The sequence below is a fragment of the Acinetobacter sp. YH12099 genome, assembly GCF_013419195.1.
Taxonomy (GTDB): Bacteria; Pseudomonadota; Gammaproteobacteria; order Pseudomonadales; family Moraxellaceae; genus Acinetobacter; species Acinetobacter towneri.
Window position 1 is genome coordinate 1 of record NZ_VPAP01000002.1, and the last position, 57,671, is coordinate 57,671.

Below are 57,671 nucleotides of genomic sequence, written 5' to 3' on the forward strand. Positions count from 1 at the left end.
ATATGGTGCTCGATGCACTGGAGCAAGCATTGCATGATCGAGGCATGCCAAAGAACGTGATTCATCATAGTGACAGAGGCGTGCAATATCTTTCCATTCGTTATACCAATCGTTTAGAAGCAGCAAACTTACGAGCATCAGTCGGTACGACCGGTGATTCATACGATAATGCTTTGGCTGAAACGGTGAATGGCTTATACAAAACAGAGGTGATTGAATATTTAAAAGCGGATTGGCAAGGTTTAGCGGATGTACAACTTGCGACACTAAACTGGGTAGATTGGTTCAATAAAAAGCGTGTACACAGTGCACTGGGTTATGTATCACCTTTTGAGTTTGAAGCAATGTACTATGATAAGATTAACCCGTTAGGTCAGGTGGCCTAACTTAAATAAAAAAGTCTCCGACAAACCCGGTACGGTTCAGTTCATTCGTGAACCTTTTTTTATATAATAAAAAATATCTTTTCAAAGCTATAAATGAGTTTAAAATTATTAACGTTTTATACTCATTTCCTATCTTATCCTGAATCGTCCTGTTTTTGCTTGTCACATCCAAAATTTTATGAGGGGTAGGTTGAGGGGTAAAACTACAGAAAAAAATAAGCCCTTGTAAAAACAAGGGCTTATTTAGATATTTGGCGGAAGCGGTGAGATTCGAACTCACGGAGGACTCGCGCCCTCGTCGGTTTTCAAGACCGGTGCATTAAACCGCTCTGCCACGCTTCCATGTGGGCCATGATACGAAGCTTTTGATTTGATGACAAGTAAAAAATACCACTCAAGCACTCAAGTGAATATTGTTTCACCAAATCAGCGCTAAAGTTCATCAAAACAACAGCATAGCCACCTCACTTTTTAAAGTTTAGCAGCCAATTCAGCCCCTTCACGAATCGCACGTTTTGCATCTAACTCTGCAGCAAGCTTTGCACCACCAATAATATGATAGTTAGCCAAAGTATTTTCATCTGCCGCAGGCATTAAATCTTTAACCGACTCCTGCCCTGCACAGACTACAATGCTATCTACACGTAACAATTGGTCTTGACCTGCCATTTCAATCCACAAGCCTTCATTGCTGATGGCTTTATATTGCACACCACGTAGCATACGCACCGCATGTTTTTTCAACTGTGCACGATGTACCCATCCTGAAGTTTTACCCAAACCTGCACCTAAAGCTGTCGTCTTACGTTGCAATAAATAAATTTCACGGACTGGGGGATGAACTTCTGGAGCAAGCATACCACCTTCAGTCACATAGTTAGGATTCGGATCGACTCCCCACTCACGCTGCCAATCTGCCAAAGGCTGCGGTTGTGGCTGATGTTCAGGTTTCAGTAAAAACTCCGACACATCAAAACCGATACCGCCTGCACCAATCACAGCGACTTTTTGTCCAACAGGTGCACCACGTAATACTTCTGCATAAGACAATACTTGCGGTGCATCGCTGCCTTCAATTTTTAAAGCACGTGGTACTACACCTGTTGCAATGACCACTTCATCAAAACCTTCACGTTCGAGTTGCTCGCGGTTGACTTTGGTATTTAAACGCAAATCGACCCCAGTTTTTTCAATTTGCACTTTAAAGTAGCGAATGGTTTCGTGAAATTCTTCTTTGCCCGGCACGACTTTTGCCAAGTTGAATTGACCGCCCACTTCGTTGCTGGCTTCAAATAAAGTCACATGGTGCCCACGACTAGCAGCAACTGTAGCAGCAGACATTCCCGCAACACCACCACCGACAACTGCAATACGCTTCGGTTGCTTGGTTTTTTCATAGACCAATTCAGTTTCATAGGCTGCACGCGGATTGACCAAACAAGTCGCACGCTGATTTTTAAAGGTATGATCTAAACACGCTTGGTTACAGGCAATACAGGTGTTAATTTCATTGACACGATTGGTCGCAGTTTTATTGACCCAAAACGCATCTGCCAACAATGGTCGTGCCATTTGAATCATATCAGCTTTACCCGCTGCCAATATTTCTTCTGCAGTATCAGGCATATTAATACGGTTGGATGCAATTACAGGAATCTCAACGTGTTTTTTCACTTCTGCGGTGTAATCAACAAAAGCTGCGCGTGGCACAGAAGTCACGATGGTTGGAATGCGCGCTTCATGCCAGCCAATCCCTGTATTGAGCAAGTTCACACCCGCATGCTCTAAGGCTTTGGCAACGGTAATCACTTCGTGCATGGTATTGCCATCGTGGACTAAATCCAGCATCGACAAGCGGAAGCAGATAATAAATTTTTCACCCACTTCGGCGCGAATGGCTTTGACTACTTCTAAAGCAAAACGCATACGGTTTTCAATCGTACCGCCCCATTGGTCTTCACGCTGATTCACATGACGGCTTAAAAACTGATTCAGTAAATAGCCTTCCGAACCCATAATTTCGACACCATCGTAGCCTGCCATTTTGGCTAAACTAGCTGTTTTCGCATAATCTTCAATGGTATTTAAAATTTGTCTTTCACTCATTTTACGTGGTTTAAATGGTGAAATTGGAGATTTAATCGGACTTGCAGACACCACAAATGGTTGATAACCATAGCGTCCTGAATGCAGAATTTGCATTAAAATTTTCGCACCATGCTTATGTACGGCATGTGTCACTAATCGATGTGGTGCAACATCGCCCAATGTATTCATAGTACCGCCCGCAGGCAATAACCAGCCTTGACGGTTAGGTGAAATACCACCTGTAATAATTAAACCCACGCCACCTTTGGCACGTTCGCCAAAATAAGCAGCCAGTTTTGGATAATTATAAAAACGATCTTCCAAACCCGTGTGCATTGAACCCATCACGACACGGTTTTTAATGGTGGTAAATCCTAAATGTAATGGTTTTAGAATATTTGCATAGCGAGTTGTCATGATGAGTCCTTATATAATGAGCTTTGCAACTTGTTGCATGAATACTTTAACCGATTTTTATAAACTGTTTATGACTCTAAAGTTCGACTGTGTGGCGCAAACGTCAATTTATAGGGTCTGTTGACACTTCTTCTATGTTTGCGACGTGAGAGATATATCTCGCAAGGTTTTTTAGCTGATATAAGGCATGAGGCAGGAAATTTAATCATTCTAAATGACTGACTCATAACGCAATAGCAGCAAAAAATATGCTTGTCCCCTTGCGCAGCAAACAAAGCAGTGCTTTGTTCTTGCTCATGTGGCTAAAACTTTCTCAGATTGCGTTATGAAACTTGGCAATAGACCCTAACTATTCTTGATATAAACTTGATATAAAACCGCCCAAAAGTAAAAGTGATTTTATTCTGCACCATCCCAATTGCAGGTTTTGATCTTCAACATCTATACCAAGTTTGCCATTTCTAAATGAAAATTTAAGCCTGAACCTGATTTTTTTATCAAATGCGCTTTTTTAACGAAAACAAGCATTTTAAAGAGTGCTATAATTTGCAGTTTAGAATTCTCCTTGGCCACCAAATGTGGTGCCTATTTTAAAAAAGTTAGGACTAGCAATGACTGATAATGCAACTATCTTGCAGAATGTACCAGTAGGCAAAAAAGTCGGTATCGCCTTTTCTGGTGGTCTAGATACTTCAGCTGCTTTATTGTGGATGAAGCAAAAAGGCGCTGAACCATATGCGTATACCGCAAACTTGGGTCAGCCAGATGAAGATGACTATGATGCCATTCCAAAGAAAGCCGAAGAATACGGTGCGGTAAAAGCAGTCTTGGTTGACTGCCGTATGCAGTTGGCTTTGGAAGGTATTGCTGCCATCCAATGTGGTGCATTCCATATCAGCACAGGCGGTATACCTTACTTTAACACCACCCCGCTTGGTCGTGCAGTAACAGGTACAATGCTAGTGACTGCCATGAAAGAAGATGACGTAAACATCTGGGGTGATGGTTCAACCTATAAAGGTAACGATATTGAGCGTTTCTATCGTTATGGTTTATTGACTAATCCTGCGCTTAAAATTTATAAGCCGTGGTTAGACCAAACCTTTATTGATGAATTAGGCGGTCGTGCGGAAATGTCACAATTCCTTATCGACAATGGTTTTGACTATAAAATGTCAAAAGAAAAAGCTTATTCAACTGACTCAAACATGCTAGGTGCAACACACGAAGCGAAAGACCTTGAGTACCTAGATGCTGGCATCAAAATCGTTGATCCAATCATGGGCGTGGCGTTCTGGAAAGATGACGTTGAAGTTAAAGCCGAAGAAGTGTCGGTTACCTTTGAAGAAGGTATGCCAGTTGCATTAAACGGTCAGCGTTTTGAAAACCCTGTTGAGTTGATTCTTGAAGCGAACCGTATTGGTGGTCGTCATGGTTTGGGGATGTCTGACCAAATCGAAAACCGTATTATTGAAGCAAAATCTCGCGGTATTTATGAAGCACCAGGCATGGCGTTATTGCACATTGCTTATGAGCGTTTGGTTACGGGTATTCACAACGAAGATACTATTGAACAATACCGCATTAACGGTTTACGTTTAGGTCGTTTATTGTATCAAGGTCGTTGGTTCGATTCTCAAGCGTTAATGTTACGTGAAACTGCGCAGCGTTGGGTGGCTAAAGCAATTACTGGTACAGTGACTTTAGAATTACGTCGTGGTAATGACTATACCATTATGAACACTGAATCTCCGAACCTCACTTATGAAGCTGAGCGTTTAACTATGGAGAAAGGTGATTCAATGTTTACGCCAATGGATCGTATTGGTCAGTTAACTATGCGTAACCTAGACATTACCGATACACGCGCTAAATTGGGTCTTTATACCAATTCTGGCTTATTGTCGATTGGTTCAGGTTCTGCAGTGCCACAATTGAAAGACAAAAACAAATAATCACTTGGTGATGATTTTGTGAAATCGAAAGCCGCTCAAATTGAGCGGCTTTTTTATGTTTGTTTAAACATGAGGACTAAACAATTCATACTAAATGAAAGCTGCAATAGAAAAATTTACAGCACTTCTTCCACCTGCAAAGTGTGGTAATAAATTTGATTACGTCCCAACTGTTTCGCACGGTACAAGGCTTGGTCTGCACGTTGTAAGAAATCGCTTTTAAAAATGTCCGCCTCACCTTTATAGACGGTAAAGCCCAAACTGATGGTGACATTACTGTCAACCAAAGATTGACTATGTGGAATCGCTAAACGCTCAACCGCTTTAAAAATATTGGAAGCCACAGCATACGCACCATGCGCATCGGTTTCTGGCAATAACACCACAAATTCTTCACCACCATAACGCGCAACAAAATCCATGTGACGAATTGAGTCTTTAATGGATTTGGCAATCGCTGAAATGACTTCATCTCCCTTTTGATGCCCATAATGATCGTTATATTTTTTAAAAAAATCGACATCGATAAAGAGTAAAGACAATGGCACTTCATCATGCCGTGCCTGTTCGAAATAGCTGTCCAGCATTTCATCAAAAGTACGTCTGTTGGATACTTTAGTCAGCGCGTCATGCTGACTTAAATGCAACAATTCTTCAGCATGAATACGGTTAATTTTTTCACTAAGTCGGGCTTGGTGCATGACCAAAAAAATCATCCGCTCACGGGTACACAGCATTTTACTGATTAAAAAACCCACTACCGTACTGCCAACCAACACCCGCCCCATCACCATCACATCAATTGGAATATACAAGGTTAATAGCATAATCATGGCAACCACAGCCGCCATTAACCCAGTCAGCAGCATGTGAAACGGCTTCACCCCCGTCAGTACAAAACCCATAATATAAATCATGCTGATGATCATCATGGCTTGGTGTCTAAACACTTCGGTATGCACCGTCATGGTCAGCCAGGTCATCGACACAATGGCCCAAAAAATCATAGCCATGGCGGCATAGGCATAATACGGGCGCAAAATTTTATAATGGGCAAAAAAGAACAGGGTCAGTAAGCAAAACGCGCCATTGACCAAGCCTAGTAAAGAGTGGATAAAATCGTGTTTAAAAAAATTACGATCAATAATCCAATAATCCCCAGTAATCATCAGCACGGTGATAATAAAGTAGATGAGTACGCCCGACCAAAAATATTGGTTAATGTTGTGCCGAGCTTGTTCAAGATGCTGTTGCCAAAACTCAACTTCCAGTTGTTTCGGAAAAACCTGCCCCGCACGTTTACGTTGACGTTTAATCAACTCTTCATTTTTTTCTTTGTCGTACTGTAGCTTGGCTAACTTATATTTGTATTCCATGGATGCTTTAAATTCCATTTAATCACGATTGTTGCACAGCAAAACTGTAACAACCTGAATATAATTTTTTTAGTGGTTTAAAAATAACACAATGTCGAAACAATTAATTCAGGCATTTCTATTTTTTATGGCTTTCGACGTTACCATTTTAACATTTATAGATTATCATCTGTTTTATTTTTCAGACTGGCAGCGCCTTGAATACGATTACTCTTATCCAGCCAGATGACTGGCATGCTCATTTACGTGATGGTTTAGCACTACAACGTACTGTTCCCGATCTTGCCAAGCAATTTTCACGCGCAATTTGTATGCCTAACCTTGTTCCACCAGTAAAAACGGTAGAAGAAGCGGAAGCGTATCGTGAACGCATCATGGCACACGTCCCTGAAGGTGTAAATTTTGATCCGCGTATGGTGTTGTATTTTACCGATCAAACCTCTCCCGAAGAAGTCAAGAAAATTAAAGCCTCTGCGCATGTGAATGCCATTAAACTTTACCCTGCTGGCGCGACCACCAATTCAGACAATGGGGTGAGCGACATTCGTAAAGTATATGCGGTGATTGAGCAACTTGAAGAACAACAAGTGCCATTATTACTGCACGGCGAAGTCACGCACAATCATGTCGATATTTTTGACCGTGAAAAACGTTTCTTAGATGAAGTGCTTTCACCATTATTACAACAATTTCCAAACTTAAAATTGGTGCTTGAACACATTACGACCTCTGAAGCAGCGCAATTTGTTTTAGAACAAGGCCGTAATGTCGCAGCAACCATTACCCCACAACATTTATTATTTAACCGTAATGATATGTTAGTAGGTGGCGTAAAACCGCATTTCTATTGTTTGCCTATTTTAAAGCGTCAAACCCATCAACAAACCTTATTAGAAGTCGCAACTAGCGGAAATCCTAAATTTTTCTTAGGGACAGATAGCGCACCGCACTCAAAAAATGCCAAAGAAAATGCATGTGGCTGTGCAGGCTGCTATAGTGCGCCTACGGCAATTGAGCTTTATGCACAAGCTTTTGATCAAGTTGGACGTATTGACCGCTTAGAAGGCTTTGCAAGCTTCTTTGGTGCAGATTTTTATGGTTTGCCGCGTAATACCAACACCATTACTTTGGTGAAAGAAGAGCAAATCATTCCAACCAGTTTAGACTACTTGGATGGTGAACAAATTATTCCGTTATATGCGGGTAAAACCATTCAATGGAGAAAAGTGTGACAGATACAACTTTGCCCGTGATGGGGCAACGTTTTCGTGGTTTTTTGCCTGTGGTGGTCGATGTGGAAACCGCAGGCTTTAATGCCCAAACCGATGCTTTGTTGGAAATTGCTGCCATTCCAATTATTTATGATGCGGATGGCAAATTTGTACCAGGTGAAGCGTATCATGCGCATATCAACCCGTTTGAAGGGGCAAATTTAGACCGTCGTTCGTTGGACTTTATTGGGATTGATCCTTTCAACCCTATGCGTATGGCTATGGCTGAAGATGAAAAAACCGCATTAAAACGGATTTTCAAATCAGTCAATGAAGTGCGTCGCCAACAGAATTGTACCCATGCCATTTTGGTCGGTCACAATGCGCATTTCGATTTAGGCTTTGTACAAGCAGCCATTGCCCGCACAGGCACGAAAAACCAAAACCCATTCCACAGCTTTTCAGTGTTTGATACAGTGACTTTAAGTGCGGTGATGTTTGGTCAAACGGTGCTGGCAAAATCATGCATTCAGGCAGGTATTGAGTTTGATGGCAAAGAAGCTCATTCAGCTTTATACGATACGCAAAAAACTGCAGAGCTGTTTTGTTTTATTCTAAATAAACTTGCGCCGCACATGGTAGAGAACTTACTCAACACAGATCAATAATACGATTTGTACTCGAACATTGAGATGTTTACAGGATGACAGACTGCGTTTGTCGTCCTGTTTTCTTTTTAGTGTTGTGGTTTTGATTCGTGCTTTTCAACCACAAGACTGAGCATCAAAATGATTTTTACTGCGAGTCAGCTTTTATGCATGCAGTCTTTTGAGCTGGCTTTGGTTATAATGGCAATATTCCAATTTGTGTTATTGATTCTGCCATGTTGAAAAAAATTGTCTTGGTTTTGGTCATTCTCGCGCCTTCTGCGTTGTATCTTTATATTGTGAATCGTGAGCCTGCTCAACCTAAACCAAGCACTCAACCCGCAGCCACACAAACAACAACCACTGAAAAGCAATATCAAACCCCTGATCATTAAAATGATGCACCGTATTCAAATTTACATGCACTGATTTATTTTTAAAGATGTATTATTTTTTAAGCAAATAACAAATAGTGCGGCAGTTTTTTTAGATTCAGGTTTGACACTGTCGCTAAAAATTCATAATATACGCATCACCTCGCAACGTCCCTATCGTCTAGAGGCCTAGGACATCGCCCTTTCACGGCGGTAACCGGGGTTCGAATCCCCGTAGGGACGCCATTTATCGTGCTATACGATCATTTCTAATCCAAATTTATTATTTCAAGATTGCAGATTTGTAGTTTTTCTCTACAATACTTCGCTTCATTTCATTTTTTCTCCTATCACTTATGCCGTCATCGAATCATCAAAATGATGCTGTGCATCAAGGCAATACTATGCCTTTAAAACGTGCGATGAGCACTCGACATTTGGTTATGATTTCACTGGGCGGTGCTATTGGCACAGGTCTATTTTTAGGCTCAGGTGAAGTCATTGCACAAACAGGCCCCGTTGGCGCCATCATCGCTTATATTTTTGGTGGTTTAATTGCCTATATGGTGATGCTGTGTTTGGGCGAGCTTGCCGTACACATGCCTGTTTCAGGTTCATTTGGGGCATACGCCAAACAATATATTGGACCTGGCACGGGCTATACCATCACTTGGTTATATTGGCTCACGTGGTCGGTCACTTTAGGCACAGAATTTACCGCCGCTGCGTTGCTAATGCAGGAATGGTTCCCGCATATTTCCATGTGGATTTGGACACTGATTTTTGGTGGCGTTGTATTTGGTTTGAATATGATTTCCACGCGCTTGTTTGCAGAATCTGAGTTTTGGCTATCTTTGGTCAAAGTCGTGACTGTCATTGCCTTTATCGTTTTGGGTTTAATGGCAATTTTAGGTGCTGTGTCTTATCAAGGTTATACCTCTGCACCTTTATTTAGCAATTTAACCGCACAAGGTTGGTTTCCTGAAGGGCTATTCCCTATTTTTGCCACCATGTTAATTGTTAATTTCGCCTTTTCAGGCACAGAGTTGATTGGTGTTGCCGCAGGTGAAACCAAAGACCCTGCCAAAAACGTGCCTAAAGCAATCAATACCGCAATTTTCCGTCTGTTGATTTTCTTTGTAGGTACCATTGTGGTGATTAGTGCCTTGCTACCACATCAGGCTGCAGGTTTGGCTGCAGAAGGTGTAAGCAGCAGTCCTTTTGTAACGGTGTTTAATCAGATTGGTATTCCTTATGCGGAAGATATTATTCGTTTTGTGATTATCACAGCGTTACTCTCTGCAGCGAACTCAGGTTTATTTGCAGCTTCACGAATGATGTGGTCGCTCTCACACCAAAAGCAATTACCACAGATTTTTTCTAAGGTGAATGCGCGTGGTATTCCTTATATTGCAGTCATGGTCACCATGCTCGGTGCAATGCCAGGTTTATTGTCTGAACAATTTGCGCCTGAAACCATCTTTAAAAACCTCTTGGGTGTGGCTGCATTTACCATGGTCGTGGTCTGGATGAGCATTTGTTTAAGCCAGTTTAACTTCCGTCGCCAATGGTATAAACAAGGTAAAACCGTGCAGGACTTAGGTTTTGCTGCACCGCTATTTCCAATAGTGCCTATTTTAGGTTTTGTGTTCTGTTTTATTACTTGCTTAAGTATGGTGTTTGACCCTGAAATGCTGGCAGGTTTTATTGGCTGTATGATTTTTATTGTGTTGTGCTATCTCAGTTATTACATGATTTATCACAAAAAATCATAATGCTTTTTTAGCGATGATGTAAAACAATAGGGGCGATCTTCGGATTGCCTTGTTTTTTGAGTTGTGTTGATTAGCAATGAATACTGCAAAATACAAAGAAAATCATGCTGCTCTAATAAATGTGTCCATTTAAAAATAACTTGAAAAGCATGATTTTTACCGCTTCAAACGTATCACGACAGCAGAATAGTTTTAATTTTATTCAGTTGAACATTTTTTTCAGAATTATTGCAGAAAAGCGTTTGACACCCCCCCTTATACGCCCTATTATACGCCCACCTCTGAAACGTCCCTATCGTCTAGAGGCCTAGGACATCGCCCTTTCACGGCGGTAACCGGGGTTCGAATCCCCGTAGGGACGCCAATTTCAGAAGTAGATATTTTTTTAAGTCCCTATCGTCTAGAGGCCTAGGACATCGCCCTTTCACGGCGGTAACCGGGGTTCGAATCCCCGTAGGGACGCCATATTCTCAACAACTGCATTGGTTGTTACATGGTTTAAAAATATAAACTTCTATTTGTCCCTATCGTCTAGAGGCCTAGGACATCGCCCTTTCACGGCGGTAACCGGGGTTCGAATCCCCGTAGGGACGCCATATTCGAGATGTTTACATCTCAACAAAAAGCCCAATCAATATGACTTGGGCTTTTTGCTATCTAACGCATTAGTTTTATATTTCAATCTGTGCGGACTGATTCAAAAACCATAGTTTAAGCTTTGAATCCGTCCACTGAGGTTTGAAAAATACGAATCAAGCTGATTTACGTGAGTTGACCTGTCCTTTAATCACCGCAGTTAAATTGCCTTTTAAATATTTGAAAAAGACTTTTAAAGGCGAGAGTTTTGGGTTTGGACGCTTGCCTTGTGCAATTGCTTTGAACTGCGCGGCATACCAAATAATTTCCATAATTGCCATTTTATCAATCATCGGGATACCAGTTTTAATTTTATCGACCCCGTAACGTACATCTTGACCCGCCAACAAACGGTTGGCTAAATCGGTTTCTACCGCAAATGGTCGGGCGATCCCAATAAAGTCACATGCACCACTGTCCAAAGCAGCATTCATGGCAACTACCGTTCTAAAACCACCTGTCACCATTAAGTGGCATTTCACCTGACTGCGAATCAATTCCGCAAAAGATAAAAAATAGGCTTCACGGGCAATGGTACTTGGTTTACGTTTATCAGCTTTAGAGCCTGCCATCGCGGGTGCTTCATAAGTACCACCTGAAATTTCAATCATATCTATACCTGCTTCATCCATGGCTGTAAACACGCTAATCACTTCTTCTTCAGTGATGCCGCCACGTTGAAAATCTGCAGAGTTTAGTTTGACTGATACAATAAAATTGTCTGAGGTCGCTGCACGTACCGCTTGATAAATTTGCATCAAAAAGCGCATACGGTTTTCAATATTGCCGCCCCATTGGTCTTGGCGTTTATTGGTCAGTGGCGATAAAAACTGGCTGATCAAATAGCCATGCGCACCATGCAGTTGAATCCCTTCAAAGCCCGCTTGCTCACAAATCTGTGCAGCTTTGGCAAAACGCTGAATAATATCGAGGATTTCATCTTCATGTAGTTCACGTGGTGTACCAAAACTCAAAGCTAAACTTGGACTAAAAGGCACAGCCGAAGGTGCAACCGTTTCTTTATTCAAACCTTTCGGACATTGCCGCCCAGGATGTGACAACTGTACCAATTGCACCATGCCATAACGTTTACCAACTTCTGCCCACTGTTTGAGCTTTTCTATATCTCGGTCTGATTCAATTCCCACAACACCCGGTTCATTTTTGGCACGTAAATCGACCATTACGTTGCCAGTGATGGCACAGCCCAAACCACCTTTTGCCCATGCTTCATATAGACCTAAATGCAGGCTATTCGGCTGCCCTGCCGTGTTGGCAAGCGCCTCACTCATCGCGCCTTTAATGATGCGATTTTTAAACATGGTATTACGAATCTGAATTGTTTCGGCAAGATGGCTCATACACTGTTCCGTATTGTGTTTTATTGGTCTTTTTTACTCTAAAGATTTTTCGGAACAGGTCAATGCCATTTTGACAAATCTTATTGTCAAAATGGTAAAACAAGTCAGCCAGCCGAAATAGCTGTTTAAAAATATTGAAGGTTTAATACTCACTTGCAGCAATCAATTGACGGGTATATTCTGTTTGCGGATGGCTAAATAACTGTACAGTATCTTGAAATTCCATGACTTTCGCTTGATGCAGCACCAACACTTTTTGACACAGTGCTTTCACCACTTGCAAATCGTGGCTAATAAACAAATAGCTCATCTGTTCTTGCTGCTGCAAACGGCGTAACAGCTGCACGACAGCACGTTGCGTGGTACGGTCTAAGGCAGAAGTCGGCTCATCCATAATTAACAGTTTAGGACGCAGCACCAACGCGCGTGCTAATGCAATCCGTTGTCGTTGCCCACCCGACAATTCATGCGGATAGCGTTGTTTAAAACTCACAGGCAATTCCACTTTGCTTAGAGCTTCATCAATGCGCTGGATGATTTCAGGCTTGGACAATTGTTGCAATGCCAAACCCTCACCAATGGTTTGCTCCACATTTAAACGTGGATTTAAGCTGCTAAACGGGTCTTGAAATACAATTTGAAACTGCTGACGTAAGGGACGCAATTGGCGTTCATTCAGTTGATTCAGATCTTGCCCAAGTAGTTCAATTTTTCCCTCACTTTCAATCAATCGTGCAATTGCAAGTGCCAATGAACTTTTACCCGAACCACTTTCACCGACAATACCAATAGATTGACCTTGCGGAAGTTGCAAGCTTAACGGCTCAACCGCAACCACATAATCTTTAACCCGATTCAGCAAGCCTTGTTTAATCGGGAATTTCACAGCAACCTGCTCCAACTCCAAAATGGTCGGCAACTCATCAACCTGCAAAGCTTCACCAAAATCATGATTCAACAAGTTTTGGGTATAGGCTTGCTGCGGTCTATTAAAAATATCTGCCACACTGCCCTGTTCTTCGACCCGCCCCTGATTCATTACAATTACCCGATCTGCATAGTGTTTGACTAAATTCAAATCGTGGCTGATCAAAATCATGGCCATATTACGACGCACTTGCAGGCTTTTTAATAAATCCAAAATCTGCGCCTGCAAAGTCACATCTAAAGCCGTAGTTGGTTCATCAGCAATTAAAATATCGGGATCGAGTGCCAACGCCATTGCGATCATCACTCGCTGACGTTGCCCCCCAGATAATTCATGTGGATAACGCTTTAGTTTTTCTTCAGGCTGTGGAATGCCGACATCTGCAAGTAATTGCAGCACCCGGGCACGCGTTTTTTCTTTGCTCCAACCTTGGAGTAATAAACTTTCACCAATAATTTTTTCCACTCGATGCAACGGATTTAAAGCCGTCATTGGTTCCTGAAAAATCATGGCAATTTTTTGACCACGAACTTGTCGCAATTGTTGCGGTTTAAGGCGAAGTAAATCTTGTTCTGCAAAGACTGCCTGACCTTGCACCTGTAAATGTTCGGGCAATAAACCCAGCAATGCCAAACTACTAATAGATTTTCCAGAACCACTTTCACCAACCAAAGCAATGGTTTCGCCTGCATGCAGCTCAAAGTTTAAATCGTGCAATAAAACCTGTTGCTGCTGAATACGCAGATGACTGACTGTTAGCAATACTGCAGGCTGTGATGCAGTTGAAGAATTAACGTCTTGGATCGAATGCATCACGGGTCGCCTCCCCAATATAAATTAACAAGGACAGCACAATTGCTAAGGTAAAAAAGCCTGACAATGCCAACCACGGTGCATTTAAATTATTTTTACCTTGTAACAACAACTCCCCTAAAGATGCTGCATCGGGCGATAAGCCGTAACCTAAAAAATCCAGTGCGGTTAAAGCTGTAATATTGGCGGTTAGCATAAATGGCAACTGCGACAAACTCGAACTCATGGCATTGGGTAAAATATGCCGAAACATAATGGTACGATCGGTTACGCCTAAACTTCGCGCTGCACGGACATAGTCAAAATTTCGGGCGCGTAAAAATTCTGCTCGAACCAAGCCGACCAGTGTCGTCCAGCCAAATAACAGCATAATCACAAATAGCCAATACACACTTGGGGTAAACATGCTGACCAAAATCATCACCATGAACAGCATCGGTAAACCGCCCCACACCTCTAAAACGCGCTGACCAATTAAATCGACCCAGCCGCCATAGTAGCCCTGAATTGCCCCGACCAAAATGCCCAAAGCTGCCGATGCAAAAGTCAATGCAAAGCCAAATAACAGCGATACACGCAAGCCATATAAAATTCGCGCCAACACATCGCGCCCTTGGTCATCTGTACCTAGCCAATTTTGTGCAGTTGGTGCAGAAGGTACAGGAACGGCCAAATCTAAATTCGGGGTCTGGTAAGAAAACTCAATGAGCGGCCAAACTGCCCATCCTCGGTCTGCAATCAGTTGTTGCACCACTGGGTCTTTATAATCTGCTTCGGTTTCAAATACACCGCCAAAGGTCGTTTCAGGATAAGCCTTGAACACTGGCAGATATAAAGATTGCTCATATTTGACCAATAACGGTTTATCATTGGCAATCAGTTCTGCCGCCAAAGACAACACAAAAATAATGATAAAGACAATGAAACAACCCAAACCCAATTTATTCTGTTTAAAACGCTGCACACGCGCCTGCATGATCGGTGACATTATTTTGCCCCTCGCGATTCAAAACTAATACGTGGGTCAATCACCTGATATAACACATCGCTGATTAAGCGTAGAATTAAGCCCAATAAGGTAAAAATAAACAAAGTGCCAAAAATTACAGGATAATCACGCTGTACAATCGCCTCAAAACCAAGCAGGCCTAATCCATCCAAATTAAAAATAATTTCGATGAACAAGTTCCCGACAAAGAAAATACCCACCAACGCTTCGGGCAAACCTGCAATTACAATTAGCATGGCATTACGAAACACATGCCCATATAACACACGCGATTCAGTAAGACCTTTAGAACGTGCCGCCAACACATATTGTTTGTTTAATTCTTCCATAAATGAATATTTGGTCAGATAGGTCAGCCCTGCAAAACCACCAATCACCATCGCCAATAAAGGCAAAGTCATGTGCCAAAAATAATCGGTGATTTTTCCCCACAGACTCAATTGAGCAAAGTTTTCAGACACCAAACCCTGTAAAGGAAACCACTGAAAATATGAACCGCCTGCAAAAAATACAATCAGTAAAATAGCAAAGGCAAACGCAGGAATGGCATAGCCAATCGCCAACAAAATAGAAGTGGCTTTATCAAACAACAAGCCATGCTGACGGGCTTTTTTAATGCCTAAAGGAATAGAAATTAAATAAATCAGCAAGGTGCTCCATAAACCTAAAGATAGCGATACAGGTAATTTTTCCCATAACAATTGGGTCACAGGTTTATCTTTAAAAAAGCTGGTGCCAAAATCGAACTGCACATAGCTGGTGAGCATTTGCCAAAAGCGTTCATGTGCAGGTTTATCGAATCCATATTGCGCTTCGATTTTTGCGACCATTTCATCACTTAAACCTTTAGCACCTTGATAATTGCTGCTATTGGAGGTTGCAGCAGTTTCACCGCCTGTCGCCCCCATGCCCTGAAAGGCTTCGGCTTGCTGAATCGCCTGTTCGACTGGACCGCCCGGTGCAATTTGAATCACCACAAAGTTAATCAATAAAATGAAAAACAAGGTTGGAATAATCAGGAGCAATCTTTTGAGTATGTATGTGCCCATGTACTTACCTTTTGGCAATGTTCTGGTTTATCGCAAACACTGTCATGCTTGAGTTTTAAAATCGTTATTGTTGACGTAAATAATGTGCAACTTTCTTGGCTTGGGCAGCATCACTCCACCAATAATCAATTCCTGCCGATAGTTTAGGTTTGATGGCGGGCTGACGATACATATTCCAATAGGCATACCAGTTTTCACCTTTGCCATAGGTTGGAATTTGATAATACCCCGCACGCAATAAACGATCCAAAACTTTGGTACGCACAATCAATTGTTCACGATTAGGCGCACGAATCAACTGTTGTACCACTTCATCAATTACTGGGTTTTTAATGCCTGCGTAATTATAGTTTCCTGGTTGATCTGCGGCAGCACTACTCCAAAGCTGTGCTTGCTCATTGCCTGGACTTAAAGATTGCGGCATGACACTGGTGGTCATATCAAAATCGGCACGGCGCATGCGTTCAATATATTGCGGCACATCGACATGCCGAATATTTACCGTAACGCCCAGACGTTTCATATTGCGCACAAAAGGCACTAATGTGCGTTGCAAACCATCCTGATGAATTAAAAATTCAATTTGAATGGCTTTGCCTTTGGCATCGACCAATTTACCTTGCTGAAAACGATAACCCGCTTTCAAAAGCAATTCACGGGCTTTAAGCAAGCCGTTACGGTTAAAGCCACTGGCATCAGTCACAGGATACTGCCAATTTTGCAATACGCCTTGGCGTTGAATAGGATGCAGCTTGGCCAAATAGGGTTTTAAAACAGACAATTCTGCGGCTGAAGGTGTGCCTTTGGCTTCTAATTCACTGTTAGAAAAATAACTTTGCAAACGGCGATATTGCCCATAGAACAAGGCTTTGTTTTGCCATTCAAAATCATAAGCGTAGGTTAAAGCCTGCCTAAAACGAATATCCTGAAACGCATGTCTGCGGGTATTAAAAACAAAACTTTGGGTCGGAATTGGGTTTTGGTGCTGAAATTTATGCTTGACCACCATGCCCGCATTCACAGCAGGAAAACGATATTCAGTGACCCATTTTCGTGCGGTATATTCTTCATGCAACGTGTATTGCCCCGACTTAAACCCTTCGAAGGCAATATCCAGATTGCGATAATAAACATACTTCAGGCGGTCAAAATTATAGCGCCCTTTATTTACGGGTAAATCTTTGCCCCAATAATTTGGATTACGCTTATAAGTAATGCTGCGCCCTGCATCAATCCGCTCAATAAGATACGGCCCTGAACCTAAAATCGGTTCTAGTGTGATGCGGGTAAAGTCACGCTTTTGCCAGTCTTTTTTAGAATAGATTGGCATTTGCGACAAAATCAGCGGCATTTCTGCATTGTTAGTGGATTTAAAACTGACTTTAACCTGATGCTTAGACAAGACCGTGGTTTTATCTAAATCGGATAAATACATTTGCAAACCTGGATTAGACTTGGTCTGAAAAGCATCAAAACTGAATTTCACATCATCTGCTGTAACTGGGCTGCCATCACTAAATTTAGCTTTAGGATTTAAATGAAAAATGACAAATGCAGTTTGCTTGGGGTCATAGCTGACTTTTTCTGCCAATAAGGGATACATCACCCCCGGCTCATCTAAAGAACTGCTCATGAGTGAATCGAATATAAAACTCACCCCATCGGTTGAGCTGCCCTTGCCATTCATGTCATTTAAATTATCAAAAGTGCCATTACTGGCACGAATTAAATCGCCACCTTTGGGCGCTTGCGGGTTGGCATAAGGCATAGCCGAGCGCCCCACATACTGAGGCTGGCTATGTACGGCAATATAGGGCGTGGTTTGTAACGCAGCCCATCCAAACTGCGGCAAGACCACACAACCTAAAATACAGCCCAGATATTGATGTGTCTTTTTTATGGCAAATGACATGCACACAGCTCCTTGTGCAGTATTCCTGAGGATGCCGTCAAAACATGACATCCTCAGGATTAAACTTTACAGATTCGGGACTTTAATCACATCGCCAATACGCAATTGAGTATTTGGCTGCATATCATTTAAATCTGCCAATGCTTTGGTGTCGATGCCATAACGACTGGATAAGCCAATCAGCGTATCCCCACGTTTCACTTTATATTCAGTTACGGTTTTGGGAACTTGAATATTTTGTCCAATGCGTAAACCTGAACGTGGCGTTAAGTTATTTAAACTCGCCAATTCTGCAACCGACACACCCACACGGCTGGCAATCGAATTTAAAGACTCACCACTTTTAACGGTATAAGTTTCGGTGGCTTTACTACTGCTGCTTTTCGCAGCACTTACGACCTCTGTTTTTACTTCATTTTTTGCAGCGCTGGCATCGACTTTTAAGCGTTGTCCAATGCGGACATTGGCAGTACGTGAAAGATCATTCAGCTCTGCCAAATAATTCAATTGCAATTTATATTGGCGCGCAATACTGCTTAAAGTTTCCCCTGCTTTGACCACGTGAATATCATTGGTGGTTTCAGCCACCGCTTCAACTTGGGCTTTTTTCTCAGGAACATCACCCGTGAGTTTAAGAATTTGTCCTGCTCTTAAACCACTGTTACGGCTTAGATTGTTTAAGTCTGCAATATAGTCTTGGCTGAGATTATATTTTGTCGAAATCGCCGATAAGGTATCGCCACGTTGTACCGTATAACGCTCAGGCACATTGACACCTGCAGGCACTTTGAGGGTTTGACCAATGCGCACACCGCTTTGCGTGCTTATATTATTTAAACTGGCGAGCTCTGCCAAAGAAATTTTGGCTTGGTTGGCAATGCTCGATAAAGTATCACCACGCTGTACTTGGTAGTTTTCAGTCGAATAGTTTGGCTCTGCTGCTTTTGTTTCTGACTTACTGGCTTCAGCTTTGCTCGCTTCCGTTTTTTGTGCAGTCACTTCATTTACAGGCACATTAATGCGTTGCCCAACCAATAAGCTACTGTTCGCGTTTAAACCTGGAGTTAAATCAGCCAATTCCTGATTTGACAAGGCATAACGGTCTGCAATCAGTTTTAAGTATTCGCCACGCTTCACTACGTAAGTTTTGGTTGCGATTTTTGCAGCCTGTTCTGCGGCTTTTTTGTCGGCTTCTGCTTTGGCTTTAGATGCAGCCGTTTCTTTTAAACTTAGACGCTGCCCTACAAATAAGCCACTGGTGGTGCTTAAGTTATTAAAATCTGCCAATTGTTTTACAGTTAAACCAAACTGACTGGCGACACCTGTTAAGGTATCATTGGCTTGCACCACGTATTGCTCAGGCATGGTTTTTGGCTTAGCAGGCTCTGCCTGTACTTGTGGCTTGGCGTCGTATAAATAAATACTGGTGCCCACATACAAAGTTGCATCTGGAGCAATTTGGTTCCACTTGGCAATATCACGCCAGTTCAAGCCATTTTTCATGGCAATACTGGCCAAGGTGTCCCCCGCTAACACGGTGTACGTGGTACGTTTGCCTTTTGGTGGTACGACCACCACTTCAGACTCCGTACGCACATAATTCTTACCTTGGTTACGCTTTGCTTCTTCTGAATCTAGGCGCGTATTTTCTGCCACACTTTTCGGGTAAGCAAAACCTTTGGTTAATTCTTTACCTTGCTGCTCTGCAACAGACAGACTGGTCTGAATAGCGGTCAGCTTAATTTTTCCATCGTATGGATCAACAATTTCAGTGCCTTGAGGCGCAATTTGTTTTAACTCAGCCACAAGTTGTTCTTGTTCTGCTTTAGAAGCCACAGGCTGCAACACTTCTTCTACAGTTTTATTGCTACCTTCTGCCTGCACTGCTGCAAGAATTTGCTCACGCTCAGTATTGGAAATTGGTGGTTCAATCCGCACAGGCTGAATATTGGCAGCAGGTGTAACAGCAACAGGAATACGCGGCGCACTTGGAATATCGCTACCCGCAGCAAATGCTGCCAAAGCGTCCGAACCTTGTGGCGTACGTGACAAACGTGTAGGCGTAGTCGTTGCTGGTTTTGAAACACTGGCTGTAGTCGATGCTGTGCTTGGTGTAGTGGTAGTTGTGACTGCCGTAGAGGCAGCAGGCTTGCCTGTAGTCGTTCTGGTTGTTGTACTGGTCGTTAACGCAGGTGGCTCAGATTTAGATGGTGTAATGGTCACACCAGAAGATGAAAACGATGGTGTGTTGCTGCTATTGCTTGCCCATAAACCGCCACCACCTTGTAGTTTTTTCAATCGTGCATCGACTGTTGGGCTTAAATCTGCAGGAATCAAAATACGCATTGGACTTTGGGTGTCAATCCGATCCCCACGATGTCCAGGGTTAAGCGAATACAGTTCGGCACGGCTGAGACCGGTAATATTGGCCACATCATTTAAATTCACCGCGCCCACATTAATTTCACGGAAGTGTGGACGGTTGGCAATTGGGGGTAAAGACACGCCATAAGCATGCGGGCTTTTAATAATTTGTGCTACCGCCAAGAAACGCGGCACATAGTTCATGGTTTCTTGCGGCAGTTTTAAAGACCAATAATCGGTTGGTAAACCTGCAGCTTTATTGCGGTTAATGGCTTGTTGAATACGACCCGGGCCTGCGTTATAAGCCGCCAATGCCAATTCCCAAGAACCAAACTGATTATACAAACTGCCCAAAAACTCATAGGCAGCACGAGTCGACTCCACGACATCTCGGCGACCATCGTACATCGAAGTTTGTTTTAAGCCGTAAATACGCCCTGTACTTGGAATGAACTGCCATAAACCTGCGGCAGCTGCGCTACTGGTTGCTGCAGGGTCATAGGAACTTTCAATCACAGGTAACAACGCCAATTCAGTTGGCATACCACGACGTTCAGCTTCTTTAACAGTGTGATACAAATAACGTGACGCACGCGCACTTAAACGATCCAAATACGGTTGACGTGAAATAAACCAGCCTCGCTGCGCTTCAATACGTGGGTTCCAATGGTTTAAATCCATTTTGAAACCAACGGTCATACGCTTCCAGACATCACCGTGTTTTAAAATTAATAAACGGTCACCTTCTACCGCGCGCATATCGGTTGCAGAGAGTAAATCTTCCAGAGCATCTAAAGTACTGGCATCTAAATAACCCGAACCGACCTGACTTGAAGTGAGTGGCTTGCTCGCACCCTGCGTCGAGCTACAGCCCGTCATCAAGCCAAGGGCAGCCAATGCTGAACCTAAAACTGTAATTTTTAAAAATGAAGGTAAAGTCGGCTGCCACATGCGCGTGGTTGGTTTATACATAAAAAAATCCAAACAACTCGTATATAAATTATTTTTTAGACTTGCCATTGTAGTAGAGCTAGACAACGACACAAGGCATTAATTTAGCGCGTTTCGTCTATAAATGTTACAAGAAATTAAAAAATAGACAGGATTTACACGTCTAAACCGAATTTGCGATATACAATAGCTTTTCATTTTGATTTATTTTGCACAACCTGCGGATCTGATTTATGTCTCAAACAATCACTTTATATGTTGATGGTGCTTGTCGTGGTAATCCTGGCTTGGGTGGCTGGGGTGCGTATATTGTTACCGAACAAGAAGAACATAAATTATATGGTGGCGAAGCTCAAACCACCAATAACCGTATGGAATTGACTGCAGCGATTGAAGGCATTTTATTTTGCCCAATGGATGCCAAGCTGATTATTTGGACTGACTCCAATTACGTCAAACAAGGCATTACCGAGTGGATTCACGGCTGGAAAAAGAAAAACTGGAAAGATGTCAAAAACCCTGACCTTTGGCAAAAATTAGATGCCACCTGTCAAGGGCGTGAAATTGAATGGCACTGGATTAAAGGTCATGCAGGACATGTAGGCAATGAAATGGCAGATCAGCTTGCCAATTTAGGTGCAGATCAAATTCAGAAAACCTTAACTACAAATACGGCTCAACACATTCGCCCTGCGCTCGAGCTTACCCCAAATGATAAAAAAAAAGCGGAATCTGATTGGTTGCTCGACGATCCTTTCGGTTTTGACTTGATCGAAGAAGATGTAGAAATTGAAACAAGTACGCTGCATCGTCCTGTAGAAATCGACGTACACAACAATCATCAGGTCAAGGTCGATCTTGAAATAATGCAGACGCCAACCACACGCCTAGCCACAGAAACAGAAACAGAAACAGAAACAGAAACAGAAACAGAAACAGAAACAGAAACAGAAACAGAAACAGAAACAGAAACAGAAACAGAAACAGAAACAACAATTGAAACTGCAATCAATGCCGTTGAAGCCGATACAGCAGCAGTAAATGATCTTTCCAATCATCCACACATTGTGATTACCCCTGCCACGCTAAGCTTACATGGTCCACGCCAATTGATTCTAGATACTGAAACCACAGGTTTTTACTATCAAGATGGTGACCGAATTATTGAAGTCGGTGCGCTGGAAATGATTAACCGTAAACTCACGGGCAGTTCCATCCACATTTATATTCAGCCTGAAAAACTGGTCGGTGAATCAGAAAACATTCACGGTATTTCAGATGAGTTCTTAAAAGACAAACCCAAGTTTGCCGAAATTGCCGATGTGCTGTATCAATATCTTAAAGGTGCAGAAATTATTGCGCATAACGCCACCTTCGATATGAACTTCTTAGATATGGAGTTCAGTCGTGCGGGGTTGGGCAATTTGTCCGAAGTATGCGAAGTGACCGACTCACTGCTCATGGCAAAAAGTAAGCATCCTGGGCAAAAAAACTCACTCGATGCGCTCGTCAGACGCTATGAAATTCCTGCGCGTGACCGTACGTTCCACGGCGCATTACTAGATGCTGAAATTCTAGCCGATGTTTACTTGGCAATGACTGGCGGACAAGTCGCCTTTGATATGGATGCTCTGTCTGCAAGCGAAGAACAGCAACGTCAAAGTGATCGTTTAAGTATTGATATTGATCTTGCTGTGATTCTGCCATCAGAAGAAGAATTGGCTGCACATGAGAATTGGGTCAAACAATTTGAAGAAAAACACGGTAAACCTTGCTTTTTTGCCAAATAAAATCTACGAGTTTTGTAATTTTATGTATTTAAAGATTTGCCAGTTCAGTTATAGTTAAAGCAAATAGGACTTTGTGTATTTTGCAAAGAACCAACAAACAGATAAAACACTAGGAAAGGTGCAGATCCATGTCTTACCAAACCTCTATACATTTTGATCCAACTGCCTTACTGATAATAAAAAATGAGGTTGATAATTCTATCAAACTGGTTGAATCCGCAGTAAGCACCTTAGCAGAAGATCAAACTTTGCCTTTTGGGATTGATGATGCACTGAATCAGTTTGAACAGTGTGCTCAGGTTTTAGCCTTAATTGATATGGAAAGCTTGGCAAAAATTGCGCAATACTCAGCAGAGCTGATGCGTAAAATTATGGGGAATCCAAGCAATATCAACACGCTGGAAGTCATTGCACTTAGCGAAGGCACCACCATGCTCAAGCGTTATATTGAGTTTATTTGCCTACGTGAAGTTAAAATTCCACAATTCCTACTCGACACTTTAAACCGTTTAGAATTGGCATTGGGTAAACCATTGACTCAGGAAGGTCAGCATATTGAAACTTTATTGGACTGCATCACTCCAAGTTTCCAATTGCCGCAAGTGCCTTCTTTAGAAAAGTCGGCTTATGTGCATCGCTTATATAAACTGTCATTACATAAGCTGCTCAAGCAAGAAGAATCTGCCATGGATCTTCAAGCGATTAAACTGGTAGGAACGTATTTGGCAGGTTTGGCAGAACAACATCCGAGTCAGCAATATTGGGGCTTAGTACACGTTGCCTTTAACCATATTGATAACTTGTTGTTGAATGAGCCACGTTTGCGTACTTTTATTAGTATTGAGCACAATATGCGTCAATACTTTGCTACGCCAGAAAGCTTTACCGCCAGCTTGTCTGATCTTGCGAATGTGTTGAGCCTGTGTATTAGTCAAGAAGATGAAATTTCTCAACATATTCGCAGTCAAATGAATATTGGTGAAGACTTACTCACCGACATGCAGCTCCAAGTATTCAGCCGTCATTTATATGGTCCAGATTTTGACACCATGCATACCATTAGCGATTTGGTCACCACAGAAATGACACAAATTCGCAATGATATTGAATACAACTATCAAAACATGAGTCCTGAAAAAACGCTGGAATTACAAGGCAAATTAACAGAGTTAGCAAACTTGTTTAAAGTCTTGAACTTAAATGAAGCGCATTTGGACTTACAACGCCAAGCTGAATCATTAAGCCGTCCTGAATTACTCAAAGATGAAAACTTTGCCCAGCAATTAATGAACGTGATTTTATCGGCCATGAACTCAATCGGTGTGCTTGAACGTCACCACACCTCTAGCCGTTTGCAGTTACGTGTGAATAACATGAACATTTCGCTAGATCGTTTAGATGAAGCACACGAAGCCTTGCTGACTGAAACCAAGTTACTGATTGACTTAATCACGCAAACACTGACACAGCACCTACAAACTCAAAGTGTTGCAGATTTAGAGCATACTTCAGCGCAAATTCGTGAAGTTGCAGGGGCAATGTTGTTCTTGAATGCTGAAAGTGGTCAAAAAGCACTGAAAGTATCTGCAGATTTTGTGCATGCACAAGTCGAAGCAGGACAAAACTTAACTGCTGAACAAGTCAACAATATCTTAGATACGCTTGCCAGTGCAGACATGCTGATTGACAATTTAAAGAACAAACAACCTGTTCTACAAAGCATGTTTAAGGTAGCATTGGACAGTAGTGAAAAATTGAAAACTGTAGCCTAATGACTGAACTCTCACTTGCATATATTTTTCAGCAACAACAACTTTTGGTCGATGAAAACTTCCAATTACCACGTGTGGAAAAGTTGGCAAGTGATTTAAGTTTTAGCTCGGGTGATCAAGTGATTGCCCGAGATCTGCTTGAAGATGAATCCATTCCTGAAGGCTTTCAACTGGTGCCTATCCGACAACTTTTACAAGTCTGGAACACCCAACAGTTTGAACAAGCCAGCCGTGCTATTCAGTTACTCGAATGGCGTCGCAACCACAAATTCTGCAGCCATTGCGGTCATAAAACCGAAGTCCATGCGACTCAATATGCCATGGTCTGCCCGGCTTGTGGCTATCACCAATATCCGCGCGTAAATCCATGTGTCATTACCGTGATTACTCGTGGTGAAGATGAAGTCTTATTGGCGCGTAATGCACGCAATAAACTGCCCATTTACGGTTTAATCGCAGGCTTTGTTGAAGTGGGTGAAACACTCGAAGAAGCAGTACGTCGTGAAACTTTTGAAGAAGTTGGCGTACAACTTAAAAATATTCAGTATCTTGCCAGCCAGCCGTGGCCTTTTCCAAGTAACTTAATGATCGCCTTTAAAGCTGAATATGCAGGCGGTGAAATTCAGTTACAGGAAGAAGAAATTCGTGATGCACAGTTCTTTAAGTTTGATCAACTGCCTGATATTCCATTTAAAGGCAGTATCGCCCATGCCATGATTATGCATGTGACCCAAGGCACGCCTGTGGCAGATGACACCAAAGCTTGGCTATAAGTCTAATTCGCAATCTTGCATTTAAAAAACCGTTGCACCCCATAAGCTGCAACGGTTTTTTTAATTACCATTTTCCACAGAAGATCAATCAACATCACGCATCTTTAAGTGCCAGATCTAAAGCACGCATAATTTGGCGTTTGGTCGCAAAGAAACGACTAAACAAACTCGACACCGATGCCATAACACTGACATGCCCTGTTTTTGGAATGACAATAATTTCACTATGATTGCCATATTTCTTTAATACGTGGTCGAAGTCTGTGGCATTACTTGCCCCCACAATTTGATCTTTTTCTGCCACCAATAAATAGTGTTTGACTGAATTCGGCTCCACAAAATAATACGGCATCACATCCTGATACGGCACCTCTTGATCAAAGGCATCGGCACATAGCGGATCATCCTTATAATCAAAATGATAAGGCCCTGCCAAACCAATAATCGCACGAATGTGATCTTTACAGCTTAAAGCATAGGGCTGGGGATGGTACAACAAGGACATCACATTAAATGCCCCAGCCGAATGTCCCATCAATACCACCTGTGCCGTAGAAATACCCAGTTTGTGTTGCTGCTGAGTCAAGTAATTCAGTGCAAGAGTTAAATCATCAATATAGGTGGGAAAAATATGCTGTGGCGCGAGTTGATAGTTCATCACCGCAACATCAAAGCCTTCTTTTGCAAAAGCTTCGCCCACAAAACGATAATCCTGCTTATCGCCACGTGACCATGCCCCACCATGCACAAACACCATGAGTGGACGCTGCGGGCGTGGTGTTATGGTGCGGTACAAATCCAAACGATGCCGTGCGCGTAAACCATAAGCAATATTGCTTTGAACGGTATAACCCTGACGTGGCGTTAAACGGTTCAGCGCATAGCTGCCCAAATCATACAGGCGAAATTCTTCATAAATACGTTTCGCCTGTTCTAAAGTTTTATTCAGTTGTTTAAACCAGTGTTCCACATTATTGAACATGTGTCGGTTCAACCTGATCTGGGTCAATCGCGACTGGCGTTTGTGTTTCTGGAGCAACCATTGGGCTGACAAAGTTCGCATTGTTGCTCGGTTGTAGCTCAATATTATCAATCAGGGTAATAATTTTAGTGACATTGCCCACTTGTTGTAGCACTTGGTTTAAATCCTGCAATTCTGCATTGTTTAAACGTCCCATCACATACAACACACCATCTTCGGTATGAACACGCACTTTGCTGTCTGACACCACAGGTGCTTTCATAATCAAACCACGGGTATTTGCAGTAACCGTGGTGTCCTGCATAATGGTGCTATAGCTGATTTGATTACCCACTGTAATATAATTGTGGATGGTTTTTACATCACTCATGGCACGCACATTGTCTTCTGCCAACTGTTTTAAATGCGCGTCAGGCACTTGCCCTGTCAACAACACATTGCCATGAAAACTTTCTATATTGACACGTGATTGTTTAAAACGTGAATCCAGTTTATATAAATTAATTTTTGCAGTACGTTCAATAGAGTTATCTATAAACACTTGCCCAAGTGAGCGTGCACCACTTTCTGTACCCACTGGCGCAGTGCCTGTGCCACTTGAAATAAAACTTGCACAACCCGATAAACTTGCTACACACAGCAAGGTCACTGCAATACGCTTGAACACTCAGCAAGACTCCTATTATTTTCTTTCAATTCTGGCTTGTGCTGTGCATTTCATCCTTAGATTTGCACGATCAACAATACACCGACTGATGCTTTTGCTTTAAATTTCACTCAAAGATTAATCAAGTCTGCATCAAAAGTAAAAGCATTTTCAATCCATTGCAAATCATACGGGAATTTGGAAAAGTCTTGCTGTACTGTTTTTGCAAATTGCTGAGAAAAATCAAAGCAAATCACATCAAAACGACAATAATATTCTGAATAGTGTGGATATTCTGTTAAAAACTGCATGGCGGTTTTCATAATTTTACGCTGCTTAGATGCAGACACCACTTCGTAGGCTTTGCCATAGCCAGTTTGCGAACGCGCTTTAACTTCTACAAAAATCAGTTGTTCTGCTTGAATAAAAATACCATCTATTTCACCAAAAACACTGTGATAATTCTGCTCCAGCATACGCCAACCGTGTTGATGTAAATATTGCCAAGCCGTCTGCTCTGCCCATGTGCCAATGCTTTGCTGCAGTGTTTTTTGATTCATGCTATATCCGATTTTTTTTATTTTGTTATGGTGCGCAATCGTAGTATTCGCTGAAGTGCGATGACGCGAGTTTCACACGCCAGACTGCAATTCAGGTAGAATAAGCGCTTGGTCTGTAACTTGTATCAGACGCAAGCCAATACTGCTGTTGTTTCGTGTTCCATCATTTTTATTTTAGTTTGCTATTTCCCACGGAGAAAACTCAATGAGTGCCCAGTTATTTGTTGTTGCTACCCCAATTGGTCACTTAGATGATATGAGCTACCGTTCAATTGATGTGCTCAAATCGGTCAGCCTAATTGCCGCTGAAGATACCCGCACCTCTGCACAATTAATGAAACATTTTAATATTTCAACTCCGCTTACAGCCTGCCATGAACACAACGAAAGCAACAAGATTGATATTTTAGTCCAAAAATTACTCAATGGCGAAGATATTGCGCTCATTAGCGATGCAGGTACACCACTGATTAGCGACCCAGGTTTTAAACTGGTTCGTGCAGCACAAGCCAATGGTATTCGTGTGATTCCTGTGCCGGGTGCATGTGCAGCCATTGCAGCGCTCAGTGCGGTTGGCTTACCAAGTGATCGCTTTAGTTTTCAGGGATTTCTCGCTTCTAAACAGTCACAGCGATTACAACAACTTGAAAAGCTAAAAGATGAAACCCAAACCCTGATTTTTTATGAAGCACCACATCGAATTTTAGATTCAGTCAAAGATATGGCTGCCGTGTTTGGTGCAGATCGCCCTGTTGGCTTTGCCCGTGAAATCACCAAAACCTTTGAAACCATTAAAAAAATGACTTTAGGTGAATTGGCTGAATTTATCGCAGCAGATCATCATCAACAAAAAGGTGAAATTGTATTGGTGGTGGGGGGAGCGAGCGAAGAAAAAGACATGGAACAAGAAAAATTAGATCAATTATTGCAGCGTTTGTTGCAAGATTTATCGGTAAAAGCAGCATCACAATTGGCGGCTGATCTAACAGGGATTAAAAAGAAAATTGCCTATCAACGTGCGTTGGAATTAAGCCAAGCAGCTGAATAAGCCGATTGAGCAATAACAGTGATGACGATCATCGCGCATAAAAAAAGCATCACCCTTTATACAAGGTGATGCTTTTTTTATCTTGAAGTGATAAACATTAGAGCAGCCTGCATAGTAAGCATCCCGCCCTAACTCACTCAACAGTTCAACGAATAAATTCAATCAACAAGTTCAGCAAGCACGTTCAACAGATTAGTCGCGCGCAGACTCATCTGGTGGCACTTCGGTAATTTTTCCGCCACGCGCCAAGAATGCAGCCACTTCATCTTCCAATGCCTGACGCTGTTTTAGTTTGGCAGTTACAGTGAGAGTTTCTGCTTCTGCAAGATCACCATCTACAGCACCTTCTTCTGATTCTGCTGCACCTTTTTCAGCCGCTTTCGCTTCATCTTCGTCTACAGTTGAATCTTCTACATCATCGTAATCGTTCATGTCCGTCATCTTAATCTCCCCACAAATGACTTCAATTTAGTCCAAGTGAAAACTGGTTATGAATTACGATGAAATTTAGCAATCTCTTGGCCTTTCGCATAGAGTCTAGATTAAAAAAAACGTATCTTTTTTAACCAAATTCGTAATCAGGTATGTATGACCGTACAAAAAACGACTGTTTTGCTTTAAACCGCGTAGCGTGTGTCTTTAAGCAGGCTTAATCCACTGGCTTGTGACATAAAGGCATCTTTTAACGCAGGCAGCTGCTCCACCTGTTTTAAACCAAAGTTACGTGCCCACACCATAGGGAATAAAGTGGTGGTTTCCATCCAGCCAATCGCAGACATACTATGCATCATGGCATCATTTTGTCCTTTACGACGATGCTCGTAACGCTTTAAAGTTTGCTCATGCGCCCAAACACCACGTTTGAAATCATGCAACAACACATCGCACAGTACGGCTGCATCCAGACAACCAATATTCACGCCCTGCCCTGCAAGCGGATGAATTACATGCGCGGCATCACCAATAAGTGCCAAACCATCTTGCACATAACGCTGCGCTGCACGTGCTTTCAGTGGGAAAATAGCACGTGGGGTTGCCTCTAAGACTTCCCCAAGCATGTGATGACTTTCACGAGTCAAAAGTTGGGTAAAGTCGTCATCATTCAGTTTGGCATATTCTTCGGCATAGTCATCAGGCAAAGTCCAAACAATCGACTGCCAATGCCCTTCCTGCTCGGCGTGTAAACTTGCCATCGGTAAATAGGCCAAAGGACCAGTTTCTAAGAAAATTTGACGTGCAACATGCTGATGCGGCTGCGCAGTACGAATTGCACAGGTTAGACCTGCCTGACGATAATCCAACACATCAAAATCAATAAAGGCTTGTTCGCGCACAAAGGAGTTAGCACCATCTGCGCCAATGACTAGCTTAGTCTGTAATTGTGTACCATCGGCCAAATAAATGTGCCAAACGCCAACACCACGCTCTAAACGGGTCACTTTGACTTGCGTTCGATAATCTTGCACTTGTTGCAACATTTGCTGCTGAATCGCTAGATTTAAAATGCTTGGCTCGACCATTGAACCCAGAGCCTGCTCAATAGCGGGTGTACGTTCGTTACTTGCCCCAAAGTTAATTTCGCCATAGCCATTTTTATTCCAAACCTGCATGCCGCTATACGGCATATGTCGCGCCAGTTTAGACCAGACATTGACTGTTTTTAACAGGTGGATGGTGGCCTGACTTAAAGCCAATACACGCGGATTGGCAACTGCAAGGGTTTTCTCTGCATCTAAAATAGGTGCGGCATCTAAAACTGTAGCCTGCACACCCCCTTGTGCCAATAAAAGTGCAGTTAAGCCTCCCACCAAGCCGCCACCAATAATGACGACATCTAACACTTGCGTTTGTTGATTTGCTGTGATCATGCTTTTAACCCCATGGCATAATTGGCGACCAAAGGTTTAATGCCTGGAATGGTATCAAACGCGACTAAGCCTGTATTACGCATAAATTTCAGGATTGGGTTTTGATTGCTAAATCCACGTACCACGCTGTCACAGAATTTAATGACTCGCTGTTGATCTTTCAAACGCGATTGTTCATAGTCACGCAGCATTGCAGCATCGCCTAAATCTGCTGACTGTGCCGCCTGTTCGGTGAGATAACGCAATAATACGTAAGCATCTCGCATACACAAGTTAAAGCCCTGCCCTGCGACTGGGTGAATGGTATGCGCTGCATTACCCATCAGTACAACGCGACCAACCGCCTGTTTTTCTGCCAGAACTTGTGACAATGGAAAACTAAAACGACGTCCTGTTTTTTCAAACTTCCCTGCACGGTCACCATAGGCTTGTTGCAAGGCATTTAAAAAGTGTTGATCATTTTCATCGCCAATCCATTCATGTTCTGTACCTTTTGGCACAGGCCACACCACAGAACGGCGATATTCACCTGGCAGGGGCAGCAACGCCAAAGGCCCTAAGTGACTAAAACGCTCAAAACCCACATGCGCATGCGGCTTGGAGGTTTGCACTGTGGTCACAATCGCTACTTGGTCATAATCATGTTCCGATGCACCAATGCCCAAGGCTTTACGGCAGAAAGAATCACGACCATCGGCAGCAATCAGTAGTTTGGCAGCAAGCTGTAATTGTTCCTGACCACGTACCGCTTCAATATAGGCAAAATCTGCATCTTGTTTAAGACTGGTGACCTGCACACCATCAATCAATTCAATCAAAGGTTGTTTACGTACTTCGGTCAACAACACTCGACCTAACCATGCATTTTCAATCACCTGACCAAAGCTTTCGACTTTTTCTTGTTCGGCCAATAAACGTGCCTTGCCAAAACTATCTTGTTCGGTAATTTGAACTTCTAAAATAGGCGTAGCATGTTCTTGCAAGGCATCCCATAAACCTAGCTCTTGGTAAATTTGTACGCTGCGACGCGACAAGGCACTGTTACGTGCATCAAAACTGGAATGATACGGCGCAAGGCTGGCATCGTCATAATTGGGGTATTGAATCGCTTCTAGCAACTTCACTGCAATGTTTGACTTAGCCAACATCAAGGCTAAGCTTAGCCCGACCATACCACCGCCTACAATGATCACTTCTTGTTGCATGCCTTGATCCTTTTTATGAGGTATTCGACTTCAAAAGATTCAATCGAAATACGTATAATCTGTAATGGATTTTATCTTACCGCAAAGTCATTTATTTTTATAATGAATTAGTGTTGAAGCTATGGAAGATGATTAGACTTCTTGCAAATGTCCAATTCAAACTATAATTATTAGTCCCTCATCTTCTTGCTCCGAGCCATGTATGATACAAGAGAAGATAAATTCAATACTTAGTATTATTGATGGCTGATGATTGATTTTAGAATAAGCTCAACGATAAAAATGATCTCACATAATGGTTATTATACAAACTATCTTTGTAATGCATATTGCATTACAATATTTCCATACATTCAATAACTGAGAGAAGTGATGGCTACTGTTAATTTCAGGGTCGATGAAGCCCTTAAAGAAAAATCTTATTCAATCCTTAAAGAACAAGGTATCTCACCTACCGATTTCTTTACCAATATTCTTGAATATGTGGCAACGACTGGAAAGCTTCCAGTACAGAAAGCGTTGCTTTCAGAAGAAGATGCTGAACTATTGGCACTTGTCCGTAAACGCATGAATGATCCTAAAGAGATGTTCGAGGAAGTCACATTAGATGACTTATAATCTTTTACGTCATAAGGACTTCACTGCAGAATGGGAAAAGCTTCCGAGTGCTATCCGCGACCAATTCAAGAAAAAATTAGCCAAAGTCATTGAGCAGCCACATATTCCAAAGAACATGCTTAAAGGTGATCTTGCTGGCTGCTATAAAATCAAATTATTAAAAGCGGGTGTCCGACTTATTTATCAGGTCAAAGATGATCAGGTCGTTATTTTGCTCATTACCGTTGGAAAGCGTGCTGATAACATTGTTTATGATGAAGCAAAAAAGCGGATCAAAGACTAAAAATTATTTACATACTCAAAATTTACACGCGCTTTCTAATAAAAAAGCTGATCACTTGACCAGCTTTGATTAGACCCAATTAAGCAGATTTAGCTTTTGCCATCAATGCTTCAATCTCTTCTACGGTTTTCACCACTTTTGAAGTCAGATTCAATGGCCCGTTCGCAGTCGCAACAATATCATCTTCAATACGGATACCTATACCACGCCATTTAGCATCTACCGTTTCATCATCGGGTGCAATGTATAGACCCGGTTCAACGGTCACCACCATACCTTCTTCATAAACACGCCAGTCTTCACCGTGTTTATAGCTGCCGACATCATGCACATCCATGCCCAACCAATGCCCTGTACCGTGCATATAAAACTGGCGATAACTTTCCGAAGCAATAATTTCTTCTAAATTGCCCTGCATAATGCCTAGATCAAGCAAACCTTGCACCAAAATACGCACCGCAACATGGTGTGGTTCTTTATAGGAGTTACCAATTTGTACAGCTTCAATTGCTGCAATTTGCGCATCCAATACAATGTTATACAGTGCTTTTTGTTCTGGACTGAATTGACCATTCACGGGAAAAGTACGGGTAATATCTGAGGCATAGCACTGATATTCACAGGCTGCATCAATCAGGACTAAATCGCCATCTTTAAGCACTTTGTCATTTTCGACATAATGCAAAATGCAGGCATTTTCACCACCACCGACAATACTGTTATAGGCAGGTACGCAGCCATTTTTACCAAAAATATAATTCAGTTCAGCTTCTAGCTCATATTCCATCATGCCTGCTTTTACTGTTTGCATGGCACGAGTATGTGCTTCTGCACTAATATTTGAAGCAATTTGCATCAGTTCCAATTCAGACTCAGTTTTATGCAAACGCATTTCATCCAGCAAACGATCTAACTGAACAATTTTGGCAGGTGCAGTATTGCCTTGACGATGTTGTGCATCAGCTTGTTGGTTCCATGCCGCAACACGTACATCAAATTCAGTCTGATGCCCCAAGCGATAGTACAACGTGTCTTTATTGACAATTTTGGCGATGATTTCTGCATCTAATTGCGCAATTGCAAAAGACTCATCTGCCTCAAACAGCTCAATTGCACCTTCTAAACCTGCGCGATAACCATTCCAGATTTCCATTTCACGGTTACGTTCACGGCAGAACAACGTGTAGGTATAACCTTCATCAATTGATTCATAGGTTTCAATCACCGCAACTGCTTCAGGTTCAGCAAAACCTGTTAAATAGAAAAAACTGCTGTCGGCACGATATTTATAATCTGCATCACGATTACGCATTGCCACAGGACTGGTTGCAATAATTGCGACACTATTGGGTCCCATCAGTTCTGCAAGTTGATCACGACGTTCTTTAAATTCGACTTGAGTCAGTTTTTTCATAAATACGGTCTACATATATAAAATGATGAAAATATGATTGTTGTAATGACTTAAAGCACCTTACACCGACTTAACTTAGGCACACAACGCCCGATTAACTCGGACGGTGTGGCGTAAACATTTCAACAACAGCACTTGCGTTTTGTGTTGTTTGTACGGTTTGTTGACGCGACTTAGCATGTAAGTTTTGCAATAAAGAGCTTTCTTCTACAGGCACTTTTTTACGTCCTACAGATAAACTCACAGGAATCAAACGTACAAATTCATACAATTCCTGATAGCTTTCTTCGCCTTCTTCATCATTGTCTGAATCTTCAAATTCAACCGCAGCGACATCTTGTAAATGCTCAATCAGTTCGATTTCATCTGAACGAATATGCCCAGAAGCTAAACCAAACCCAAGCACGACGCCTGCACACCAATCCGCCAAAGCTTGCACACGTTCTTGTAAAAGATGTTCATCATCTGGCAACAACGGCAAATGATCCAACTCATCTTCAGACAAGGCATGTGCGACATCTTCTGATTCATCGGTTAAAAGTGAGAGTGCGGCTGGCTCTAATTCTGGCACATTTAAAGTTTCTAAAATCTGCTGCCATTCGGTTTCGGTTGGTGCATTTGTCACACAAACTATACCTGTCAGCAAGCCATGTAACTCACTTGGGCTTGAAATTTCTTCAATGTTAGAAAAATTGCGGAACCATTCCGACCAACCTGAAATATCGTCTTGCATTCGTTTATCCAATCTCTATACTTCGTATATATTACCTTTGTTTGCAATACTGTGCGACCACGATATGTTAGAAGAATTACAGCGTCTACAAGCGTATATTGGTGTTTTAAAAACACGAATTAATCATTATGAAAGTGAAAATGCCGCCCTCAGCACAGCCAAGCAAACTGCTGAGGAACAGCATCATGCTCAAATTGTTCAAAGAAACGGCATCATTACTGCCAAGCAAGATGAAATTGAGAATCTGACTGAGCAATTAAGCAGCACGCAAGCGCAATTACAGCAGTTAAATCAAGATGCGACAGCACTGGCAGACCGTTACAGTCGTTTGGAAAAAAGCTGTACTGATTTGAAAAACCGCTTTCAGGAAATTTTGGCTGAGCGCAATGAATTACGCATTTTAAAAGAAAAAATGCTGAATGATCAGCGTTTAAATCAGCACGAAATTCAGACACTCAAACAAGAACGTGAAAGATTGTTACAAAAAAATGAGCATGCAAAAGCCAAAGTGGAAGCCATTATTCAGCGTCTTGCAATTTTAGGTACAGCTCAAGATCATCATGCGCAAGAAATTCAACAACTTGCCCACCCTGCCGAAGTGAGTGAGGAAGGTTAATATGTCAGTTCAAATTCCAATTGATTTACGTGTTTTAGGACATAGTTTCCGTTTAGCCACAACTGAAGAAAAAAGAGAAGATTTAGAGCGTGCGGCACAATTATTGAATGAACGCTATGATGAGTTTCGTCGTAAAGCGCCCAATATGGAACCGAGCAAACTGATTATTGTGGTGGCTTTAGAGTTGATGCAAGAGGTTCTTTCTATGAATAAATCTTTGCAGCATTATGAGCATTGTGAGCGTTTACTCAGCACCATTTTGCAAGAAGTTGAAGCCCTTACTTAAGTGGTGTTTTTTTGACTTAAGTTTGCATAAAGGCTATGCAAACAAGCTCTATCTTTATAGTTAATTCGTGAACATGAGTTGCCAAGCAACTGAGATGGGTTATACTAATTCTAACTCTGAGGTGTTCGCCAGCGAGTCTATATCCCTGCCGATACTTTAATCTTAGGATTGTGTTCTGCATATTTAGAGCGTATGCCCATCTCGTATGGGAAACCCAGCAAGTATGCGTCGCGTCCGCCTTGAACTTTTTCGGGTTCAGGGTAACGACATGCAGCGGCATCTTCGGAGCTATTTATTTTTAAATATCTAAAAATAAAATGTCTAAAAAATATAAAATCGTTTAGAAAAATGTATCAGCAGAAACCTTAAACCGCTCAGACAGCGCTTTAATATGACGAATATTCAACTGGCGTTTGCCGCTTAAAATCTCCGAAATCACAGATTGAGTTGCAACCTCTGCCAAGTCAGATTGACCTAATCCATGTTGCGCCATCAAAAAAGCTAAAGCAGCACGACCATCTCCATGAGGAATAGGCAGGTGTTCATTTTCATAAACAGAAACCAAGTCACCGAGTTGATGAATCAGCCCCATTAAAGGATGCGTTTCATCATCACCAACAATATCTAAAAGCTCATCTAAAGCCTCGACAAGTGCATGAAAATCTTTTTCATTTTCTGGTTTACTCAGCAAAGGAGCAACGTAGTGCCAGTGATCTACAGCCTGTTTAATCATTGCGTTCATACTAATCCTCCTTCCAATGACCTTTGTCATATTCTTTATGGGATAACACATGACGAATATACACACGCTTTGCCTGATACATCACAACAGCAATAAGTCGAATCTTATTCCCACCAATATCGAATACATGAAACTTTCCAACTTTATCAACTGCTGGAAATAACTGCTTCATTTCGGCAAAGTCTTTCGGATCATTTGCCTTAATAATTCGATACCAACCATCGAGTGCTGTTTCAGCCTGTGGCCACTTGTGCATTGCCTCTATAATTCTAGCGTGGGTGATCACATGCATAATATTTTATCGCATTTTGCTATAAATCAAGTATAAACTGATTATCGCATATTGCAATATTTTATAGCGAATTAAACAAACTCAGTTTCACCAACTTGATGATAGTGACGATTAAAATAAACCAACGCCTGATCTTGTTGATTTTTTTGAATAGCAACAATTGGGCAAATAAAAATAGTATGCGTCCCCACTTCTTGAATTTGTGAAATTTCACAATCAAAACTGACCAATGCATTTTTTAATATAGGAGCACCTGTTTCCAAAGCTGCCCATTCAGCCTGCTTAAAACGCTCATCGGAACTCAATTTTGATGAGGCAAATGCATTAGAAAGATGTTCTTGTTCTGCATTTAGCACATTCACACACAGCACTTTATTCTCTAAAAAACTGAGATGAGAACGCGATGATTTGTTCATACACACCAATAATGTTGGCGGTGTATCTGTCACGCTACATACCGCAGATGCAGTAAAACCATGACGTCCTGCATCTCCCATTGTCGTCACTACATTGACTGCACTTGATAAGAAAGACATTGCATTTTTGAAGTCTGTTGCTTTAACCATCACCGTATTCCAACACTCAACTTTTTTAGAAAGTTCAAAGGATGCTTTTTGCCTGAAAAAGCATCCCTGATTCACTTAACTTAAATTCACTTGGCTTGAATTCACTTCGCCTGATCGAACGCTTAACTAGATAATTCTTGGCGAATAATCTTCGTACCAGCAGCCAAAGCCTGTAACTTGCCTCGTGCAACCTGACGACTCAATGGTGCCATTCCACAGTTAGTCGATGGGTACAACTTGTCAGCATCGACAAATTGCAATGCTTTGCGCAATGTATCTGCAACTTCATCGGCTGTTTCAATCGTATTCGTTGCGACATCAATCGCACCCACCATCACCTTTTTACCACGGATAAGTTCAAGCAAATCCATCGGAACACGTGAGTTGTGACATTCCAGTGAGATAATATCCAAATTAGACTGCTGTAGTTTTGGGAAAACTGCTTCGTATTGACGCCATTCTGAGCCGAGTGTTTTTTTCCAATCGGTATTGGCTTTAATGCCATAGCCATAGCAAATATGCACGGCTGTTTCACATTTCAAACCTTCTAACGCGCGCTCTAATGTTGCCACGCCCCAGTCATTCACCTCATCAAAAAACACATTAAACGCAGGTTCATCAAACTGGATGATATCCACGCCTGCTGCTTCAAGTTCACGCGCTTCCTGATTCAGGATTTTGGCAAATTCCCACGCCAGTTTTTCACGGCTCTTGTAGTGCGCATCGTATAAAGTATCAATCATGGTCATAGGACCAGGCAACGCCCATTTGATGGGTTGATCTGTCAGTGAACGCAGGAATTTGGCATCTTCAACAAAGACTGGTTTTTGCCTAGAAACTGCACCCACCACAGAAGGGACACTGGCATCATAACGATCACGAATTTTGACTGTTTCACGTTTTTCAAAATCGACACCTTCAAGGTGTTCAATAAAGGTGGTGACAAAATGCTGACGGGTTTGCTCCCCATCACTCACAATATCAATCTCTGCTTGCTGTTGTTCATGCAGTGATAGACGCAGCGCATCTTGTTTTGCGTCCAGTAATTCTTGCCCTGTTAATTTCCAAGCTGACCAAAGCTTTTCAGGTTCTGCGAGCCACGAAGGTTTAGGTAAACTGCCAGCCGTTGAGGTCGGTAATAAAATAGCCATTTTGAATCTTCTATCTGTATTTTAAGTTAAGCAACACGTTCTTGATTGGCAGCATGTAGCGGCACGAACTTGGCAGCCCATTGTTCAAGAATATCTTGATAAGGCTTGATAAAGTTTTCTTCAGTCCATTTGCCCTGCTTGACTGCCAACTGACCTCGCTCAACACGGTCATATACAACTTGGGTTAATGAATAATCCTGATAATTCAAACTTGGCTGATAGACCTCGCCTGCAGGTGAGTTGGTGTTATAAATTTCAGGACGATAAATTTTCTGGAAACTTTCCATAGTACTGATGGCACTGATCAACTCAAAATCTGTGTAATCATGCAGTAAATCGCCAGAAAAATAGAACGCAAGCGGTGCATTGCTATTTTCAGGTTTGAAGTAACGCACGGTTAAACCCATTTTTTCAAAATAGTCATCGGTTCTTGAATATTCATCATTTTTATATTCTGTACCTAAGACAGGATGCACATTGGTCGTACGATAATAAGTTTTTGTGGTTGATACGCTCAGGCAAATCACAGGTTGTTTTTGAAACTCAGCTTGGAACACTGCTGAACTGACCAAATGCTGATAAAGCTTGCCATGTAAATCACCAAAACTTTCAGGCTTTTCATTTACTTTGCAGCCTAATGCTGGCAAGACCACACTAAAATCATAATCACGAACATACGATGAAAAACTGTTGCCAATCATGCCTTCAATACGTTCATTTGTTTGATGATCTGTGATCGTACTTTTTAGCATTTCAATGAATGGAAAAGTTTTGCCATTTCCTTCAATATCAATTTCTGCAGAAATAATGTCGATTTCAAGCGAATAACGATCACCTTTTGGGTTATCGCAAGATGCCAGCGAGTTAAAACGATTATTGATCATCGCTAAAGTTCTGCGTAAATTTTCCTGACGGCTTTCACCACGCGCCAAATTTGCAAAATTGGTGGTTAAACGCGTGTTGTTAGCAGGTTCATAGTTTTCGTCAAAACGAATACGTTTAATTGAACAGGTGAATGGCTTTGTCATGATGATCTACTACCCAAATTTAAAAAGTTAAAATTTCTGAATGAGGGTATTTATACTGGAACGACAAAGTGAATAAAAATGATTTAACCTCAGTCCAAAGTGAATTTTATTCACCTTAATTTAAAATATGCAGCAAAACATCTAAAAATGATGGTTTTTCTGTTATCCCTTAAATTTAAAAATTAAAATAAATATTTCAATAACAACAAGTTAAAACCAAAAAATATTTTTATTCCGATAAATATTGAAGAGTATATTTTAGAGGACAGCACATAGTTCATTCAGTAGATTTCAGCCCTGAATGAATGAAACTCAGCTTGAAGTTAGAAAATCTCAGCTTCTGATTGGCTTGGTTTAGCATCTTCGTGATCAAAATGTATTCAGTTGGTCACATCAAAAAACAACGAGAAAAAAATCGGCAGGCAAAAAAATAGGTCAATTCGTCAGTTGACCAATTGACCTTACGATAAGCTCACTCGGAGCTTCTTAGATGATGCAGTTTTATTGAACTTGTGCAGGAAAATCATCTTCTGCCAATGCAGCGGTAATTTGATCTACTGTTGCAGTGCTTTCCACGGTCACAATTTTAGTCGCTAAATCGACTTCAACTTTTGCAGCAGGATCAACATCTTGAATGGTTGCCGTGACACCACGTGCACAACCGCCACAAGTCATATTTTCAATCAATAGTTTCATTGCGAACTCCACACTTCTGCCTTTGTTGAACTGTAGTTTAAAGCTTACCATGCTGGCAAGGTCAAGCCTATTTTGGGCTAAAATTTACTTGACCTTACCATCGTGTCAATCTATATGCTAAACACATCCTCCAAATTATAGAGACGACCATGGACGCAAAACACCCAAATGCCTCTCCCTATCAGGAAACTTTGTCTATAGAAGGCATGACCTGTGCCTCATGTGTCGGGCGTGTCGAAAAAGCCTTAAAAAAAGTCGATGGTGTAGAAAAAGCTGAAGTGAATCTTGCAACAGAAAAAGCACTGATTCACGCATCGCAACCTTTAGACCGTGCACTGCTCATTAAGGCAGTGCAACGTGCAGGTTTTGATGTAGCTGCCATTCAACCAATAGAACTGTCTATTGATGGCATGACCTGTGCCTCGTGTGTAGCACGTGTCGAAAAAGCCTTAAAGAAAGTGTCTGGTGTAGAACAAGCCAATGTCAATTTGGCGACTGAACGCGCATGGATTCAACCGAATGCCACAGTTTCTAGCCAAGACCTGATTCGAGCGATTCAAAAAGCAGGTTATGACGCCAAACTGCTGCAACACGACTCTAACGAACAACACGATAAAAAGAATCTGGAACAGCAACAACTGAAACGTGATTTAGTAATTTCACTGATTTTAGCCTTGCCTGTGTTTATTCTGGAAATGGGATCACACATGATTCCTGCCTTTCACATGTGGGTGATGCACAATATTGGGCAACAACAAAGTTGGTTGATTCAATTTGCTTTAACCACATTGGTGCTGCTGTTACCAGGACGTCGTTTTTATCAAAAAGGGATTCCAGCGCTGTTACATTTTGCGCCTGATATGAACTCTTTGGTGGCGGTAGGAACTTTGGCTGCATACAGTTTTTCATTGGTGGCAACGTTTATGCCGCAGCTTTTACCCGAAGGCACAGTGCATGTTTATTATGAAGCTGCGGCAGTGATTGTCAGTTTGATTTTGCTGGGTCGTTATTTTGAAGCCAAAGCCAAAGGTCGCACCTCGCAAGCCATTCAGCATTTAATTGGCATGCAAGCTAAAACTGCACGTATTCATCGGGATGGTCAAATCATTGAAGTGCCAGTGGCGGAAGTCAGCTCCAATACCATTGTCGAAATCCGCCCAGGTGAGCGCATTCCTGTAGATGGTGAAGTGATCGAAGGTCATAGTTATATAGATGAGTCAATGATTACAGGTGAGCCTGTTCCTGTAGCCAAACAAATAGGCAATCAAGTCGTAGGTGGCACCATCAACCAAAATGGCACACTAAATATTCGTGCCACTGCCATTGGTGAAGCTTCGGTGTTGGCGCAAATTATTCGCATGGTCGAGCAGGCGCAAGGCTCTAAATTACCTATTCAAGCCTTGGTGGATAAAGTGACCATGTGGTTTGTACCTGCCGTGATGTTATTGGCTGCACTTACTTTTATTGTGTGGTTTATTTTTGGCCCAGAACCTACCCTAACCTTTGGTTTAGTCAATGCAGTCGCTGTTCTAATTATTGCCTGCCCATGTGCGATGGGTTTAGCCACACCGACTTCAATTATGGTGGGAACAGGTCGTGGCGCAGAAATGGGCGTGCTGTTTCGTAAAGGCGAAGCTTTGCAGCTTTTGCAAGATGTTAAAGTGGTCGCGGTGGATAAAACAGGAACGCTCACCGAAGGCAAACCAACATTAACCGATTTTCATGTGCAATCGGGTTTTGATGCAGATCAGGTCTTTGCACTTTTGGCATCGGTAGAAGCGAAGTCTGAGCATCCTATTGCATTGGCGATTGTGCAAGCTGCAACAGAAAAGCAAGTCAGTTTACTGCCTGTTACCGAATTTGACAGCATCACAGGTTCAGGTATTGAAGCACTGGTGAATGGTCAACGTATTCAGATTGGTGCAGACCGTTATATGCAACAAATTGGGCTAGATGTTAGCGCTTTTAATGCAGAAGCTGCACGTTTAGGACAAGAAGGCAAAACACCAATTTATATGGCGATTGATCAACAACTGGCAGCCATTGTTGCCGTTGCAGACCCAATTAAAGACACGACTTTTGCTGCTATTGCAGCGTTGCATCAACTGGGTTTAAAAGTGGCGATGATTACGGGAGATAACCGACATACGGCTCAGGCAATTGCTGCACGTTTACAGATTGATCATGTGGTGGCCGAGGTTTTACCTGAAGGCAAGGTCGATGTTGTACGTGAATTACAACAGCAATTTGGACGTGTGGCTTTTGTGGGTGATGGTATTAATGATGCCCCTGCTTTGGCACAAGCCGATGTTGGAATTGCGATTGGCACAGGCACAGATGTTGCGATTGAAGCAGCCGAAGTGGTGTTGATGTCGGGCAATTTACAAGGTGTGCCCAATGCAATTGCTTTGAGTAAAGCCACCATCCGCAATATTCGTCAAAATCTATTTTGGGCATTTATTTATAATATTGCCTTGATTCCAATTGCTGCAGGCGTGCTATACCCGTTTGCAGGTATTTTGCTCTCGCCTATTTTTGCTGCAGGCGCGATGGCATTATCTTCAGTGTTTGTATTGGGTAATGCGCTCCGTTTAAAATATTTCCAAGCAGCACAGATTTAAATGCAACATACAAAAGGGTTTAGAAGATTGCTCTACGCCCTTTTTATGAGAGAAGTCACATGAATATTGGTCAAGCCTCTAAGCTATCGGGTATTTCCAGCAAAATGATTCGTTATTATGAGCAAATTGGTTTACTGGATACCGCCAAACGCTCTGCTTCGGGTTATCGGATTTATTCTGAGCAAGATTTAAAAACTTTGTCTTTTATTAAGCATGCACGGGATTTGGGGTTTTCTTCTGAGCAAATGAAAGAATTGCTAGGTTTATGGAAAAATGCTGACCGACAAAGTGCAGAAGTGAAGCAACTCACGCTTAAACATATTGAAACCTTAAAACAGAAGATTACGCAATTACAGGAAATGGCGAACTGGTTGCAAAGCTCTGCAGATCATTGCTCTGGCGATGAACAGGCAGATTGTGTGATTTTGAAAGATATTGAATTGGGGAAGTGATTTGGAATTAAGCTTCCCCCATTCAAACAAGACCTGACAGTTATCCACTTGTTAGAAACCATTGTTGTATCTGTCAGCTTAAATTTAACTTAGGAAATCTACATCCCTATCTTTTTAATACATAGCATAAAAAAACTCACACTTTGGGGAAGTGTGGGGGGAAACTTGGAATATCTGTTACTTTATGGGAGCGTATTATATATAAACACAATTTGAATTGATAGATATTCTAAACAATTTACGAGATAAATTTAACACTTTTTAAGAATCTCTCCGATAAACTGCACAACAATCAAGTTTTAGCACTATTCATTACGCATATTTTAGCGCGGTAATTCATACCCTTTTTCATTAATTAAACGAACCGCAGCATCACAGACTTCTGCATCATAAATTGTACCGTGTCCACGTATGACTTCTGCAAGTGCGACATCTACCCCTAATGCGAGGAGAAATAAATGACTTTAAATCAAATACGTCTGGCGATACTAAGTCACGAGATAATTTAGGCATACTTTACCCTGCACCCAACCGATGAATGGTTTTTAGACTGACTTCGCTCACTACAGGTACCACAATATTCTGAAAAGACATCACGATATTTCCTATTTACTTGCAAGCCTGATTGAATCAATCTCTTTTATCATCTTACAAGCTATTGATCATTTTTTAAGGCATTTAAAGGTTGAAATTTAAGGAAATTTTATAAAAAACTCCAAGCTCAAACTCAAAAACCACATTACGACTTCATCTATTTTGTGAAATACCTCTCATTTTTAAACGATAAATTTTTTAGAATGATTTATGCTATATCACACATCAATAAACGAAAATTGAATAACAAGAGAGTTTGATCTATGCCACATTCTTACCACCTCGAAAAACACTATATTGAACGGTCTGGATGGTTACGTGCTGCAGTATTGGGTGCGAACGATGGGATCATTTCTGTGACCAGTTTGGTCGTGGGGATGGCAGCCAGTGGTGCATCTTCTCAAACATTGTTAATTACCTGTATTGCAGGCTTAATTTCGGGCGCTGCTTCTATGGCAGCAGGTGAATATATTTCGGTGAAATCTCAACAAGACATTGAACAAAATGACCTTGCGATGGAAGCACGCGAATTAAAACTCAATCCAGAGCATGAACTAAAAGAACTCACCAATATTTATATGATTCGTGGTTTAGATGCCGAATTGGCAGAACAAGTTGCCATACAACTGACTGCTCACAATGCTCTAGATGCCCATGCCCGTGACGAAATTGGTATTTTAGAACACACCTCAGCGCAGCCATTTATGGCAGCTTTTTCATCGGCATTGGCATTTACTGTAGGTTCATTATTCCCGTTGGTGTCTATTTTACTCTTACCTGAACATCTGTTAGACAAAGGCGTGATGTTGGTCGGTGTAATCAGTCTAGGGGTTATGGGTGCGCTTGCCAGCTATGTCGGTGGCGCAAGTATGTGGAAAGGTGCATTGCGTGTCATGATCTGGGGTATTGTCGCCATGGTATTCAGTGCGTGGATTGGTTCAATGTTCCATGTCGCTGTGGCTTAAAATCTAGAAAACTCAGTATAAAAATCTGCCCTATCTTTGGATAAAAATATGTTCAGAGATAGGGCAAGCTTCAGAAATAACATGAATGAACAGCTTATCCATGCAAAGTTTATATCTCTAAAACTTGGCGAATTCAAACATGAGGTGCGACAGTTTCAAAAGCCTTATGATAATCAACAAGCTGAGCAAATTTCTCTAATGGTGTAAGCCAATCTAACGCTTTTCTAGGGCGAGTATTCAGTGACATGGCAACTTGATTTAAATAATGCTGATCTGCCTGGTTTAAATCAATCCCTTTAGGTAAATACTGCCTAATTAAACCATTCATATTTTCGCATGTGCCTTTCTGCCATGGCGAATGTGGGTCACAGAAATATACATCTATGCCTAAATCTTCTTCGAGAATTTTATGTTCTGACATCTCACGTCCACGGTCATAGGTCAATGTTTTACGCAGTTCTGCGGGTAAATATTTCAGAGCTTCAGTTAAAGCCTTGCGCACTGATTCTGCCTTTGCAGCAGGTAATGTTGCCAAGATACAGAGCCGTGTATTTCGTTCAATAAGTGTTGCTATCGAACTTTTATTGTCTTTACCTTTAATTAAATCGGCTTCCCAATGACCTGGTATTTTTCTTTCTTGAACTTCGGCTGGGCGCTCATGAATAGTTTTAATATCCTGTAATATAGAATCTTTTTTAGGTTCACCGTTAGCTTTTCGCTTTTTATTTTCATGACGCAGACAGGATAGTAAGTCTTTTTTCAGCTCACCCTTTGGTAATGCTCGTATAGTTGAATAAATCGTTGTATGGCTTACATTCATTGTTTGATCCAAATCAGGAAATCTCTTTAAACGCTTTGCTATTTGCTGAGGAGACCATAAACAACGGATCGCTTCAACAATAAATTTCCAGAGGATTGAATCGATTTTGAGTTTTCTATGACCACGTCTACGTCTAGCGAAGGTGTTATCAGAAGCATATTGAGCTTGATAAACGTCATTGATGCTATTTCTTTTAAGTTCACGATAGATCGTACTAGGATGTCTTTTAATAAGTTCAGCAAATTTTCTGGGTGAAAAGCCTTCTTTTCTTGACTCAAGCATTAATGCAGTACGATCTTCAAAGTTAAGATGATGGTATGACAATTTTATATACTCCATAAACCCTTTAAATTAATTAGGTGGTTTATGTCGCACTTCAAGTTTTACTCTGCCCTTCTATCTTCAAAGTTAATCAAATAAAACTACAACAGATTCAGCCCACAATTTTAAGTCAGTTTTAAGTTTCAAATTTTAAACTAAAGCATCTTAAAGTCTTTTGAATCATTGACAATGTCTAAGCAGCCCGAATCACCACTTGCTCCATCTATCTTTGCCCGACTACGCTTTTGGCAAAAACCGATTTCTTTATTCTATTTCAATCTACTGCTTGCCCTATGGTTAGGCTTGGTATTGAACTATGGATTTTATGAGAAAATTCAACAATTCACACCTTATCAGGGCATTAAAGCCATAGGCTTATTGATTGCAACTGTGATCGTCATCGTATCGGCGTATCATCTGTTGCTGCAATGGCTAAACTGGCGTTGGAATGCCAAAATATTAGCCAGTATTTTGATTGTAGTCGGTGGATTCAGCGCTTATTTTGTTAATAGCTTGGGCGTAGTGATTACCGCAGACCAAATTCAAAATATGCTGCAAACCGATGTACGTGAAGTACGTGATCTTTTGTCTGTACGCTTAGTGGTTTGGAGTGTGCTGTTTGTACTATTGCCATTGGTCTTGGTGTGGTCTGTTAAAATTCAGCCGACTCATTTTGCCCGTCAATTACTGCAAAAGACTTTAGGCAGTGTAGTTTCGATTGTGCTGATTTTGGGTTTATTGTTCTGTTTTTATGTGGATTATGCTGCAATCTTCCGCGAGCATCGTGATTTAAAAGGCATGCTTTCTCCACAAAATGCGATTGCCTCTAGTCTATCGTATTATAAAAAGAAAGCACCCAAACAGAATTTGCCGCTGCTGCGCTATGGTGAAGATGCACATTTAATTCAACGTGCGCAAACAGGCACAGCACCCAAAATTATGCTGTTGGTGGTTGGTGAAACTGCACGTGCCGAAAGCTTCTCGCTGAATGGCTACGCAAAAAATACCAACCCTGAACTCTCTAAGCTGCCTGTGATTAATTTCACTCAAGTCAGCTCTTGTGGTACAGCCACGGCTGTTTCTGTGCCGTGCATGTTCTCGGGGATGCCACGCCAAAATTATGATGAACAACTGGCAAGTCACCGTGAAGGATTACTGGATATTGCTCAGCGTGCAGGTTATCAAGTCACTTGGATTGATAACAATTCAGGCTGTAAAGGTGCCTGTGATCGGGTGCAGCAATATCAAATTCCTGCAGCGCTAAAACAAAAATGGTGTGATGCTAGCGGTGAATGTTTAGATGAAATTTTAGTGGACAGTTTACAGGCTTATCTTGCTCAGCTTGACTCGAAAGACAGACGTTCACATTTAATTATCTTGCACCAAATGGGCAGTCATGGACCTGCTTATTTCAAACGCTCAACCGTAGCTTATCAACCCTTCCAACCGACGTGTAACAGCAATGCGATTCAGGGTTGCAGTGCCGATGCCTTACGCAATACCTATGACAACTCGATTGTGTATACCGACCATGTTTTAAGTCAGTTGATTCAAACTTTAGAGCAACAAAAACACTATCAAACTGGTTTTTGGTATTTATCTGATCATGGTGAATCGACAGGCGAGCATGGTTTATATTTACACGGCGCACCGTATTCTATGGCACCGACTCAACAAACTCATGTACCGATGCTGATGTGGTTTTCAGAAGCTTGGCAACAACAAAATTCCGCGCAAGTGAATTGCTTAAAAGCACAACGCCAAGCAGCATTGAGTCAGGACAATCTTTTCCCAAGTTTATTGAGCTTACTAGATGTAAAAAGCCAAGTGATTGATCCGAAAAATGATATGCTGAATGAATGTTCTGCCCCATCTACCACTCAACCGCAGCACGAGTCATCACATGCCTAAAATATTAATCATTGAAGATGATTTTATGATTGCCGAATCGACCCAAACCTTGCTCAAGTTACAGCAATTTGATGTTACTTGGGTGAACAACGGGATTGATGGCTTAAAGCAATTACAGCAGCAAGATATCCAGTTGGTGTTGCTGGACTTAGGCTTACCCATGATGGACGGCATGCAGGTATTAAAAAACATTCGCCAGTTACATCCACAATTGCCCGTGCTGATTATTTCTGCGCGTGATCAATTGCAACAACGGGTGGATGGTTTAAATCAGGGTGCAGATGATTATTTAATTAAACCCTATGAATTTGATGAATTACTGGCGCGAATTTATGCCCTGCTCAGACGTAGCGGCGCACAAAATCCTGTAAACGATACCGCACATATTTTAAGTTATGGCGATTTAGTCTTAGATACCGAACAACATTTGGCAAAATTCAAAGGTGAATATATCGAATTGTCGAATCGTGAATGGGCAATTTTAATGGCTTTGGTCAGCCACCCTAATAAAATTTTCTCTAAAAGTAATTTAGAAGATAAATTATATGATTTTGACAGTGAAGTCAGCAGCAACACCATTGAAGTCTATATTCACCATTTACGCGCCAAACTTGGCAAGGACTTTATTCGTACCATTCGTGGTTTGGGCTACCGTTTAGGGCAAATTTAATGCAATCCTACTCTTTGCAAAAACGTCTGATTGTTTATGTTTCTATCTTTAGTGTCATGTTGGGCTGCGTTTTGGTATTTGCAGCGTATCGAATTGCCCTAGAAGAAATGAATGAAATTTTAGATGCACAAATGCAAAGTTTGGCGGAACGCATTGCAGCAAACCATCCAGAACCTACACAAAGCCAAATCAATTTAAATCAGAGATATAGTGAAGAAGACTTATTTGTCGATATTTGGTCTTATACCGATGCAACACCACAATTACACCCTCAAGGTGTGTTGCTACAACCCGTAGAAAAACCAGGGTTTTATAATCATCAAACTGAATCTGGACTGTGGCATACCTATATTTTGCCGCAGGAAAATCTACAAATTCAAATTAGCCAGCAAAACTCTGTGCGCCAATATTTAGCTTTAGAGTTAGCGGCAAATATGTTTATTCCTTACGCACTATTTTTACCCTTTGCCCTTTTGGCTTTGGGTTGGCTCATTCGTCATAATTTCCAACCGCTCAATGACTTTAAAAGCGAATTGGCACGTCGTAAAGCGCAGGATCTCAGCCCGATTCACATGTTGGATTATCCTGTCGAGCTTGCACCCACGATTCAGGAAATGAATCAGTTATTTACGCGAATTTCTGCCGCACAGCAGGAACAGCGCCAGTTCGTTGCCGATGCTGCACATGAGTTACGTACCCCGCTCACCGCACTTAATTTACAAGTACAAATTTTATTGCAGCAATTTCCACATAGTGATGCTCTCAATAATTTAAGCCAAGGGGTTTTGCGTTTACAGCATTTGGTCAATCAGTTATTAAGCTTAGCCAAGCAAGATGCCTCAGATAGTCTAATTGAAAACGATCAAACCCTATCTTTAAATCAAATGACCATTGCCTGTGTGGAACAACTTATTCAATTGGCATTGCAAAAAGATATTGATTTAGGTGTCGAACAACGCCAAGAGTTGAATATTCATGGGCAAAGTTCTGCTTTGCATTCCATTATTTATAATTTAATTGATAATGCGATTAAATATACGCCCAAACAAGGCGTGATCAATGTGACTATTTTTCAGCAAGAACAACATGCAATTTTGCAAATTGAAGACAGTGGTGCAGGCATTGACCCCGCACTATTCAATCAAATTCGACAGCGTTTTTACCGTATTCACAACCATGCAGAAATTGGCAGCGGTTTAGGTTTATCTATTGTAGATAAAGCCACCCAACGCTTAGGTGCAAGTTTAGAGTTTTCTAAAAGTGCCAGTTTAGGTGGTTTATGTGTGCAGGTTAAATTTCCGATGCGTTAAGATCGGGTTTTAATTTAGATTTTGATTGTGGCAATTTATGCGCCAAGAACGCATAAGCGACTACGTTCAAACACCAAGTAATCCAGCCTGTCCAAAGATTATGACTAAAAAAATGTGCCCCGCGCATCATTTGCGCCCAGCCCATCCCCATGCCTAAAATGCAAGCCGCAATCAAGAAAAAATAAGCACGTTTAGGTTGAGCAACCCGATAAACAAAATATCCTACCAATAAAGCAAAACCACTTGAGGCATGCCCCCCTGGAAAACAATGCCCTGCCGTTGCACTTAAATCCCGCCGAACACCATGCGCTGTGGCAATGCTCATATCCCACGGGCAAGCATGTGCCGACTGCGATTTAAGTATTGCAATCACACTGGTCGAAATCACCACCATCCAAAAGAAATAGCCATACTCCCAACGTCGAGCACGTAATTTTTGAAATTTGAAAGACAGCAACCAAGCCAGTAAATAACTCAGATATACCGCAATGAGGATATATTTGACATACCGATGATTTAATACAGCCAATGCCCAATTTTGTCGCAGTGGAAATTCTGCATGTGCATCTATAAAAGGTTGAATTAGGTGTAAATCTAGCGTGCCTGCAACGCTAAAAAAATTGAGCAATATCAGCAAACTCAGAAGGAGTAAAATTGCTTGAAGAAGTAAAAATTTTGAATGCTGATGCCGCATGAGGATTACTCAACTCACTATCTATTTTAAAGTCTGTCTTATGCTTTTTTGAAGGATTAAGCAGGAATCAGGCATGCGCCCCAAGTCAATGTGATAATTGCCAAAGCAACAAATTGCGCTGCACTGCCCATATCTTTGGCATTTTTAGACAAGGGGTGTTGCTCCATCGAAACACGATCGACCACGGCTTCAATAGCAGAGTTAATCAGTTCGACAATGATGGCAAGTAAACACACCACAATCATGAGCACTTGTTCAACACGACTGACAGGCATGAAAAAACTGAGCGGGATCAGCAGTAAATTAATCAGAATGATTTGCCGAAATGCCGCTTCATTTTGAAAGGCGGCTTTAAAGCCTGCCAAAGAATAGCCTGTGGCATTCAAAATCCGTTGTAAACCAGAAGTGCCTTTGTAAGGAGAGCGTGGAAGCATAGTGAATCTGATTTGAAATAAATCGGATGTTAAGTGGTTTAGCTTAAAATTGGCTTAACTATAACCTTTTGAGACTATTAAATTAAATCGGTGTAATATGTAACATTATGAGTGCCCTATTGAATAATAAGACTCCATCTAAAGTAAGGAGGGCGTTCAAAATTCTGTGTCAGTAAATTTGACTAGATTTTAATTATATCATCTAATCGACCTTCAAAGTAAATGGATAATTGAGTAATCGTTTGTCCCCATTCCTGAATAGGCATTGTCCATTTTTCTGATGCCTGTTGAATACCAATATACAGCAATTTCATCAGACTATCCTCATTGGGGAAAGCTCCTTTGGTTTTGGTTAGTTTGCGGAATTGACGATGTACGGCTTCAACGGCATTGGTGGTGTAAATCGGCTTCCTAATCGCTTTAGGGTATTTGAAATAGGCGGATAGTAGATGCCATTTGGTACGCCATGACTGAATGACCACACCATATTTTTCGCCCCATTTTTCTTCTAGCTCATCCAGTGCTACTTCTGCCGCCCCTTTGGTATCAGCACGGTAAATTGGCTTTAAATCAGCCATAAATGCCTTCTGATCTTTACTGGCAACATAGCGTAAAGAATTACGGATTTGATGAACGATACACAGTTGTATTTCTGTTTGAGGGTAAATCGCTGCTATGGCTTCGGGGAAACCTTTTAGTCCATCTACACAGGCAATCAGAATATCCTGAACACCACGATTTTGTAGGTCTGTCAGTACACTAAGCCAATGGTTCGCCCCTTCGCTTTCCGACAAATGCAAGCCGAGTAGTTCCTTCTTACCTTCAACATTTAAAGCTAAAATGGTATAGATCGCTTTGCTCACATAAACACCTTTATCCTTCACTTTGTAATGTATGGCATCTAACCAAACAAAGGGATAAATTGTATCGAGTGGGCGTTGTTTCCATGCTTGTAACTGAGGGAGGAGCTTATCTGTAATATTGGTGATAGCACCATCTGAAATCTCCAATCCATACATATCAGCAACATGCTTTTGAATATCACGATAGCTCATACCAAGTGCATAGAGTGATATGATTTTATTGTCAATTTCTTCTGATAATTTGGTCTGGTTCTTTTTAACTAACTGTGGCTCAAATTCACCATTTCGATCTCTAGGGGGTTCAAGCTCAAATGAACCTGATGTAGATTTTACTGTCTTGCGAGTATAGCCATTGCGGCGATTACCTTGTTTCGGATTCGCTTCAATGTAATTCTCGATTTCTGCTTCAAGAGCAGCTTCGGTCAGCTGTTTAATTAAAGGGGTGAGTATGCCATTTTCTCCAGTCAGTGCTTGTCCTGACTGGAGTTGTTTTAAGGCTGTTTCAAAATCAAATGTAGTTGCCATAATGCATCATTCCTGTTTTTAACAGTTTAAGGAAATGACACAGTTTTTTGAACACTACCAAAGTAAGCTGTAAATACCATCAATTTCTTATTGTTGAATCTAAGGTTGTATCAATTGCTCGGCTTCAACTTGCTTAATATCAAAATCAGGACTTTCTTTGGCTTGAATAATTTGCACAGGAATAAAGCGCACTTGAACCACACTTGGTTTTCCACGTGGGTCTTGTGCTAATTTTTGATTCAATGCAGAAATCTGTTGAGGTTTTGGCGCTATATCTCCACGCAAGACTACGCGAATTAAAGTCATCTCTTTACGCCGATCAAACTGCACCGTATCAATCAAATTATTATGTTGATTAAATTGACTTTCAATCAAGCTTTCTACCTGATGTTCATACATCTGTTTATTTAACATCATCATAAAGTTAAAGCTTAAATAGATACCCAGCGCAAAAAGTACTAAAAGACTCACGATATTTCTTTTAATAAATTCAATTACTGTGCTATTTACTTCTTCATCTGAACCGCGTCTAAAACCAGCTGCCCATAACACCAGTGAAGAACTAATTTGAATAGCAACAATATTGGTCAGTGCCAACAGCAGAGCATTTGCTGCATGTTTCCATTCCAGATGCGCAATTAATATGCCACTTGCAACCAGCGGCGGTACCAAAGCAGTCGCAACTGCAACGCCAACAACAGCCACAGACAGACGTGGTGAAACGGCTGCAAATGCCCCTGCTGCACCACCCGCAAGTGCAATCATTAAATCCATAATGGTAGGCTGAGTTCTAGACAGAATTTCATGGGTGATAGGTAAGTTAATATTGATAAGACCTAAAATGATGCCAATACTGACAATCATCGACACACCTAAAACTAAGGTTTTAAATGCTGTTTTAAAAAACAACCATCGATTATCAATAAATGCTAAAGCCATACCTGAAATGGGACCAAGCATCATCGCAACCAGCATTGCACCAATCACCACTGCAGCTGAATTAGACAATAAACCATAGCCTGCAATAATAGCTGCCAAAGCATTCATTATAAAAAAGGTTTTGCTTGGCAAGGCATCGGCCTGAATATTCAGCCGTACTTGTTTATGATCAATCTTTTTAGAGTTTTCGCGCTCCGCTTGTTTGTATTTCAGCTTTTCTTTCAGAAGTTCATATTTTTCTTGTTCAGGACTGTCTTCAACCACAATCGTTGGATCTTGATCTTTTTCCATCGCATGCCTCTGTGTTAGCTGAATAGGAATCTATCCAAATTCTCATGTAGCCGTAGACTTTGTGCAATTACGCCCATCATGTTTAGCTTCATACAATTTATTATCTGCAAGTTTCAGTACATCAGAAACATCTTCTGCATCTCGAGGCCAAAAAGCGATGCCAACAGAGATGGTGATTTGACCCATCTGATTAATCGTAGTTTCCTGCATGGTTTTTCTAAGCCGCTCTGCAGCTTTATACACCACATTTGCATCTGCAGTCGTCATTAAAACTAGAAATTCTTCACCGCCACTACGACAGCAAACATCCTGTTCCCTAAAATTAGTTAGCATTATTTGCGCGAGCGTTTTAAGTACCACATCACCTTGATCATGCCCATACTGATCATTAATTTGCTTAAAAAAATCTATATCAATGGCTAATACTGCAAATTCGGTACGAGTCTCTAGCAGTTCATTTAAAAATAATTGCATACCACGACGGTTATATAAACCTGTTAATGGGTCCGTATTGACACGATGTTTTAACTCCGCAATCCGATCACTAAAGGTTTCCGAACTCATTAATAATAAGGTTCTAAACTTTAAAACCTCGAAATACCACGGATCAACTTCTTTAATTTTATTTTCAATGTCCGCATGATTGAGCATACTTGCCATACGTGCCAAGCGGTTCAAAGGTGAAGAAATAAAGCTTGAGATATACCAAATCAATAAAAAAATAAAAAAGTAAAAAATGAAGATTCCAATCGATACTTTAAAAATCAGCGTATTAGCTTGTGCAAGTAAATCATCTGTGGGCTGCTGAGAAACTACAATCCAATTTACACTTGGAATATGTGCAAAACCCGCCAAATTATCTATACCTAAACTATTCTTTAAACGAATTGATCCCTTTGTATTCTTATTAATATAATCCAAACCTGTATTATTGATAATTTTTTCACCAATTCGCTTTTTATCTGGATGAAAAATAATACGATTATGTTGATCAATCACATACATATAACTTTTTTTATAATCATACTGAGTATTGAGCATGGTATTAATCAAGTTCTGCTCCTGTAAATAAATCGTACCACTGATTAAGCCTAAATATTGATGTGTTTTATTATAAATAGGTTGTGACATCATGACGATTAAATTATTACTTATAGACCAATAGGGAGATGAAATATAAGTTTTCTTTTTTTCAATAGATCCATCAATACCAATGGTACTATAAGCCTGATTAAAATTAAGTTTTAATGTATTAGGTGCATAAGCTAAAATATGTTTATTCTGCTCTACCAATAAAACACTATTAAAATTATTCGATTGATTTTTTAAGCGTTTTACTTCTTCTTTTCTAACTTGTGTATTATAAAATTTTTTTTCTAATAAACGTGCACTATAATCCAACTCTTGCAGCATATCTGAAAAATGTTGATTGGCACTGGTGGCAATTTTTTCTGCATATTTTTCATTGATCGAAAGTGAATTTTGAATTAATTGTTGTTTAATTACATAATTTAAAATAAAAATACTTACGACAAATAAGCCTGATACACTTAAAATTGTGGAAATTAAAATAAGTTTACGCAGATCCAATCCAAGTCGTAGTAAAAAATGTTTCAACAGTTCCTACCCCAAAAATTCAAAAACTGTGACAATTGCCAACTTTAACACATAATTTTACAACTCAATCACATAATTTTAAAGCAATATAGTTGAATTTTTGATGTTCAATTCAACAAATTGGATAATTCGCTTGTTGCTGACCACAAACTAAATCAGAAATATATCCTCTAAATACAATTTCTACCACACACTTCCTAAGAATGCACCGACTAATAACAAATAAAGACAACTTGAATTTTTTCGTTCTTATTTTTTGCTGAAAACCTTGTCTATTCGATAAATTTTTAGGGTCAATTACTCATAAAATTACAAAAAATAAATATTTATTCCATGCTTTAAATTTATCCTATCCACCTAATAAATAAATTGTTTTCTCTTATGTTTAAGACACTTTTCACTATAAGCAGTTGCTCACTTTTAACAGCATGTATTGTAGTTGACGGAACAGCATCGGGGCAGATTCCCAATATCGTCATTCAACCTCAAATTCCAGCAAGTACACCTGTAGAACGTCCTGCACAACAAACCATTTATATGCCAACACCTATGCCTTATCCTGCACAAACATGGCAACAAAAAGTCAAAATTAAAACCTATGATGGTCGCTGCGTAGATTTTAGTCGCAGTAATCAACGTTCCATTCAGACTTCACATTGTCATGATGGTACCAATCAGCATTTTATTTTCCATCCTGATCAAAGCATTACCGTGCAAGGTAAATGTCTAGATGTAGCAGGAAAACAGAAACATGATGGTGCTGAAGTAATTGCTTATACCTGTAATGGACAAAGTAACCAAAAATGGTATCTCGATGGTCAGCGTATTCGTAGTGCAGATACAGGCAAATGTTTAGATATTTATAATGGAAAAATGAAAATGTATAGCTGCAATCAAAATCGTGGGCAGAAATTTAGTTTTATTGCCTTATAAAAAAGAATCACTAATTCCCTCAGCCTAGCCTGCTCTTTTGAAGATGAGGGAATTAGCGAATGATAATTTAAAAAATTATAAAAATTTTACTTTAAATACGATTAATTAAGGATGCTGACTAAACAAATCAAAAATCACTTTTCTTAACCACTGATGACTGGTTTGGTGATGACAAGACGTATGCCAATATTGTCGTACAGGATAGGTTGGAAAATTCAAAGGCGCACTCACTACTTGTAAATTCCCGCGTGCCAATAACACCTCACTTAAATAATAAGGCACTGTCGCAATCATATCGGTTTCTTGCACAATTAAACCGACCCCTAAATAACTTGGGATACTCATTAGAATATTACGTCTTAAACCACGATTGCTTAATTCATTTTCAATATGGTAGTGACCTATACTGGTATCTACATCGACATGCGATTCACGAATATAAGCTTCAACATCTAAACTTTTTTCACAAATACGTGGATGATCTTTACGACTAATCACCACATAATATTGTAAAAATAATTGCTGCTGATAAAAACCCTGCTCTAACTCAGGTAAAAAACCAATCGCAAAATCAATTTCACCATTTGCCATTTGATAACTGGTTTCACGGGTAATAGGACGAATTTTAATCCGCACTGAAGGTGCATATTTTTTTAAAAACTTGGTCAGTTTTGGCAATAAAACCAAATGCGAAACATCGGTCATTGCCAAGGTAAATAATTGATCGGAATGTGTCGGATCAAAATCGACTTTAAAATTATTGACCGTTTCAATTTTATTAATAATTTCACTAATCGGTGAAAAAATCTGTTTCGCCAACTCTGTAGGCAACATTTCATTGCCAACCCTTAAAAATAATGGGTCATTAAAATGCTGACGAATTTTATTTAAACAGTTACTAACCGCAGGCTGACTCATGCCCAATGCATCTGCTGCTGCAGACACATTTTTTAATTTATATACATAGTAAAAAATCTGTAGCAGTTTGCTATCTAACTTAAACATATCCATCTTTCCTTAGAATCAGTTTCACTGCTCAGTTTTCATCCTTATTTAACGCCAAGCTTTTAATTTAGAGCTATGCCCAATGCCCACATTAAAACAATTGGTCGGATCCAATTTTTGATAATGCTGCTTTAAGGCAGGCTTCGCCACATATAAATGCCCAACATTATGCTCTGCAGGATACTCTGCCCCACGTGCATCAAGCAATGACCACATTTGATGTTCCATCGCCAACGGGTCTACGCCTTTTTTAATAATATAGTCCTGATGAAAGACATGACATAAAAAATGACCATAATACAACTTATGTATAATCGCCTGCTCCAACTCTTCGGGCAAGGTTTCAACCCATTGCTGATCATTACGTCTTAACGCAATATCTAAA

Annotated in this window: 51 protein-coding genes, 5 tRNA genes and 1 other RNA gene (1 of these 57 running past the window's edge); 26 read left to right on the forward strand and 31 right to left on the reverse strand. The window is 41.0% G+C overall.

Annotation, left to right across the window (positions count from 1 at the left end):
- On the forward strand, positions 1–386 hold a 386-nt coding region (locus FTU39_RS01675; RefSeq protein WP_005177914.1), incomplete at its 5' end, for an integrase core domain-containing protein.
- Between the two features lie 252 nt (positions 387–638).
- On the opposite strand, the gene FTU39_RS01680 is transcribed toward FTU39_RS01675, so the two are convergent.
- Together FTU39_RS01680 and FTU39_RS01685 are read right to left on the reverse strand one after the other, a co-directional pair.
- Positions 639–728, reverse strand: a tRNA-Ser gene (locus tag FTU39_RS01680).
- 129 nt (positions 729–857) lie between these two features.
- Positions 858–2,891: an NADPH-dependent 2,4-dienoyl-CoA reductase gene (locus FTU39_RS01685; RefSeq protein ID WP_004972684.1), complete on the reverse strand. Its 2,034-nt coding sequence runs from the start codon at positions 2,889–2,891 to the stop codon at positions 858–860.
- Between the two features lie 611 nt (positions 2,892–3,502).
- On the opposite strand from FTU39_RS01685, the gene argG reads away from it, so the two are divergent.
- Complete coding sequence (gene argG, locus FTU39_RS01690) at positions 3,503–4,846, forward strand: argininosuccinate synthase (protein ID WP_004972682.1); 1,344 nt, start codon at positions 3,503–3,505, stop codon at positions 4,844–4,846.
- A 116-nt stretch (positions 4,847–4,962) separates the two neighbouring features.
- Here argG and FTU39_RS01695 read toward each other — a convergent pair whose 3' ends face one another.
- A complete protein-coding gene (locus tag FTU39_RS01695) occupies positions 4,963–6,222 on the reverse strand; it encodes a GGDEF domain-containing protein (RefSeq protein ID WP_096902183.1) in 1,260 nt (419 codons plus the stop codon).
- A gap of 197 nt (positions 6,223–6,419) precedes the next feature.
- Here FTU39_RS01695 and pyrC point away from each other — a divergent pair, with 197 nt between their 5' ends.
- From pyrC to FTU39_RS01735, 8 genes are all read left to right on the forward strand, one after another.
- Positions 6,420–7,454: a dihydroorotase gene (gene pyrC, locus FTU39_RS01700; RefSeq protein ID WP_004972678.1), complete on the forward strand. Its 1,035-nt coding sequence runs from the start codon at positions 6,420–6,422 to the stop codon at positions 7,452–7,454.
- Positions 7,439–8,101, forward strand: coding sequence for a ribonuclease T (gene rnt, locus FTU39_RS01705; protein WP_096902181.1), 663 nt, complete (start codon positions 7,439–7,441; stop codon positions 8,099–8,101). The genes pyrC and rnt overlap by 16 nt, the downstream gene beginning before the upstream one ends.
- 215 nt (positions 8,102–8,316) lie before the next feature.
- Positions 8,317–8,475 (forward strand): hypothetical protein, encoded by a 159-nt coding sequence (locus FTU39_RS01710; RefSeq protein ID WP_004972674.1) that lies wholly within the window; start codon positions 8,317–8,319, stop codon positions 8,473–8,475.
- 149 nt (positions 8,476–8,624) lie between these two features.
- A tRNA-Glu gene (locus tag FTU39_RS01715) sits at positions 8,625–8,700 on the forward strand.
- 110 nt (positions 8,701–8,810) lie between these two features.
- Positions 8,811–10,229 carry an amino acid permease gene (locus FTU39_RS01720; RefSeq protein WP_026438458.1) on the forward strand — a complete coding sequence of 473 codons (1,419 nt, stop codon included), beginning with the start codon at positions 8,811–8,813 and terminating at the stop codon, positions 10,227–10,229.
- Between the two features lie 288 nt (positions 10,230–10,517).
- A tRNA-Glu gene (locus FTU39_RS01725) sits at positions 10,518–10,593 on the forward strand.
- A 25-nt stretch (positions 10,594–10,618) separates the two neighbouring features.
- Positions 10,619–10,694, forward strand: a tRNA-Glu gene (locus tag FTU39_RS01730).
- A 55-nt stretch (positions 10,695–10,749) separates the two neighbouring features.
- Positions 10,750–10,825: transfer RNA gene (locus FTU39_RS01735), tRNA-Glu, on the forward strand.
- A gap of 156 nt (positions 10,826–10,981) precedes the next feature.
- Here the strand turns inward: FTU39_RS01735 and FTU39_RS01740 are convergent.
- The 6 genes from FTU39_RS01740 to FTU39_RS01765 form a co-directional block, all read right to left on the reverse strand.
- The gene (locus tag FTU39_RS01740; protein WP_180051641.1) at positions 10,982–12,226 is read right to left on the reverse strand and encodes an NADH:flavin oxidoreductase/NADH oxidase family protein; all 1,245 of its coding nucleotides are present in this window, start codon (positions 12,224–12,226) and stop codon (positions 10,982–10,984) included.
- A 142-nt stretch (positions 12,227–12,368) separates the two neighbouring features.
- The gene (locus tag FTU39_RS01745; protein WP_179996132.1) at positions 12,369–13,967 is read right to left on the reverse strand and encodes an ABC transporter ATP-binding protein; all 1,599 of its coding nucleotides are present in this window, start codon (positions 13,965–13,967) and stop codon (positions 12,369–12,371) included.
- Positions 13,945–14,955, reverse strand: coding sequence for an ABC transporter permease (locus tag FTU39_RS01750; protein ID WP_179988923.1), 1,011 nt, complete (start codon positions 14,953–14,955; stop codon positions 13,945–13,947). The genes FTU39_RS01745 and FTU39_RS01750 overlap by 23 nt, the downstream gene beginning before the upstream one ends.
- Positions 14,955–16,025, reverse strand: a complete 1,071-nt coding sequence (locus FTU39_RS01755) for a microcin C ABC transporter permease YejB (protein ID WP_180051642.1) — start codon at positions 16,023–16,025, stop codon at positions 14,955–14,957. The genes FTU39_RS01750 and FTU39_RS01755 overlap by 1 nt, the downstream gene beginning before the upstream one ends.
- A gap of 64 nt (positions 16,026–16,089) precedes the next feature.
- Entirely contained in the window at positions 16,090–17,937 is a 1,848-nt protein-coding gene (locus FTU39_RS01760; RefSeq protein ID WP_004972660.1) for an extracellular solute-binding protein, read from the reverse strand.
- A 66-nt stretch (positions 17,938–18,003) separates the two neighbouring features.
- A complete protein-coding gene (locus tag FTU39_RS01765; protein WP_180051643.1) occupies positions 18,004–21,273 on the reverse strand; it encodes a LysM peptidoglycan-binding domain-containing protein in 3,270 nt (1,089 codons plus the stop codon).
- Positions 21,274–21,485: 212 nt separating this feature from the next.
- Between FTU39_RS01765 and dnaQ the strand changes: the two genes are divergently transcribed.
- From dnaQ to nudC, 3 genes are all read left to right on the forward strand, one after another.
- Positions 21,486–23,042 (forward strand): DNA polymerase III subunit epsilon, encoded by a 1,557-nt coding sequence (dnaQ, locus tag FTU39_RS01770; RefSeq protein ID WP_180051644.1) that lies wholly within the window; start codon positions 21,486–21,488, stop codon positions 23,040–23,042.
- A gap of 128 nt (positions 23,043–23,170) precedes the next feature.
- Positions 23,171–24,814: a chemotaxis protein gene (locus tag FTU39_RS01775; protein WP_096902171.1), complete on the forward strand. Its 1,644-nt coding sequence runs from the start codon at positions 23,171–23,173 to the stop codon at positions 24,812–24,814.
- Positions 24,814–25,587, forward strand: coding sequence for an NAD(+) diphosphatase (gene nudC, locus FTU39_RS01780; RefSeq protein ID WP_096902169.1), 774 nt, complete (start codon positions 24,814–24,816; stop codon positions 25,585–25,587). Before FTU39_RS01775 ends, nudC begins: the two co-directional genes overlap by 1 nt.
- 94 nt (positions 25,588–25,681) lie before the next feature.
- Here the strand turns inward: nudC and FTU39_RS01785 are convergent, their stop codons facing one another.
- From FTU39_RS01785 to FTU39_RS01795, 3 genes are all read right to left on the reverse strand, one after another.
- On the reverse strand, positions 25,682–26,569 hold the full coding sequence (locus FTU39_RS01785) for an alpha/beta hydrolase (protein ID WP_180051645.1): 888 nt from the start codon (positions 26,567–26,569) through the stop codon (positions 25,682–25,684).
- A complete protein-coding gene (locus FTU39_RS01790) occupies positions 26,559–27,236 on the reverse strand; it encodes a BON domain-containing protein (RefSeq protein ID WP_136143977.1) in 678 nt (225 codons plus the stop codon). The genes FTU39_RS01785 and FTU39_RS01790 overlap by 11 nt, the downstream gene beginning before the upstream one ends.
- A 110-nt stretch (positions 27,237–27,346) precedes the next feature.
- Positions 27,347–27,775 carry a YraN family protein gene (locus FTU39_RS01795; protein WP_004972647.1) on the reverse strand — a complete coding sequence of 143 codons (429 nt, stop codon included), beginning with the start codon at positions 27,773–27,775 and terminating at the stop codon, positions 27,347–27,349.
- Positions 27,776–27,980: 205 nt separating this feature from the next.
- On the opposite strand from FTU39_RS01795, the gene rsmI reads away from it, so the two are divergent.
- Entirely contained in the window at positions 27,981–28,823 is an 843-nt protein-coding gene (gene rsmI, locus FTU39_RS01800) for a 16S rRNA (cytidine(1402)-2'-O)-methyltransferase (RefSeq protein WP_179991266.1), read from the forward strand.
- Positions 28,824–29,015: 192 nt separating this feature from the next.
- Here rsmI and FTU39_RS01805 read toward each other — a convergent pair whose 3' ends face one another.
- The 3 genes from FTU39_RS01805 to ubiH form a co-directional block, all read right to left on the reverse strand.
- On the reverse strand, positions 29,016–29,264 hold the full coding sequence (locus FTU39_RS01805) for a hypothetical protein (RefSeq protein ID WP_004972644.1): 249 nt from the start codon (positions 29,262–29,264) through the stop codon (positions 29,016–29,018).
- Positions 29,265–29,440: 176 nt separating this feature from the next.
- Positions 29,441–30,691 carry an FAD-dependent monooxygenase gene (locus FTU39_RS01810; RefSeq protein WP_180051646.1) on the reverse strand — a complete coding sequence of 417 codons (1,251 nt, stop codon included), beginning with the start codon at positions 30,689–30,691 and terminating at the stop codon, positions 29,441–29,443.
- On the reverse strand, positions 30,688–31,896 hold the full coding sequence (gene ubiH, locus FTU39_RS01815; RefSeq protein ID WP_179991267.1) for a 2-octaprenyl-6-methoxyphenyl hydroxylase: 1,209 nt from the start codon (positions 31,894–31,896) through the stop codon (positions 30,688–30,690). Before ubiH ends, FTU39_RS01810 begins: the two co-directional genes overlap by 4 nt.
- A 372-nt stretch (positions 31,897–32,268) precedes the next feature.
- Between ubiH and FTU39_RS01820 the strand changes: the two genes are divergently transcribed.
- Positions 32,269–32,514 carry a type II toxin-antitoxin system RelB/DinJ family antitoxin gene (locus FTU39_RS01820; protein WP_004970507.1) on the forward strand — a complete coding sequence of 82 codons (246 nt, stop codon included), beginning with the start codon at positions 32,269–32,271 and terminating at the stop codon, positions 32,512–32,514.
- A complete protein-coding gene (locus tag FTU39_RS01825; protein ID WP_004970510.1) occupies positions 32,504–32,797 on the forward strand; it encodes a type II toxin-antitoxin system RelE/ParE family toxin in 294 nt (97 codons plus the stop codon). The genes FTU39_RS01820 and FTU39_RS01825 overlap by 11 nt, the downstream gene beginning before the upstream one ends.
- Before the next feature lie 79 nt (positions 32,798–32,876).
- Here FTU39_RS01825 and pepP read toward each other — a convergent pair whose 3' ends face one another.
- Both pepP and FTU39_RS01835 read right to left on the reverse strand, forming a co-directional pair.
- The gene (pepP, locus tag FTU39_RS01830; RefSeq protein WP_154320488.1) at positions 32,877–34,211 is read right to left on the reverse strand and encodes a Xaa-Pro aminopeptidase; all 1,335 of its coding nucleotides are present in this window, start codon (positions 34,209–34,211) and stop codon (positions 32,877–32,879) included.
- A gap of 94 nt (positions 34,212–34,305) precedes the next feature.
- Positions 34,306–34,944 (reverse strand): UPF0149 family protein, encoded by a 639-nt coding sequence (locus tag FTU39_RS01835; RefSeq protein ID WP_179990344.1) that lies wholly within the window; start codon positions 34,942–34,944, stop codon positions 34,306–34,308.
- A 64-nt stretch (positions 34,945–35,008) separates the two neighbouring features.
- Between FTU39_RS01835 and FTU39_RS01840 the strand changes: the two genes are divergently transcribed.
- From FTU39_RS01840 to ssrS, 3 genes are all read left to right on the forward strand, one after another.
- A complete protein-coding gene (locus tag FTU39_RS01840; protein WP_154320487.1) occupies positions 35,009–35,560 on the forward strand; it encodes a hypothetical protein in 552 nt (183 codons plus the stop codon).
- Between the two features lies 1 nt (position 35,561).
- Positions 35,562–35,846, forward strand: a complete 285-nt coding sequence (locus tag FTU39_RS01845; protein ID WP_004970518.1) for a cell division protein ZapA — start codon at positions 35,562–35,564, stop codon at positions 35,844–35,846.
- A 110-nt stretch (positions 35,847–35,956) separates the two neighbouring features.
- Positions 35,957–36,139: non-coding RNA, 6S RNA (gene ssrS, locus FTU39_RS01850), on the forward strand.
- A 47-nt stretch (positions 36,140–36,186) separates the two neighbouring features.
- On the opposite strand, the gene FTU39_RS01855 is transcribed toward ssrS, so the two are convergent.
- The 6 genes from FTU39_RS01855 to FTU39_RS01880 form a co-directional block, all read right to left on the reverse strand.
- Complete coding sequence (locus FTU39_RS01855) at positions 36,187–36,588, reverse strand: type II toxin-antitoxin system HigA family antitoxin (RefSeq protein ID WP_004970519.1); 402 nt, start codon at positions 36,586–36,588, stop codon at positions 36,187–36,189.
- Between the two features lies 1 nt (position 36,589).
- Entirely contained in the window at positions 36,590–36,880 is a 291-nt protein-coding gene (locus tag FTU39_RS01860; RefSeq protein ID WP_019836372.1) for a type II toxin-antitoxin system HigB family toxin, read from the reverse strand.
- A gap of 71 nt (positions 36,881–36,951) precedes the next feature.
- Complete coding sequence (locus FTU39_RS01865; protein ID WP_004970523.1) at positions 36,952–37,446, reverse strand: flavin reductase; 495 nt, start codon at positions 37,444–37,446, stop codon at positions 36,952–36,954.
- A gap of 122 nt (positions 37,447–37,568) precedes the next feature.
- Positions 37,569–38,597 (reverse strand): methionine synthase, encoded by a 1,029-nt coding sequence (locus FTU39_RS01870; protein WP_004970525.1) that lies wholly within the window; start codon positions 38,595–38,597, stop codon positions 37,569–37,571.
- 26 nt (positions 38,598–38,623) lie between these two features.
- A complete protein-coding gene (locus FTU39_RS01875; RefSeq protein WP_154320486.1) occupies positions 38,624–39,625 on the reverse strand; it encodes a putative oxygenase MesX in 1,002 nt (333 codons plus the stop codon).
- 501 nt (positions 39,626–40,126) lie between these two features.
- Positions 40,127–40,321, reverse strand: a complete 195-nt coding sequence (locus FTU39_RS01880) for a heavy-metal-associated domain-containing protein (RefSeq protein WP_004970528.1) — start codon at positions 40,319–40,321, stop codon at positions 40,127–40,129.
- A 149-nt stretch (positions 40,322–40,470) separates the two neighbouring features.
- Here FTU39_RS01880 and FTU39_RS01885 point away from each other — a divergent pair, with 149 nt between their 5' ends.
- The 3 genes from FTU39_RS01885 to FTU39_RS01895 all read left to right on the forward strand — a co-directional run bounded on the left by FTU39_RS01885 (position 40,471) and on the right by FTU39_RS01895 (position 44,953).
- The gene (locus FTU39_RS01885; protein WP_180051647.1) at positions 40,471–42,942 is read left to right on the forward strand and encodes a heavy metal translocating P-type ATPase; all 2,472 of its coding nucleotides are present in this window, start codon (positions 40,471–40,473) and stop codon (positions 42,940–42,942) included.
- Positions 42,943–43,001: 59 nt separating this feature from the next.
- Positions 43,002–43,394 carry a Cu(I)-responsive transcriptional regulator gene (gene cueR, locus FTU39_RS01890; protein WP_004970532.1) on the forward strand — a complete coding sequence of 131 codons (393 nt, stop codon included), beginning with the start codon at positions 43,002–43,004 and terminating at the stop codon, positions 43,392–43,394.
- 857 nt (positions 43,395–44,251) lie between these two features.
- Positions 44,252–44,953, forward strand: a complete 702-nt coding sequence (locus tag FTU39_RS01895) for a VIT family protein (protein WP_096902719.1) — start codon at positions 44,252–44,254, stop codon at positions 44,951–44,953.
- Between the two features lie 133 nt (positions 44,954–45,086).
- Here FTU39_RS01895 and FTU39_RS01900 read toward each other — a convergent pair whose 3' ends face one another.
- Complete coding sequence (locus FTU39_RS01900; protein WP_257224386.1) at positions 45,087–46,055, reverse strand: IS30 family transposase; 969 nt, start codon at positions 46,053–46,055, stop codon at positions 45,087–45,089.
- A 228-nt stretch (positions 46,056–46,283) separates the two neighbouring features.
- Between FTU39_RS01900 and FTU39_RS01905 the strand changes: the two genes are divergently transcribed.
- From FTU39_RS01905 to FTU39_RS01915, 3 genes are read left to right on the forward strand one after another with little or no spacing between them, the layout of a single operon-like run.
- Positions 46,284–48,005 (forward strand): phosphoethanolamine transferase, encoded by a 1,722-nt coding sequence (locus FTU39_RS01905; protein ID WP_180051649.1) that lies wholly within the window; start codon positions 46,284–46,286, stop codon positions 48,003–48,005.
- Complete coding sequence (locus FTU39_RS01910; RefSeq protein ID WP_178866529.1) at positions 47,998–48,675, forward strand: response regulator transcription factor; 678 nt, start codon at positions 47,998–48,000, stop codon at positions 48,673–48,675. The genes FTU39_RS01905 and FTU39_RS01910 overlap by 8 nt, the downstream gene beginning before the upstream one ends.
- Positions 48,675–49,985 (forward strand): HAMP domain-containing sensor histidine kinase, encoded by a 1,311-nt coding sequence (locus tag FTU39_RS01915; protein ID WP_178866527.1) that lies wholly within the window; start codon positions 48,675–48,677, stop codon positions 49,983–49,985. The genes FTU39_RS01910 and FTU39_RS01915 overlap by 1 nt, the downstream gene beginning before the upstream one ends.
- On the opposite strand, the gene FTU39_RS01920 is transcribed toward FTU39_RS01915, so the two are convergent.
- The 5 genes from FTU39_RS01920 to FTU39_RS01940 form a co-directional block, all read right to left on the reverse strand.
- Positions 49,966–50,679, reverse strand: coding sequence for a phosphatase PAP2 family protein (locus tag FTU39_RS01920; RefSeq protein WP_178866525.1), 714 nt, complete (start codon positions 50,677–50,679; stop codon positions 49,966–49,968). The genes FTU39_RS01915 and FTU39_RS01920 overlap by 20 nt on opposite strands.
- Before the next feature lie 56 nt (positions 50,680–50,735).
- Positions 50,736–51,113, reverse strand: a complete 378-nt coding sequence (locus tag FTU39_RS01925; protein WP_004970542.1) for a diacylglycerol kinase — start codon at positions 51,111–51,113, stop codon at positions 50,736–50,738.
- Between the two features lie 182 nt (positions 51,114–51,295).
- Positions 51,296–52,501, reverse strand: a complete 1,206-nt coding sequence (locus FTU39_RS01930; RefSeq protein ID WP_179996062.1) for an IS256 family transposase — start codon at positions 52,499–52,501, stop codon at positions 51,296–51,298.
- 99 nt (positions 52,502–52,600) lie between these two features.
- Complete coding sequence (locus FTU39_RS01935; RefSeq protein WP_004970544.1) at positions 52,601–53,731, reverse strand: TIGR00341 family protein; 1,131 nt, start codon at positions 53,729–53,731, stop codon at positions 52,601–52,603.
- Positions 53,732–53,773: 42 nt separating this feature from the next.
- Positions 53,774–55,348 carry a sensor domain-containing diguanylate cyclase gene (locus FTU39_RS01940; protein WP_180051650.1) on the reverse strand — a complete coding sequence of 525 codons (1,575 nt, stop codon included), beginning with the start codon at positions 55,346–55,348 and terminating at the stop codon, positions 53,774–53,776.
- 381 nt (positions 55,349–55,729) lie between these two features.
- Here FTU39_RS01940 and FTU39_RS01945 point away from each other — a divergent pair, with 381 nt between their 5' ends.
- Positions 55,730–56,281 (forward strand): ricin-type beta-trefoil lectin domain protein, encoded by a 552-nt coding sequence (locus FTU39_RS01945; protein WP_019837853.1) that lies wholly within the window; start codon positions 55,730–55,732, stop codon positions 56,279–56,281.
- A gap of 105 nt (positions 56,282–56,386) precedes the next feature.
- Here the strand turns inward: FTU39_RS01945 and FTU39_RS01950 are convergent, their stop codons facing one another.
- Both FTU39_RS01950 and dld read right to left on the reverse strand, forming a co-directional pair.
- Complete coding sequence (locus tag FTU39_RS01950; protein ID WP_004970549.1) at positions 56,387–57,286, reverse strand: LysR family transcriptional regulator; 900 nt, start codon at positions 57,284–57,286, stop codon at positions 56,387–56,389.
- Between the two features lie 48 nt (positions 57,287–57,334).
- A protein-coding gene (gene dld, locus FTU39_RS01955) for a D-lactate dehydrogenase (RefSeq protein WP_035311162.1) crosses the window boundary here: on the reverse strand, positions 57,335–57,671 show its 3' end. The gene runs 1,379 nt beyond the window's last position; 337 of the gene's 1,716 nt are visible here — the last part of the coding sequence; the start codon falls outside the window, past its right edge; its stop codon occupies positions 57,335–57,337.

Excerpts from the sequence above, each read along its gene's own strand:
- FTU39_RS01685 (WP_004972684.1), bottom strand. The coding sequence starts at position 2,891 with ATGACAACTCGCTATGCAAATATTCTAAAACCATTACATTTAGGATTT.
- argG (WP_004972682.1), top strand. The coding sequence starts at position 3,503 with ATGACTGATAATGCAACTATCTTGCAGAATGTACCAGTAGGCAAAAAA.
- FTU39_RS01695 (WP_096902183.1), bottom strand. The coding sequence starts at position 6,222 with ATGGAATACAAATATAAGTTAGCCAAGCTACAGTACGACAAAGAAAAA.
- rnt (WP_096902181.1), top strand. The coding sequence starts at position 7,439 with ATGGAGAAAAGTGTGACAGATACAACTTTGCCCGTGATGGGGCAACGT.
- FTU39_RS01710 (WP_004972674.1), top strand. The coding sequence starts at position 8,317 with ATGTTGAAAAAAATTGTCTTGGTTTTGGTCATTCTCGCGCCTTCTGCG.
- FTU39_RS01720 (WP_026438458.1), top strand. The coding sequence starts at position 8,811 with ATGCCGTCATCGAATCATCAAAATGATGCTGTGCATCAAGGCAATACT.
- FTU39_RS01740 (WP_180051641.1), bottom strand. The coding sequence starts at position 12,226 with ATGAGCCATCTTGCCGAAACAATTCAGATTCGTAATACCATGTTTAAA.
- FTU39_RS01745 (WP_179996132.1), bottom strand. The coding sequence starts at position 13,967 with ATGCATTCGATCCAAGACGTTAATTCTTCAACTGCATCACAGCCTGCA.
- FTU39_RS01750 (WP_179988923.1), bottom strand. The coding sequence starts at position 14,955 with ATGTCACCGATCATGCAGGCGCGTGTGCAGCGTTTTAAACAGAATAAA.
- FTU39_RS01755 (WP_180051642.1), bottom strand. The coding sequence starts at position 16,025 with ATGGGCACATACATACTCAAAAGATTGCTCCTGATTATTCCAACCTTG.
- FTU39_RS01760 (WP_004972660.1), bottom strand. The coding sequence starts at position 17,937 with ATGTCATTTGCCATAAAAAAGACACATCAATATCTGGGCTGTATTTTA.
- FTU39_RS01765 (WP_180051643.1), bottom strand. The coding sequence starts at position 21,273 with ATGTATAAACCAACCACGCGCATGTGGCAGCCGACTTTACCTTCATTT.
- dnaQ (WP_180051644.1), top strand. The coding sequence starts at position 21,486 with ATGTCTCAAACAATCACTTTATATGTTGATGGTGCTTGTCGTGGTAAT.
- FTU39_RS01775 (WP_096902171.1), top strand. The coding sequence starts at position 23,171 with ATGTCTTACCAAACCTCTATACATTTTGATCCAACTGCCTTACTGATA.
- nudC (WP_096902169.1), top strand. The coding sequence starts at position 24,814 with ATGACTGAACTCTCACTTGCATATATTTTTCAGCAACAACAACTTTTG.
- FTU39_RS01785 (WP_180051645.1), bottom strand. The coding sequence starts at position 26,569 with ATGTTCAATAATGTGGAACACTGGTTTAAACAACTGAATAAAACTTTA.
- FTU39_RS01795 (WP_004972647.1), bottom strand. The coding sequence starts at position 27,775 with ATGAATCAAAAAACACTGCAGCAAAGCATTGGCACATGGGCAGAGCAG.
- rsmI (WP_179991266.1), top strand. The coding sequence starts at position 27,981 with ATGAGTGCCCAGTTATTTGTTGTTGCTACCCCAATTGGTCACTTAGAT.
- FTU39_RS01805 (WP_004972644.1), bottom strand. The coding sequence starts at position 29,264 with ATGACGGACATGAACGATTACGATGATGTAGAAGATTCAACTGTAGAC.
- FTU39_RS01810 (WP_180051646.1), bottom strand. The coding sequence starts at position 30,691 with ATGATCACAGCAAATCAACAAACGCAAGTGTTAGATGTCGTCATTATT.
- ubiH (WP_179991267.1), bottom strand. The coding sequence starts at position 31,896 with ATGCAACAAGAAGTGATCATTGTAGGCGGTGGTATGGTCGGGCTAAGC.
- FTU39_RS01820 (WP_004970507.1), top strand. The coding sequence starts at position 32,269 with ATGGCTACTGTTAATTTCAGGGTCGATGAAGCCCTTAAAGAAAAATCT.
- FTU39_RS01825 (WP_004970510.1), top strand. The coding sequence starts at position 32,504 with ATGACTTATAATCTTTTACGTCATAAGGACTTCACTGCAGAATGGGAA.
- pepP (WP_154320488.1), bottom strand. The coding sequence starts at position 34,211 with ATGAAAAAACTGACTCAAGTCGAATTTAAAGAACGTCGTGATCAACTT.
- FTU39_RS01835 (WP_179990344.1), bottom strand. The coding sequence starts at position 34,944 with ATGCAAGACGATATTTCAGGTTGGTCGGAATGGTTCCGCAATTTTTCT.
- FTU39_RS01840 (WP_154320487.1), top strand. The coding sequence starts at position 35,009 with ATGTTAGAAGAATTACAGCGTCTACAAGCGTATATTGGTGTTTTAAAA.
- FTU39_RS01845 (WP_004970518.1), top strand. The coding sequence starts at position 35,562 with ATGTCAGTTCAAATTCCAATTGATTTACGTGTTTTAGGACATAGTTTC.
- FTU39_RS01855 (WP_004970519.1), bottom strand. The coding sequence starts at position 36,588 with ATGAACGCAATGATTAAACAGGCTGTAGATCACTGGCACTACGTTGCT.
- FTU39_RS01860 (WP_019836372.1), bottom strand. The coding sequence starts at position 36,880 with ATGCATGTGATCACCCACGCTAGAATTATAGAGGCAATGCACAAGTGG.
- FTU39_RS01865 (WP_004970523.1), bottom strand. The coding sequence starts at position 37,446 with ATGGTTAAAGCAACAGACTTCAAAAATGCAATGTCTTTCTTATCAAGT.
- FTU39_RS01870 (WP_004970525.1), bottom strand. The coding sequence starts at position 38,597 with ATGGCTATTTTATTACCGACCTCAACGGCTGGCAGTTTACCTAAACCT.
- FTU39_RS01875 (WP_154320486.1), bottom strand. The coding sequence starts at position 39,625 with ATGACAAAGCCATTCACCTGTTCAATTAAACGTATTCGTTTTGACGAA.
- FTU39_RS01880 (WP_004970528.1), bottom strand. The coding sequence starts at position 40,321 with ATGAAACTATTGATTGAAAATATGACTTGTGGCGGTTGTGCACGTGGT.
- FTU39_RS01885 (WP_180051647.1), top strand. The coding sequence starts at position 40,471 with ATGGACGCAAAACACCCAAATGCCTCTCCCTATCAGGAAACTTTGTCT.
- cueR (WP_004970532.1), top strand. The coding sequence starts at position 43,002 with ATGAATATTGGTCAAGCCTCTAAGCTATCGGGTATTTCCAGCAAAATG.
- FTU39_RS01895 (WP_096902719.1), top strand. The coding sequence starts at position 44,252 with ATGCCACATTCTTACCACCTCGAAAAACACTATATTGAACGGTCTGGA.
- FTU39_RS01900 (WP_257224386.1), bottom strand. The coding sequence starts at position 46,055 with ATGCTTGAGTCAAGAAAAGAAGGCTTTTCACCCAGAAAATTTGCTGAA.
- FTU39_RS01905 (WP_180051649.1), top strand. The coding sequence starts at position 46,284 with ATGTCTAAGCAGCCCGAATCACCACTTGCTCCATCTATCTTTGCCCGA.
- FTU39_RS01910 (WP_178866529.1), top strand. The coding sequence starts at position 47,998 with ATGCCTAAAATATTAATCATTGAAGATGATTTTATGATTGCCGAATCG.
- FTU39_RS01915 (WP_178866527.1), top strand. The coding sequence starts at position 48,675 with ATGCAATCCTACTCTTTGCAAAAACGTCTGATTGTTTATGTTTCTATC.
- FTU39_RS01920 (WP_178866525.1), bottom strand. The coding sequence starts at position 50,679 with ATGCGGCATCAGCATTCAAAATTTTTACTTCTTCAAGCAATTTTACTC.
- FTU39_RS01925 (WP_004970542.1), bottom strand. The coding sequence starts at position 51,113 with ATGCTTCCACGCTCTCCTTACAAAGGCACTTCTGGTTTACAACGGATT.
- FTU39_RS01930 (WP_179996062.1), bottom strand. The coding sequence starts at position 52,501 with ATGGCAACTACATTTGATTTTGAAACAGCCTTAAAACAACTCCAGTCA.
- FTU39_RS01935 (WP_004970544.1), bottom strand. The coding sequence starts at position 53,731 with ATGGAAAAAGATCAAGATCCAACGATTGTGGTTGAAGACAGTCCTGAA.
- FTU39_RS01945 (WP_019837853.1), top strand. The coding sequence starts at position 55,730 with ATGTTTAAGACACTTTTCACTATAAGCAGTTGCTCACTTTTAACAGCA.
- FTU39_RS01950 (WP_004970549.1), bottom strand. The coding sequence starts at position 57,286 with ATGTTTAAGTTAGATAGCAAACTGCTACAGATTTTTTACTATGTATAT.